Source organism: Clostridium sp. AM29-11AC (assembly GCF_003480545.1).
In the GTDB taxonomy this organism is placed as follows: domain Bacteria; phylum Bacillota; class Clostridia; order Lachnospirales; family Lachnospiraceae; genus Otoolea; species Otoolea saccharolyticum_A.
Genome location: NZ_QUJI01000001.1, coordinates 1 through 57671, shown reverse-complemented (window position 1 = coordinate 57671; position 57671 = coordinate 1). Strand labels below are relative to the sequence as shown.

Here is a 57671-nt window from a genome sequence, read left to right as displayed (position 1 = left end):
CATGACCTCTGCCAGTCCCACCGCTCTCTCGAGACCGGCCAGAGCGTCGATATCCTCTGCAAAAAATTCAGCCCCGGCATTCTCACAGCCCGGCACTGCCGGCACACAGCTTGGGATATCCACAAGCTGACGCATGGGAAGATCACTTCCCGCATCGTGCATATAGACAACGCCCTCCCTTCCATAGACATTAGCTATCTCATGGGGATCGTGAATAATCGTCGTGGTTCCGTGGGGGATCACCGCCTTGGCAAAGTTGCGGGGCGTCATCATGGAACTCTCAATATGCATGTGGGAGTCGATCAGTCCCGGAATCAGATAACGCCCCTGCCCGTCATACACAGAGGCAGCCTTGTAAGGTCCTGAAAGCTCCTCATCCTCCACATGGGCGATAAATCCATCCTTTACATAGACAACTGCCGGATAAATCTCCCCTGTGAACACATTGACAAGGCGGCAGTTGCAGATCGCCAGATCTGCCTCCTCCATTCCCAGTGCAGTCCTCAGAAGCGCTTTTTTGTCCTTTGGTTCCAGTCGAATCATAGTTCCTCTCCTTTTCTCTTTATTGCCTTCCAGAAGTCTCCATTCAGGCAGTCTGGAAATTTACTGTGTCAAAATGATATAAAATATTCTAACGGTCTGTCTTTTCAGTGTCAAGAACAGTGTCTGAACCTTTATCAAAAATTCTCTGACAGAGGGTTCTGTATCTGACAGAAAACAGCCAGCAGACCTCCCGGCCTGCTGGCTGTCCTGAATTCTCTCAAACTTTTGCTGTCTAAGCAGTTTCGTTTTGAATCATTAGTGCACAATAGCGTCGATTTCCTCTGCGGAAAGCCCTGCTGCCTCTGTTACCTCGATCTCGCCGGACTGAATCTTTCCAAGGATCTCCTGCACATTGTCCACGTTCTCCTGTCCAATGCTGTTTGTCAGATTATCATTGAATACGATGCCCACTGCGTCCTCAGCCAGTCCGTATGTCACATTCTCGCCAAACGGAACGCTGGACGGATCCTCTGCATATGCCTTGCAGATATTGAAGAGAGCATTGTCCAGTCTCTTCAGGCTGGAAGTGATAACTGCAGACTGAAGGTTGCTTCCCTCGAGAGCCTTGTACTGGTCGCTGTCCACACCGATTGCCATTACGCCGTCCTTCTCGGCAGCAGCCTCGATGACACCGTTTCCTGCACCGCCTGCTACCTGGAAAATAATGTCTGCGCCCTCGGAAATCTGTGCATTTGCCAGATCCTTTGCCTTTGCTGTATCCATGTAGTCACCTACATAGGCAGTCAGAATATTGATGTCTGGATCTACATACTTGGCACCCTCTGCGTAGCCTACCAGGAAGTTGCTGACTGTGGTGCTCTCAACGCCGCCTACAAAGCCAATGGTTTTGTCTGTGTTGGCTGCATTCTCACTGCTTGTATAGTAGGCTGCCACAGCCCCTGCCAGGAAACCGGACTGGTTGGAGTCAAAGAGGACGCCCAGTGTGTTTGTCAGCTCTCCGCTTGAAAAGTCCAGATCCTGATCAAACAGGATAAATTTTGTGTCCGGATACTCTAACGGGATGGTCTCAAAGTTCTCCTTATTCTGGAAGCCTGTTCCCACGATGATGTCTGCTCCTGAGTCAGCGGCATCATAGAAAGCTGCCTGCCACTTTGTAGTGTCATCTCCCATCTCCACTACATTGACCTCGTACTTGTCGCCTAACTCCTCCTGGACTCTCACAGAACCCTCATAGGCAGACTGCTGGAAGGAGAGGTCCGTCTTTCTGCCGATGCAGAGCGTCAGCTTAATCTTCTCTCCGTCCTGTCCCTCTGCAGCCTTGGAGCTGCTGTCTGCATCACTGCCGCCTCCGCATGCGGTCAGGGAAGCTGCCATGGCCGCTGTCAGAGTAACTGCTGCTGCTTTTTTCAGTAACTTTTTCATAATTTCCTCCTTTTTGGTTAGCTGGTTGTTCTTCTATCATAATCCCTGCACCCGGCAGGTTTCTGATCCGCTCATGCTGTCCTCCCTGGGACACGCCTGCCAAAGGCAGAGCCCCGGGAAACAGTCCGGACTGCTACAGAGAGCTGTCCGCCTTCTTCTTCACCTTGTAGTAGAAGCTGAAGGCTACATAGAAAATGATGATGGATGCATATGGGATGATGGTAATCAGATATGGATCCACATTGTTGTTCTGCAGATAGATCGAAATGCCGCTTCCGAACCCGTAAAGGATCGAACTGACCATCCCCATCAGGGCATTTCCCGCTGCCATAGCGTTTGTGGCCAGAGCCACGTAGCCTCGTCCTGCCACCATATTTGCCGTAAAGCGGTTGACATAGCCCATGGAAAGGTACATTCCTCCCAGGGATGCCAGGATTCCGCTGATAAACATAGCCTGATAGCGCACACGCTCCACGTTAATTCCAACTGAGCGGGCAGCCTCGGCTGACTCGCCTACAGCCCGGATCCGGATTCCGAAGGCTGTCCTCTTTAACATGATAAACATGATGACAGCGATAATAAATGCCAGATAGGTCAGACAGTTATGTCCTGACAAGATCTGTCCCAGCCCCGGAATGTCCTTAAGCACAGGAATATCCACTGCCGGAAACGCTGCTGAGGGCAGAGAATTGCTGGCATTTTTATCTCCTGTCAGAGAGTAAAGACAGAAGACAGAACCGCCGGTAGCTGCCAGGTTGAGGGCTACACCCGTGATAACCTGATTTGCCTTCAGATGCTGGATAAAGTAGGCCAGCAGCATTGTGTACAGAGTTCCTGACGCAAGGCCGGCCACAGCTCCCACAAACAGGCTACCCGTAAATCCGCTTCCCAGCACGCCGCAGAGCGCGGAAATGGTCATGGTTCCCTCCAGTCCCAGGTTTAACAGGCCGGAGCGGCTGGCGATCAGCGCAGCCATGGTAGCCAGCAGAACCGGAGTCGTACAGCGAAGAACCGTAAACCAGAAATCAAGATTCGCCAAAAATTCCATGTCTTCTCCTCCTTAGTTTGCCCCTGCGGCCTCTGTGTCAACCGCCTGGTTCTGCAGTGCCTCTCTCTCTTCCTTGCGCTTCTTCATCCGGTACATGAACCGCTCGGATGCAATCAGCATGATGATAATTCCCTGAATGATCGACACAATCTCAGAGTCCACATCACCGCCTCTTGACATAACAAGAGCGCCGCTTCGGATATAGGAAATAAAGAAGGCAGACACCGGAATCATAAGAGGCCTGGTTCCTGCAAGCAGGTTGATCAGGATTCCATCCCATACATAAGTCTGAGCTGTAATCCACTGAAAGTGCGTGTACATTCCAATCATCTGAACTCCGCCTCCAAGTCCGGCCAGCATTCCGCCGATAAGCTGGGAGCCGAGAATGATTCCGCCGATTTTCAGTCCCGAATATCTGGCAAAGCTCGCATTGGAGCCTGTGATCTGAAGCTCTCTTCCGAATTTGGACTTGTCCATGAGCAGCCACATCAATACAACCACAGCAATCATAATAAAGATGCCGTAGTGGGTGCTGGTTCCCTTAATCAGCTTTCCGAGGGTTGCCGTTTTCTGGAAGCTGACAGAAAAGGAACCGTTTGTCTCATCCAGGAAGAAGGCACGGATCAGCCAGTATCCAAAATTAAAGAAAATGTAGTTCATCATAAGAGAAATAACAAGCTCGTTGGCGCCTGTCTTTTTCTTAATAATAACCGGAATAATTCCAATAACGCCTCCCACCAGAGTCGCTGCAGTCAGAATGACTAGCTGATGTACTCCGGCCGGCATCGGACAGGCGATTGCCAGCATAGCCGCCACAACTCCTGAAAAATAGAAGGAGCTGTCAGCTGCCATGGAAAACAGACCGCTTTTGTGCATGACATTGATGGCAAGACCGCAGAATACGAGGGGAATCATGGTCTCCACTGCATTAAAGAAATTTCTCTTCGTGGAAAACGGTCCCAGCAGGAACTTATTCAGAGCGGTCAGCGGATCGTCGGCCACTGCAAATATGATGAGCGCCGCAATAACCAGGGCAATCAGGATAGAGGTGAGCACCCGGATGACGCCGTACCAGTCAAACTTTTTCTTTTTGTTCATCTCTTACGCCTCCTGTAATTTTTCCGCAGAGTCTTCCTTTAAGCCCAGCATGTAAAGTCCCAGTTCCTCCTCTGTGGTACCCGGGACATCGTGAATCACGCCTGCCACCTTTCCCTGGTGGAATACAATGATGCGGTCGCTCAGAGCGCGCAGCTCCGTCAAATCTGCACTCACGAGAATCAGAGATTTCTTTTCATCCCGCATTTCCAGAATCTTTTTATGGATAAACTCCATAGCCCCCACGTCCACGCCTCTGGTAGGCTGGTTCAAAACAATCACATCTGCCCCGGCAGTAAATTCTCTGGCTACAATGGCCTTCTGAACATTTCCTCCGGAAAGGCTCTTAATGCTGATATCCAGGTTCATGGTCTTGATGTTAAAGTCCCGCACACAGCTCTGACAGTAGTCCTCAATGGCCTTTGGCTTTAAAAGACCGCCCTTGCCGGACAGCTTCTTTAAGCTGGTGGCAATCAGGTTGTCGCGCACGCTCATCTCCGGCGCACAGCCATTTAAGTTTCTGTCCTCCGGTACATGGGCAATTCCCAGTTTCCGGCTGTCAGCAATCGACAGTTTCGTAAGCTCCTGCCCTCTGTAAGTGATAGAGCCGCTCTCTGCCTCCATATTTCCGGTGAGGATTTCCATCGCCTCTTTCTGTCCGTTTCCCTCGATGCCGGCGATTCCCAAAACCTCCCCGGCCTTCAGGGAAAAGCTGAGATTGTCCAGCTTCTTTGTGCCGAATTTGTCGGTATAGCTCAGATTCTTCACGATGAGAATCTTCTCCCCGAACTCCTGAGGCGTTTTTTCATACTCGATTCTGACATCTCTTCCCACCATCAGCCTGGAGATCTCTTCCAGTGTGATATCAGCCAGCTGGTAGGTACCGATGGAACGGCCGTCTTTCAGGACAGTCAGCCTGTCGCAGAGATATTTCACCTCATTCAGCTTGTGAGAGATGAATATGATCGTATATCCTTCTTTTTTCAGATTCAGAAGCTGTTCAAACAGCTCCTCCGTCTCCTGGGGAGCCAGAACGGCTGTCGGCTCGTCCAGAATAATAATCTTCGCACCCCGGTACATGGTTTTTAAAATTTCCAGCTTCTGCTTCATTCCAATGGAAATATCCCGTACTCTCTTTGTGGCATCCACATGGAGATTATATTTCTGAGAGATTGCCTCCGTCTCCTCAATAGCTTTTTTCTGATCCACAAACAGGCCTTTTTTCTTCTCAATTCCAAGAACCAGATTCTCAGCCACTGTCAGGGATGGCACGAGCATCATGTGCTGATGCACCATGCCGATCCCATTCTCGATTGCTTCCTTGCTGGAATGGAAATGGACCTCTTTGCCGTGCAGGAAAACCTTCCCGCTGGTAATCTCCTCAATTCCGAACAGCATCTTCATGAGCGTGGATTTTCCAGCGCCGTTTTCTCCGACCAGGGCATGAATCTCCCCTTTATTTACACTGAAATTAATGTTGTAATTTGCCAGAACACCGCCCGGGTAAATTTTTGTCAGGTTCTCCACCCGTAAAATTTCCTCTGCCATGATTCCTCCCTTTATCCTGCTAAACCCTATGCCAGCTCCAGAGCAACCTCCATCATATTGGTGAAGCTGGTCTGTCGCTCCTCAGCTGTCGTAGCCTCACCGGTCACTGCAGAGTCGGAAACAGTCAGAATGCAGATGGCATTCACGCCTGCCGCTGCCGCATTGCTGTAGAGAGCCGCAGCCTCCATCTCAACGGCCAGCACTCCCATCTGAGCCCAGCTCATTCCCGTCTGCGGAAGATCAGGGTTGTAGAACATGTCGGAGCTTAAAATATTTCCCACGTGTACTTTTAATCCCTTTTCCCTTGCAGCTTTTACGGCCTTTTCCAGAAGTTCAAAGCTGCATATACAGGAATAGTCACCCGGAAGGCGGAACTGCTTTACATAGTTGGATGTCGTGCAGGCTCCCATTCCGATTACGATGTCTCGGATTTTCACATTCTCCTGAAGAGCGCCTGCTGTTCCGACGCGAATCAGGTTTTTGCATCCGTAGAAGTGGATCAGCTCATAGGAATAAATCCCTATAGACGGGCAGCCCATGCCTGTTCCCATTACGGAAACACGTTTTCCCTTATAAAAACCGGTGTATCCAAACATATTTCTGACCCCATTGAACTGTTTTACATCCGTGAGAAAATTTTCTGCAATATACTTTGCTCGGAGCGGATCACCCGGAAGCAGAATGGTCTCTGCGATCTCTCCTGCCTGTGCTCCGATATGGGGGGTTGGTACTCTGTTCTCTTCCATCTTCATTCCTCCTGAAATATAAATAATCAAAATATGATATATTCAAAAACTGTAGTCTGACAGCTCTCTGCATGCATGTTACAGTTTTTTTTCCAACTATCTGCCTTGCTGCTTAAAATGCTCTTATGCTTCATCTGCCCCGGGCGTATCGTGAAGCCACCGGTTCAGGTAAAACTGTTTTTTCTCCGCGTAATCTGTATTTTTGATTTGCAGCTGCGGGGTTGTGAGGATCTCCTCAACAGCTCCTGCCACCACTCTCGCCGTGTTGAAATAGGCGTTCTCCTCATTGACTATCTCAAACTCGGAGCTGTGGATCCGGCCCTTCATGCCTGAAAATCCAAACTGGACAGAGGGTATCAGATAGCCCAGATCTCCAATATCGCCGGATGCCCCGGAAATCACATGCTTTACAATCTGATCCTCCCGGCATAGGGAAAGCATCTGGCGGTGAATCACCTCTGTCAGCCAGGGGGACTGCGAAAACGGCATATAGCCGGTTCTGTCTTCCACCTCAGCCGTAAGCCCGAGGGCCTGGGCACAGTGGATGACACAGTCATCGAATTTTTTATTGGCCTCCAGGAGAGCCTCCAGGGTATTGGCCCTGATATAGCTTTCCATCACCACCTCCTCAGGGATGGTGTTCACGCTTCCGCCGCAGGCTGTAATAACCGGATGGATCTGGATCCCTGCCTCTGCCGGGAACTGATCCTTCATATAGGCGATCGCATCCATGGCCAGGCTGGCCCCGTGCAGGGCATTCCTTCCCAGATGAGGTGCCGCTCCGGAATGGGCGTTCTTGCCGTGAAATATCGCCTTTTTCACTGTAAAACCGGCCAGCGTGGAGTCAATATCAAACAGATTATCGCCGCTGTCCCCGTTAATATGCATGGAAATGACGCAGTCCACATCGTCAAACACGCCCTCAGCAATCATGTTCTGCTTACCGGAAAGATAGCGGATTTTTCCTTCTTTTTTCAAACGTTCCCGGCTCTCAAAGTCGATAAATTCCTCTGCCGGAGTGGCAATAAAGCTGACCCTGCCCCCGGAGGCCTCCACAATCCCTCTGTCCTTTAAAAGCTTCATCACATAAGCCATAACCGCTGTCTGAATGCTGTGTCCGCAGGAGTGAAAGGCAAAGGATCCTTCCTTCCCCTGAACAGACAGAGCATCCATATCCGCCGCCAGGGCAATGTGATACTTTCTGCCTGTCCCGACCGCAGCTCTGATGCCGGTGACGCTGAGCCCGCTCTCATACGAAATCCCATTTTCACTCAAAAAAGAAGTGAGAATCTGATTTGATTTCACTTCCTTAAATCCCAGCTCCGGGCATGCAAAAAGCGCATGCCCCAGCTTTACCAGGCCATCTCTGTCTTTTTCTGTTAAAATAATGTTTCCGGCATTCTGTTTTTCCATTCTCTGCTCCTGTCTGAATCACTTGTCTGTATATGGCAGTTGTAATGCTGCCGGTTCTCTGACCGTATAAATTCTATCTGTTTTCTGAACCGAGCGTGCTCCTGCGGCACTTCTTTCCCTGATCGGACAAAATCATCTGCGTTTTTCTATCATTTTTCGCAGTTATATATTTTTTAATGTAACATGTATACAGAAGAAAGTCAAATATCTTCGCATTTTCTGCTCTTCTTTTAGAGACGGACCTTGTTTCCCTTTCCATCCCTGCGTCCCTGCTTCAGACGGTTCAGATGCACCTGCTTTTCTTTATAGGTAATGACACTTTCTGTATTCGCTCCCAGAAGATAAACCTGCTCCAGAGCCTCGCCGCGGCCCAGCTTGATTCCGCGCACGCCTCTGGCATTTTTCTTCTGAACTGAGATTTCATCCATGGCAAAGCGCAGGAATACGCCATTGTCCGTCTGCAGAACCACCTCGGAAGCCTCATCTGCCGGCTGGACGCTTACCAGGCTGTCTCCCTCCTGGAGCTTTGTGGCAGCAACCATCCGGTTGTTTGTCTCAAATTCCTCTCCCGGAACACGCTTTAACATCGCATCTCTTGTGGCAAAGAGGAAGAGCTTTCCCTGCAGGGATGATGCGTTGGTGACAAACACCGTCTGTTCCTTTGTGCCGTCAAATTTACACAGATTGTCAATCGGTGTACCCTTATCCCTGAGCTTTCCGAGAGGAATATCTGTCACCTTCACCTGATGAAGCACACCTGCATCTGTAAACAGACAGATTCGATCCGTATTTAAGCAGCAGATGACATGAGTATTTTCATTCTCTATGGTTTCTCTGTTTCTGTCATAGGTGGAACGGTCTACAATACGGCTGTAGCCAAAACGATCCATGACAAAGACCACTTCTCTGACTTCCACAGTGCTCTCGTCATATACGGCTTCCTTGCCGTCCTCGATGAGCGTGCGCCTTGGATAGGCAAATTCCCTCTTAATGGCGGCCAGATCCTCCTTGATCACCTGGTCCATGGTCCCCTTGTCAGACAGAATCTTCTCGTACTCCTTGATTTTTCTGAGCGTCTCTCTGTGTTCTTTTTCAAGAGCCAGGATTTCAAGGCCAATGAGCTTGTAAAGACGCATTTCCAGAATTGCGGAGGCCTGCTTCTCCGTAAAGCGAAGCTTTCCCGCATCCTTCTCCAGCTCCGGTGTCTTAAACCGGATCGCCGAGGTATCTCCGTTTATCAGGCAGGCCTTGGCATCCTTCAGATTCCTGGAGCCCCTCAGCACTGCAATAATCAGGTCAATCACATCGCAGGCCCTGATCAGTCCCTCCTGGATCTCCTTCTTCTCCAGCTCCTTCTCCAGCAGAACGCGATACTTCCGCGTGTTGTTCTCATACTGGAAGTCCAGATAGTTTTTAAGGATTCCTCTCAGATTCAGGGTTTCCGGCCTGCCCTTTACGATGGCCAGCATGTTTACTCCATAGGTATCCTCAAGCTTTGTCTTTTTATAGAGGATGTTTCGAATCTTTTCCACATCCGCATCCTTGCGAAGCTCCAGCACAATGCGGATTCCCTCTTTGTTCGACTGATTGGAGATATCGACCACATCTGTCAGCTTCTTTGACTCCACAAGCTCTGCTATATCCATCAGACACTTATTGATCCCCGCGCCGATCATCGTATATGGGATCTCCGTGATCACCAGCTTGTCCTTATCTGCCTTCCTCTTTCCCAGCTCCACTTCCATTTTAGCCCGGAGCTTGATTTTTCCGGAACCGGTTTCGTAGATCGAGGCCAGATCCTTTTTGTTTGCAATGATCCCTCCTGTGGGAAAATCCGGCCCGTGAAGATGGCCGAGAAGTTCCTCCGTCCTCAGTTCCGGATTGTCAATAAAGGCCTGAACCGTGTCCACCACCTCGCCGAGATTGTGGGGCGGGATGCTGGTGCTCATGCCGACGGCAATTCCCTCTGCCCCGTTTATCAGAAGATTCGGGACGCGCACCGGCAGCACCTCCGGCTCCTTCTCTGTCTCATCGTAATTTGGAACGAAATTTACCGTCTTATCCAGATCCTTTAAATAGACTTCCTCTGCAAATTTTTCAAGGCGGGCCTCCGTGTACCTCATGGCAGCCGCCCCGTCTCCCTCGATGGAGCCGAAGTTTCCATGGCCGTTTACTAACGGCATTCCCTTTTTAAACACCTGTGACATGACAACCAACGTTTCATAGATGGAACTGTCACCGTGGGGATGATACTTACCCATCGTATCGCCGACGATACGCGCCGACTTTCGATGAGGCTTGTCGTGTCCCAGATGAAGCTCGCTCATATCATACAACACACGTCTCTGAACTGGTTTGAGTCCGTCCCTGGCATCTGGAATTGCCCTGGCCGTGATAACGCTCATGGAATAGTTCATGTAGCTTTTCTGCATTTCCTCCGAATATTCGGTCTTTATGATTTTTTCAGCCATTTTTCTCTCTCCTGCCTGCTGTGCCTGTTTCTTTCCTGCTGCGCCTGTTTTTCTGCAGGCGGCGCCTGGTTATATCCGGTAATCTGCGTACCGTGACGGGTTTTCCCCATGACTGCCCTCAGCCGTGAAAGGACAGGGGGTAACCGCCGCCTGCCCTGCGTCAGGGCGCAGCCGTCAGGCGTCTATCTCTGCTTCCTCTGCATGATCATAGATAAACTGGCGCCTTGGCGGCACATCGCTTCCCATCAGCATCTCCGTAATCTCCGAGGCCATCCTGGCGTCCTCGATCTCCACCTGCTTCAGGACTCGGTTTTCCGGGTTCAGCGTCGTCTCCCAGAGCTGTTCTGCATCCATCTCTCCCAGACCTTTATAGCGCTGGAGGGTGAAGCCTCCTGCATGGGTCTTTTTATATTTTTCCAGAGCCTTTTCATCATAGAGATACTGCTCCTCCCCCTTCTTTGGGATCACCTTGAACAGAGGGGGCATGGCAATGTACACATGACCCTCTGTGATAAGATCCGGCATAAAGCGGTACAGAAAGGTCAGAAGCAGCGTATCAATATGGCTTCCGTCCACATCCGCATCTGTCATGAGAATAATCTTGTTATATCTCAGCTTTGAAATATCGAAATCATTTCCATAGCCCTCAGAAAATCCGCATCCGAACGCATTGATCATCGTCTTAATCTCTGCATTGGCCAGAACCTTGTCCATGGACGCCTTTTCCACATTCAGAATTTTTCCGCGGATCGGAAGGATCGCCTGATACTGGCGGTTTCTGCCCATCTTTGCAGAACCTCCGGCGGAATCTCCCTCTACAATAAAGATCTCACATTTTTCTGCATCCCGGCTCTCACAGTTGGCCAGTTTTCCGTTGCTGTCAAAGGAGAAGCGGGATTTCGTCAGCATGTTCGTCTTTGCCTTCTCTTCCGCCTTTCTGATTTTGGCAGATTTCTCCGCGCAGCCGATCACGGCCTTCAGGGTTTCCAGATTTCGGTCGAAGAAGCGCTGAAGCTCCTCTCCTGCCAGTGTGAATACAGCTTTGGTGGCGTCTGCGCTGGCCAGCTTTGTCTTCGTCTGTCCCTCAAAGATCGGATCCGGATGCTTGATGGCAATCACAGCCGTCATGCCGTTTCGAGTATCGGCGCCTGTAAAATTGGAATCCTTTTCCTTTAAAATCCCCAGCTCTCTGGCATAGCTGTTAATCAGCATCGTAAACTTTGTCTTAAAGCCAGCCAGATGGGTTCCGCCCTCCTGCGTGAAAATATTATTGCAGAAGCCGAGAATATTCTCCTCAAAGGTATCCACAAACTGAATGGCAGCCTCCACCTCTATGCCCTCCATGGACCCCTTAAAATAGATGGGCTCATGAACCGGCGTTTTTCCGGCATTGATCTCCTTTACATAGGCGATAATTCCGTCTGGCTCAGAGTAGACGATTTTCTCCTCCTCCCCTGCCCTCCTGTTTTCATAATATATCGTAAGGGCCGGATTCAGGTACGCTGTCTCGTGGAGACGGCTTTTCAGCCACTCAGCCTTAAACTTTGTCTTCTCAAAAATCGTGTCATCCGGCAGGAAATTAATGCAGGTACCTGTCTCTTTTGTCTTTCCAATCACCGGAAGGAGTCCATCCACCAGCTCCACCACAGGGATTCCCCTCTCATATGCATCGTGGTGAATCTGCCCGTTTTTATAAACCTTGATATCTAAGTGTTCCGAGAGGGCATTGACAACGGAGGAGCCGACACCGTGCAGGCCTCCGCTTGTCTTATAGGCGCTGTTGTCGAATTTTCCGCCTGCATGGAGGGTGGAAAGAACCACTCGCTCCGCAGAGACTCCCTTCTTGTGCATCTCCACCGGGATACCTCGCCCATTGTCCCGCACGGTGCAGGAGCCATCTGCCTCCAGCGTCACCCAGATCGATGTACACTCGCCTGCCAGATGCTCGTCCACCGAATTATCGACAATCTCATATATCAGGTGGTTCAGCCCCTTGGTTCCCACTCCTCCAATATACATGCCGGGGCGCTTGCGAACCGCCTCCAGCCCTTCCAGTACGGTAATGCTGTCTGCGTCATACTGTGCTTTGCCCATGATGTCCCTCCATATCTATGTATCTAATCTTTTATCTGATCTTTTATCTGTTCTTCTGTTTAATCTTCTATTTTTCTGTTTGTTCTCTATCTCATCTTTTCAATCGTGCTGATGCCAGTGCATTTCTCCTCTGCTTTCCATCTGTCCGCGTTCTCTGGTGCTCTCTGGCATCCTCTGCTGCCCGGATATCCGGCTACCGGCCTCTGCCGCGGCCATTTCTCTCTGCCGCGGCTATTTCTCTCTGACGCGGCTATTTCTCTCTGACGCAGCCGTCTCTCTCTGATGCAGCCGTCTCTTTCTCCCGGCTGTCTTTTCCCCCGCTCCAGATTTAGCCGGCACGAAGCGCTCCGGGCAGAGAACCGCAGTTTCTGGACAATAGTCCCATTATGGCATAAATTCTCTTTTTTTTCAAGAATATTATAACATAATCGAACGTATGTTTGCAATATTTTTTTACCAGTACTTTCTCAACTCTCTATTTTTCATGCTCTTCCTTATTCTTATCCGCCTTTGGCTGTTTCTGCGCTTTATCCCTCTCTTCCCTGAAAAATCTGCAGTTATAAAGGTAGGCCTTTGAATCAGGCTTCACCCGTCCGGCCAGCTCGTTGCATGCCTCTGCCTTGTCTGTCTCTCCAAGCCGGTAAAAACATACCGTCAGCTGCAGGGCCGGTATATAATCATAGCACTCCCCGCTCACAAACCCGCCGCTCTTTTCATCCTTTTCTGTATTCAGGGCTGCACTGTACCAGAAAGCGGCTGTCCTGTACTCTTCTCTTCTGAAAAACCAGTCACCAACATCACAGCAGATTTCAGCCCTTGGACGATCGTAGAAAAACGAGAAAAGCAACGCTTTCAGCGCCTCCTCCTCGTTTCCCTCCAGCCGCCAGCACAGAGAAAGAAAACGGCAGGCTTCAATCTTATTTTCCACCCATCCGTCTGTCCTGTCTAAAAAAGAAGAAAGGACTGCCCTGGCCTCCTGCAGGCACTGAGGATCCTGTGCCGCAAAATAGTAGAGCTCTCGGCCGTAATAGAACAGGTCTCTCGGCGTAAACGGAGCCTGCTCTGCCTTCATTTTTCTGTAAATATCCAGGTTTCTGCGGGAATGGCCCTCTCCTGTCCTTTTTTCCCTGTGCTCAATCTCTATCTCTGAGTAAACCACTTTTCCTGCAGGTGCTATGGCCTCGTGAACCCTGCCCTGCCAGCGAAAACCGCAGCCATTTTTCAAGAGACGTTCCCTGTAATAGGAAAATGTGGGCCTGCCGTCAGAGCCAAACCCCATTACGTATTTCATCATCACAACAGCCGTATCAGATGAAATGGTATCTTTCAGCTTTAGGAGTTTTTCCTGCTGCTCTTCTGTCACTATATCATCTGCGTCCAGCCACATACAGTAATCCATGGTGGCATGGGCAAATGACTCATTGCGCGCTGCGGAAAAATCATCTGTCCACTTAAAATCATACACCTGGTCTGTATACTCCGACGCAATCTCTTTTGTCCTATCTGTGGAGCCTGTATCGACAATAATGATCTCATCGGCAAAGCTCACCGCGCTGTCAAGACATCTCCCCAGAACTTCCTCCTCGTTTTTTACAATCATACACAGACTGATTGTCGCCATGATCCACCGCCTTTTTTCTCACTACTCTTATTTATGCTGCAGGCCGGAGAGTGTCACTGATTTCGAGGTTTTTTCCCATTTTTTTCTATTTTTTTTATTTTTTTGAAATTTGTACTTGCTTTTTTATTTTACCTGTGCTAATATAACTAGCGTCGCTGGCAAACGCCAGCTGATAAATTACTGTCGAGGCGTGGCTCAGTTTGGTAGAGCGCTGCGTTCGGGACGCAGAGGTCGCGTGTTCGAATCACGTCGCCTCGATTCCGGCCTGTTGGTCAAGCGGTCAAGACGACGCCCTCTCACGGCGTAAACCCGGGTTCGATTCCCGGACAGGTCACTGGCTTCTGCAATATGCAGAAGCCTTTTTTTGTCTGAACTTCTGACCTTTCTTCGCCGCTGACTCTTTTGTAATACTTCCCCTGTTTCAGCTCTCCCTTTTCAGTCCTCATTTTTTGTCTTTAAATCTATATATAATTTATACACTGCGCAGGCTCTGACTTCTGCTTCCGCAGCAAATCTTCCCTTCCCCGATAAACTGTTTAATATTCAAAAACTATTCTGTCAATATTTTATTTTGATGCAGTTATCCCAGGAAAACTCCCGGCTGTATCAGGGGTTTCGGCAGAATTATATTAATTGATTTAAAAATAGAAAAAATTATTTTCAAAATATGGTTGACAATTTCACCCAGAGCGATTATAATACAAAACGTATCGAGGCGTGGCTCAGTTTGGTAGAGCGCTGCGTTCGGGACGCAGAGGTCGCGTGTTCGAATCACGTCGCCTCGATTCCGGCCTGTTGGTCAAGCGGTCAAGACGACGCCCTCTCACGGCGTAAACCCGGGTTCGATTCCCGGACAGGTCATTGATATTTTAGTATATAAAATATTGCAGTTGCTTCCGTGGCTCAGTTGGTAGAGCAACGCATTCGTAATGCGTGGGTCGCCGGTTCGAGTCCGGCCGGGAGCTTAAGAGAAAATAAGCCGGAAATCCTTTAGAATCAAGGGTTTCCGGCTTTTTCAGTATTGCTTTTTCGATGTTCTGTGTAATAGCGATTATGAACCCTACCAAGACAATAAATACAGGCCGCACCCACAGACAAATGGGGATAATAAGGCAGAAAAGGACAGTGAAGAATAACCTTCCTTCCCTCTCTGCTGCTTCCCGGCAAACAGGGGATTGAATTTTCCGGCTGCCGAGCTGTCTCATCAGCATGCAGACACAGTCAGAACCTGCACAAGCGAAAAAAGCCCGGAATGTCTGCAGCCAGAACGATAAACCCGTCAGAATCCGATCGCAAAAGCGGACATCTCAGAACTTAACACATTCTGCTGATGTCCGCTTCTGTTTCTATTCTCGAACTGTTTTTATCTATTCAGGCCCGCCCTCAGACCTTTTGCTACTTCATGAGCTTCTGGATCGTCCTGCAAAGTTCCTCCACCGTTTCCTCTGCGTTTCCCGCTTCGATCTCATCCACTACACACGTTTTGATATGATTTGATAAGAGCACTCTGCTGAATCCATTCAGAGCTGCCTGGACAGCGGAGACCTGTGTCAGAATATCCACACAGTAGCGCTCGTCCTCCACCATTGCCTTAATGCCGCGGACCTGTCCCTCGATTCTGTTTAAACGCGTCATCAGATCCTTCTGCTCCGTCAGATTTCTGTGTTTATGTCTCTCCTCTCCTTTGCAGCACTCTCCCATTTTGTTCTCTCCTCTCCGGTAATTATATACTGTTCTGTATCATAATAACCGTTTTTTGCTAACTTTGCAAGCCGGAGATAACGAGCGGGTTGGCCAGCGGAAAGCGGCAGGCAGGATTCCTTTCCTGCTCCAGCTCTTTTTACGGCCTGTCTTCCACTGTCTCCTGTGAACAGCCGCACTCTTTTTCCTCTTCCTGACAGGAGCTGTCCTCGTCCATGCTTTCTTTCGTTTCCGGCTCTGCCTGCTTAAGAGGCATCTGGGCTCCGCATCGGCTGCAGAAGGCTGCTCCTTTTTCCACTTTCGCCCCGCACTCTGCACAGATTCTTGTCCCCTCCAGGGATGAAATCTCATCCTCCAGTTCGGAAATCCTGAGAAGGCCGGATCGGATCGTCTCAAAATCCTGGGCATACTCTTCTTCAGCAGAAGCCTCATGTCTGTCATAGTAAGCCATTCCAAGATTTATATATGCCTTATTCACCTTTTCTTTTTCGCTTGACAGCTTATTCTTCAGCTGAAGAATCTCTGTCAAATCTCTGACTTTCGTGGCCGCTTCCTTGCCCTTTCCGCTGAGAGCCTTTCCAAGTTCGTCAAAAAATGCCATTTTAAGTCCTCCTTTACAGGCAATTTCTATTCAAGTTTATTCTATCCTGTAAAAGACGGAAAGTCAATCTCTGACGGATTCTCTTTCTGCTGTTCAAATATTTGTGCCACAAACTGGGGAATCTTTCCTTTTACGAAATCAAAGTACAGTACCTCCGTCCCTTCCCGGAAAAAGTGGCTGTTTTCCTGGTTTTCCGGCGCCAGATAAATCTCGATTCCAAACCTTGTATCACTCTCCCACAAATCTGAGTTTCCGTAGCTCCCGGAAGCTTTCAGGATCTCTCCCATCCGTTCCTTGGATGTGATCTCAAGATAAGTTTCTTCTCCTGTCCTGTGCAGTGACATACCTTCCTCTACATAAGTCACTGCTCCTGCGTTCTCACTGTACTGCTCATCCGTGTACTCTCTGTCTCTGACCACAATCCGCTCAACCCGATCCGGTGTCAGACGATCTGCCATCTCCACCCCGGCTTCCCTTAAGACAGCCACGGTTTTTTCAAACTCAGGATAAACAGGATAGTAGGCAAAATCGTTAAACCAGGTATAATCTCCATTCTTCTCCCGGATTTCATCAATTATTTCCTGCATCTCTAAGGTCTTGAACTGGATAAAACCAAGAGGCACTTCCTCTGTCTGTTCATCCAGCGTCAGACCGTAAAACTCTTCCTGATATACAGTCAGCAGTTCTGCAATCTTCTCTCTTTCGGCCTCAACATGGCTGTAAATCCCAAATACCTCAAAATTTGCTCCTGCTATCTCATCTGCCTTCAGCTGCATGACAGGATAACTCTCCTCTTTAAAATCACGGCTTGCATAGATGAGTTCTGCCTCCTCCCAAACCTTGGACAAATCCATGTAATAATTTCTGGTCGCTGTTCTCCCATTTTTTAAGTGGTACTGAATAACCACTCTTCCCATCACCCGCTCCGGCTCACCTTCTGCACCGTTAACAGTCAGTTCGGGAGTTTGGACCGGCTTTTTGCTGTTCTTTATTTCAGAGATTCCCCCTTGTGCAATCCCGAGGATCGCTTTTACAGTTTCCGGATCGGAGATGGTCATCTGCGCCAGAACCTCCCTCTCTTCCGGGTAGCTGCTGTAGGTAGAAATTTCTCCGTTCCTGCGTTCTGTAATGGTCACAGTTGCCCTGTCCTTTCGGAGCCCGCTGTAAAGATTGTGGCATTCAAATCCCACAGATTCTATCTCTGACGCGTCTGGAAGGTAGGTGTCGAATCCGGCCAGATCAAACCGGAACAGACAGAATACAAAGACAGAGAGCACAGCTCCGGCTGCCGCTGACCGTTTTCCGGCCAGCGCCCTGCGAAAATCAAAGTGGTAGATCACCTCAATGACACAGTCTGATATAATGATTCCGCAGATAAGACCGAAGATCCCCCATGCCTTTGCGCCTCCCACCTCGCAGAAAAACAGGCTGGCACCGAGAGCTGAAGAGAGCATCAGCGCCATCTTTATAACCGGCCGGCTGGCCTTAAAGACCATCGCCCGTCCAGCCGTCTCAGACGGACGTTTTTTGTAGAGAAACAGACTGACTCCTCCAATCACCAGCCCGGATGCCAGGGCTGCAGCTGCCCGGATGCCGATTCGTTCCCCCGAGGATGCAATCTGGAAAAGAAGCGGAGAGGCAAACTCCGGCGCAATCTTCTCCATCACCCCTTCCAGATAGTAGAAGGATTGGAAATAATAACCGCAGTACGCCCGAATCAGCAGGAGTATGGCAGGTCCCCAAAAGAAAAACACAAGTGTTCCCAAAACGGATACTGCCAGGTGGCCGGTCAGCATCGCTGCTGCCACAGCTGTACTGTATGAGAGGATATAAAATGCCATCCCCTGTCCAAAGCTTGCCAGGATCCTCCCCCAGTCAAGGGTATAGGGCATAATCTTCACCTGCACGAGAACTGCCGCTGTCAGCAGTCCTGCCAGATAGGGAACTGCCGCGTACAGGATTCCTGACACGTAGGAAACAGTGAAGATCATCTCCCTTCTTACCGGAATACTGTGGTAGAAATCTGTCTTTTTTCTCGAAAACAGATAAGAAAATCCTGCCAGTCCGCAGATCACCGCTCCTGCTGTCAGAAGCAGAATCAGGAGCGGCCCTGCCGGATCGATCTGATGGTAAAAAATTTCTGCCGCCTCGGCCTGGGCCATTTTTCTGCTTGCCTCAACCGTCAGCAGTCCCTCCGACATCTCTGCCATGGAGGAGATTCTGTCTGCGTCGAGAGTATAGCCTGTCAGGACTGCCGAAGCCACGGGAAAGGCAAAAAAGGCAGTCAGAATGGAAAGTGCTATCAGCCAGAGGCTCTGCTTTGCCCGCTCCCTGAGAAGTTTAAAAAACAAGTTTTTTGATGTCATAGCCAGCCACCTCCGTTTCACTGATAAATATTTCTTCCAGAGAAAGAGGAAGCATCTCGAAAAAGATCGGATGGTACATCTCCATGACTGCCTCGGCATCCTCCCGTTTTCCCCGCACAGTCAGTGTCAGAAGTCTCCCCCTCTTTTCTGTCCGGATAAGCTCCAGACCATGGATTTCTTCCGGTTCCACATCTTCGGCAAATACACACTGAATCTTATGTATGTTCAGTTTCATATCATCCAAATCCCTGGAGAGCAGTATCCCTCCCCTGTGAAGCAGCCCAACATGGTCACAGATGTCCTCCAATTCACGCAGACTGTGGGATGCAATGAGCGGGGTCAGCTTTCTGGTTTCCATGTCATTTGCAAAAAGACGCTTGACCGCCTGGCGCATGACCGGATCCAGTCCGTCAAAGGTTTCATCACAAAAAATATAATCTGTGCCGGAACAGAGCCCCAGAAGGACAGAAAGCTGCTTTTTCATTCCTTTTGAGAAGGTGGAAATTTTTCTTCTGTCGTTCAGCCCGAAGTCCTTTAGGAGTCCCAAAAACCTTTTTCTCTCAAATTTCGGGTAAACTGTCTCATAAAATTCCATCATATCCTTAGGAGCCGCATTTCCAAAAAAGTATGGTTCATCAGAGATATAAAAAATACGGCTTTTCACTCCCGAATTCTCAAATATCTCTTCGTCATCGAGGGTAATACTCCCTCCGTCAGGCTTCAGGATCCCTGCTGCCATACGCAGAAAGGTGCTCTTTCCAGCCCCGTTCGTTCCTATCAGTCCGAACACCGTTCCTTCTTTTATTCGCGCATTTATGTGATCGACTGCTGTCACTTGATCAAACTGTTTCGTCAGATTTACCGCCTCAATCAAACTCTTTTCCTCCTCCCTCTTCTCTGTCCGCCCTGCTCAATGTTCCGTAGAGTTCAATCACCCTGTCCTGGAATTCCAGCATGGTAATTCCGGCTGCTCTGGCATCCTGTATCAGAGCTTCCAGCTTCTGGTATACCTCCCTCTTCTTCTGTTCCAGTATCCTGTGATTTTCTGCCACAAAGCTCCCTCTTCCCTTGACAGAGTAAATATACCCCTGGCGTTCCAGCTCAGCGTAGGCTCTCTGTATGGTATTGGGATTTATAGCCAGCTCCATGGCCAGACTCCTGACAGAAGGAAGCTGGCTGTCCTGGGGAAGAATTCCCCGAACCATCAGATCTGCCATTTTTTCCACCACCTGCTCATAGATAGGACGGCGATCTTTATAGTCAATCAGAATCATTCGCACTCCTTTCCAGGTCAGCCCAATGATTTCATAGAGCTGCACAGCCTCGTATCAACTGTATTAATTGTGTTAATACAGTCAGAATATACCATGAACCATTCTGAAATACAATCCTGTACAGAGAAGTGTAAGAAATTCGTAAGATACCATCTGAAATGAAGGAGAAATGAGAAACAGAATCCTGCGGCCTGCACACATGCAAGACATATCCGTGCCGCTTATATCCCTGTGTCCGGCATTCCTGTTCCCACAGAAGACTGCCGGACACAGAGCCCAAAAACAGAACTATTTTTTCCCTTCCGCCCTTTTTCCGGGCGCAGAGAGTTTTTCACTGTCCCCTCTCCCGAACTCGGTCATATAAGGCCTGAATCTCAGCGGAAGATGAGTTATCTGGCACTTGTAATTTTCCCGCTGGGCGATCGATATCGATTGGTGGAAGGCTCTCCAGAGACTTTCAAACTCTGCTTCATCCGTTTCCAGAGACAGATGTTCCCTCCAGCGTCCGGGAATCCCTGTCACCAGCAGAAAGCTCCGGCCTGGCTCGTGCAGAGCTGCCTTGTTCCTCTTTTCATCGTAAATCATCCACCGCTCCTCCGGCATCCGGTCTGAGAAGTGATCTGCCAAAATACCTGTCACGTCATTTTTCGGGCCAATGACCGAGACAAGGAGATCCTGCCTCATTTGAGAAAACCGCAGAAAGCCAGTCAGAAGGTGGGCTTCATTTGCCACCTGGCGATTCATGGAAAATACAGACTCTACATCCGGGTCGCTGAGCATATCGGCAATTCTTCTGCCCACTTTAAAGCCTTTGACCAGAAAGCGGTAAATTTTATCCGCCTTCCCCCTCTCACAGCTCATGGCCGCCCGATAAATCCAGGTGTAAGCCTCGTGGGAAATTTTTTTCCTGACCGCTTCCGCCACCTTCTCTGCCTTCCAGGATGCCTCCTGCACCTCCCTGTACTCGGCAAAAAGCCAGAGAGTTTCCTCATTCTCCTCCTCCTGTGTTTCAAGCCTCACATTTTCATGTCCCCCACGGCTCATCCACGCATCGTAGATTCCGCACAGAATACTGTAAAAATCATCCCTGCACACAAATACTATCATATGATTTTCTCCTGCATTTTAAGTGTGATCCCTCTCCTCGATCCTGCTTTTCACCTGGGGCGCCTCACAATTTGAGCCTCCTCTGCCTACATCTCGCCTGTGAGCAGAGCCGTCTGTTCCTGCGGCGTCAAAGAAGGCTGCCTTTCCAGGTGAAAATCATCAAACATGGAGAGCTGACGATACATTCCCCGGTGCTCCAGCTCCCAGGTTCTGCGCTTTTCCTCCCCAATCATGCATCCTGTAATATAGTCCTCATCCATCCTGACAGGATACATCATGCGCCCGGAACACGTGATAAAATAAACAGCCCTCTTCATGACCACTCCCAGCTTTTTCAGATCTTCAAAGCGCAGGACAGAAGATTTTCTGGCTGCCACGATCCTCATAGCAGACTTCACTCCGATTCCCGGAACACGAAGGAGCTCTCCGTAGGGAGCCCTGTTAATCTCAACTGGAAAATAGCCCAGATTCCGCACAGCCCAGTCACACTTCGGGTCTAAGAGGACATTAAAATTAGGCCTGTCCTCGGAGAGCAGCTCTGATGCCTGAAATCCATAGTAGCGCATCAGCCAGTCCGCCTGATAAAGCCTGTGCTCTCTCAGAAGCGGAGGACCTCCCGGAAGGGAGGGAAGGGCGCTGTCGTCATTCACAGGGACAAAGGCCGAGTAAAACACTCTCTTCAGTCCAAAATTCCGGTACAGAGCCTCTGCCACCGTCACCATGTGAAAATCATTTTCCGGTGTGGCGCCCACAATAATCTGCGTACTCTGTCCGGCAGGAACGAAGCTTCTCTTTCCAGGCGAAGTCCGTCCAAGTCCGTAATTTCCGTAAACAGAGCGGCCGGGAATGAGGCGGGGCCTTTCCTGTTTTCTCACTGTGCTCTGCCCCTGAGGCAGCCTGCTTTTTTCTGCAGAAGCCTGATTATCCGTATTCTTCTGCACTCTCTTGTCATATCCCGGAAGCAGCGCTTCACCCTTAAAGGAGGAAATGCCCTTCTTCTCCAAGAGTCCTTCCTGCTCCAGCTGCCTTACAATCCCCTTCTGGATCTGTCTCATGGGAATCAGAATTTTTTCTCTGGTCTTTCCCGGCGCCAGCTTTCTGAGTCCCTCGGCCGTGGGAAGCTCCAGGTTCACACTCATGCGATCCGCAAAGAAACCTGCCGCCTCGATCAGCTCCGGCGAGGCCCCGGGGATTGCCTTTACATGGATGTATCCATTAAAATGGTGCTCCAGGCGAAGACTTCTCAGCACACTCAGAATCTGTTCCATCGTGTGATCAGGCGAGTTCAGAATGCCGGAGCTTAAAAAGAGCCCTTCAATATAATTTCTCCGGTAAAACTCTATGGTCAGTCTGCACACCTCCTCCGGGGTAAAGGCTGTCCGCAGAGTATCATTGGAGCGCCTGTTAATACAATATTTACAGTCATAGATGCACTGATTTGTAAACAGGATCTTCAGCAGGGAGATACACCTTCCGTCTGCCGAAAAGCTGTGACAGATTCCCGCCTCGCTGGCGCTTCCCAGCGATCCTTTCTGTCCCCCTCGCCTGACTCCGCTGGATGTACAGGCCACGTCATACTTGGCAGCATCTGACAATATCCGAAGTTTTTCCTGTATATCGAGATTTTCCTGAATGAGCATGTTCCATCTACCTCCAACCGTCCGCTCCTGTTTTTTCCACGCAGACTGCTCTTCTTCCCTTATCCCGCTGCCCAGAACAGGAACATATGTTCTTTTTGTATTATACCATGCCTCTTCCATATTGGCAAGCATTTTTAGAACATATGTTCTTTTTTTCTAAAAGACCTGCTGAAATGGAATTCCTTCCATCCTCACAAACATACCTGCTGACCAATAAAAGGGCAGGAGCCTGCGCCTGAAGCAATCTGCTTTTTCAGGCTGAAGACTCCTGCCCTTTTCCTTTCAGCACTTTCTCATTTTCTCCCGCCACAGATGGTTAATCTGAAGCTGAACCAGCTTTCTGGCCTGCGCCTCATCCCTGCGCCTTACGAGAATACTTTCCCGCCCTTTCGGCCTTTTTTTCTTTCTGTATCTGATCTTCTCCTGTTCCAGGGCCTCCCGCACAGCTGAAAACTCACCGGAAGGAAAACCTGAGTAGACTTCTCTGCTGCACATACTCTCTTCAAATAAACGAATCATCTCTCCACTCTCCTCTCCTGAAACCGGAATCCATCTTTCCGCGCCGTCTGACAAATATAGGGCACTGTATCTGCCTGTCAAGATACACCGGAACAGCCAGATGCAGGCAGCCGATTCCGTCTGCCCCAGTGCGTATCCGCCAGACCTTTTTGCTTCAGAGAAAGTCTGACAGAACTTTCCCTGTAAAAAAGAATCCTGCTTCGCAGGATTCTCCGCCTGCGGCGGGTCGCGAAAGCGACATTTTCCTTTCCAACCCAGTGCGATCCTCGCGGAGCGTTTTTATATCACAGGGAACGAAGTTTCCTGTTATATAAAAAAACACCTCTTATCTACCTGTTTTTATTATACCAGATGGATAAAAGGTGTTTCTTGCTTTTCTCTTACCATTTCATAAAAGATCAGAAACCTGTATTTTCTTTTTTCTTATTAATTTCTTTCTGAAATCAGCTTCTGTACCCGTCAGGGTTCATGGACTGCCATCTCCAGGAGTCAGCACACATCTCTTCGATGCCGCGCTCTGCTACCCAGCCCAGCTCCTCCTTTGCCTTTGTCGCATCGGCATAGCAGGTTGCGATATCGCCAGGTCTTCTGGGCTTGATCTCATACTTGATTTCCTTGCCGCAGGCCTTTTCATAGGCCTTAACCACATCGAGAACGCTGTAGCCCTTACCGGTTCCCAGATTGTAGATGCAGACGCCCGCCTTCTCCTCAATTTTCTTTAAGGCCTTCACATGGCCCACCGCCAGATCTACCACATGGATGTAATCGCGCACACCTGTTCCGTCGTGCGTCGGATAGTCATTTCCAAATACCCCAAGGCACGGTAACTTTCCGACTGCCACCTGAGCTATGTACGGTACCAGATTATTGGGGATACCCTTTGGATCCTCACCGATCATTCCGCTCTCGTGGGCTCCAATCGGGTTAAAATAGCGCAACAGAACTACATTCCACTCCGGATCTGCCACATGGAAGTCTGTCAGAATCTGCTCTAACATACTCTTTGTCTGTCCGTAAGGATTCGTAATCGTTCCCTTTGGACATTCCTCTGTAATCGGTACAAACGCCGGATCTCCGTAAACCGTCGCCGAAGAGCTGAATACAATGTTTTTCACTCCATGCTTTCTCATCACATCACAGAGAACCAGGGTTCCTGTAATATTGTTGTAGTAATACTCCAAAGGCTTCGCAACAGACTCGCCTACTGCCTTAAGGCCTGCGAAATGGATGACGGAGTCAATCGTTTCGCTCTCAAAAATCTTCTCCAGAGCTTCCCTGTCCAGAATGTCTGCCTGGTAAAATTTCACCGGCTTGCCGGAAATCTTCTCCACGCGCTTTACTGCCTCCTCGCTGGAATTACAGAGATTGTCTACCACAACCACCTCATATCCTGCCTTTAAAAGCTCAAGGCAGGTATGACTTCCAATATAACCAGCTCCGCCTGTAACTAAAATAGCCATAATAAGTTCCTCCTATGCTTACAGCTTTGACCTCGGCCGGGCCTTTGTCTGCCCCTGTGCCGCTTTCTTGCAGGCTGACAGCCCACATGGATTCAGCCTCCTCAGTCCTCTTCGTCTATTATATCTTTTACCAGGCTGTAATACAATGTAAATAACAAATAATTTTGTTCAAATTTACACAGTGTCAGACCTTATACTTCTTACCTCCTGTTTAATACACTCCGTTTTTATTCGTCCGGCATGTTCATCTCGCATTTTGTCCCTGCAAAGAGCAGGCAGACAGCCAGGGAGAAAATCGACAGGGCAATCCTGTACAGGAACATCTCCCGCGGTGCCCTTCCGCCCTTCGAATCCTCCTTAAATTGTCCGTGAGAAAAAAGCAGCTGGCTCCCGGTGTTGTTCCAGCAGCCAGCTGCTTTTGCCTCATCCGTCAGAGAGCCCTTTTCTCAGCGTTCCTTTGCGGTCTGCCTGCTCTCATGGGAGTATCCTGGTTTCTGTGTCCTTCTCTCTGTCTGGCCCTGTGCTGAGCCTCTGTCTTCTTTTACCTCTCTTTTCTGCTGCTATCTTCTGATATGAAATGCTTCAAATCCCGGATAGCACGCGCCCGCTCCCAGCTCCTCCTCAATTCTTAAAAGCTGGTTGTACTTGGCCACCCGCTCGCTTCTGCTGGGTGCTCCCGTCTTAATCTGGCAGGTGTTCAGAGCGACAGCCAGATCGGCGATTGTGGTATCCTCTGTTTCTCCTGAGCGGTGTGATGAAATAGCTGTATATCCCGCTCTGTGGGCCATCTTAATTGCCTCCAGCGTCTCTGATACAGAGCCTATCTGATTCAGCTTAATCAGAATGGAATTTCCGCATCCGAGAGAAATTCCCTTTCTCAGACGCTCTGTATTTGTCACAAACAGATCATCGCCCACAAGCTGAATCTTTCCGCCCAGCTCCTCTGTCATCATCTGCCAGCCTTCCCAGTCCTCCTCGTCAAGGCCGTCCTCAATGGAGTAAATGGGATATTTTTCTGCCAGTCTCTTCCAGTGATCTACAAGCTCGGCGGATGTGAACTTTCTGCCGCATTTCGGGAGTATATACTCTCCCTTGCGCTCTCCCTTCCACTCGCTGGAGGCTGCATCCATGGCCAGCACAAAATCCCTTCCCGGTTCATATCCGGCTCTTCTCACTGCTTCAAGAATATACTCGATGGCCTCCTCGTCGCTTGCCAGATCCGGAGCGAAGCCGCCCTCATCTCCCACGGAGGTTGCCAGGCCTTTCTCCTTTAAGAGAGCCTGAAGGGCATGAAATACTTCTGTGCACCAGCGCAGTCCCTCTCTGAAGCTGGATGCCCCTGCCGGCATGATCATGAACTCCTGTACATCCACTGTGTTTGCCGCATGGGCTCCTCCATTTAATATATTCATCATCGGAACCGGAAGTCTGTTTCCGTTTACGCCTCCGAGAAAGCGGTACAGGGGAATGCCCTGGGAAGTAGCCGCCGCTCTTGCGCAGGCGATGGATACTGCCAGGATGGCATTGGCGCCAAGCCTTGACTTGTCTTTTGTGCCGTCTGCCTCGATCATGGCCCTGTCAATCCCATAAATATCGGAAGCGTCCATACCGCAGAGAATCTCATTGATCTCTGTATTAATATTTTCCACTGCCTTTAAAACGCCCTTTCCTCCGAAGCGGCTTTTATCCTTGTCGCGCAGTTCCAGGGCCTCAAACTCTCCTGTCGATGCTCCGCTGGGCGCAGCTCCTCTGGCGCTTGTGCCGTCTGCCAGAAATACCTCAGCCTCCACGGTAGGATTTCCTCTGGAATCAATAATTTCCCGGCCGATTACCTTCTCAATCTCCAAATAATCCATAGCTTTCACGTCCTTTCCCGCAGCCTTCTGCCGCGTCCTTATCAGTGTCCCGCAACTGTCCTTTTTCATTCCTTTTAAACAGATTTCTTTACTGTTTATGTCCTGCAGCTGCCATTATCTCTCGTTTTTTCTCTGAACAGACCCTGCCTTTTCCGCCCGCCTGCTCCTCTCCATGGCACGGCAGAGGCAGGAAAGCGGCCTGCCCTTAGAGCAGTCCCACCAGATCAAGGCTTGGCTTGAGGGTTTCCTCTCCCGGCTGCCATTTAGCGGGGCAGACTTCATCGCCATGCTCATACACAAACTGGGAGGCCTGGAGCCTTCTGAGCAGTTCCTCTGCATTTCTGCCTACATTTCCGGCAATAACCTCATAGGCCACGATTTTTCCCTCGGGATTTACAATAAAGCTGCCTCTCTCTGCCACCCCTTCCTCTTCAATCATCACATCAAAGGCTCTGGCAAGCGCCCCCGTGGGATCTGCCAGCATGGGATACTGAATCTTCTGGATTGTCTGGGAAGCGTCATGCCATGCTTTGTGAACATAATGGGTGTCACAGGACACACTGTAGATTTCGCAGTTCAGCTTCTGAAATTCCTCGTATTTGTCGGCCAGATCCCCCAGCTCTGTGGGGCAGACAAAAGTAAAATCTGCCGGGTAGAAAAAGAATATGCTCCACCTTCCCAGCACATCCGCTTTCGTCACCTCCCTGAAGGCTCCGCCCCCATAGGACTGCACTCTGAATTCGCTGATTTCCCTTCCGATTAACGACATAGAAAAGCCCTCCTTTTTATCAGATTGTCTGTTAGCTTCATTATATCCATATTTTATTGGTTAGTCATTACTAACCATTTATTATCTTACCACCTTTCCTGACGATTGTCAACAGCGTTCTCCCAGGCGCCAAGCCCGTTTTTATCAGCATTTTTACCTAAATTTTACTTTTTATTTCCTGAATTTATGGTAAAATGAACGTACAGAAAGTTTCTGGCAGAATAATGAAAAGGAGGAGCCTATGAGGAAAAAACTTTTATTTGTTCTTGGCACTGCCATGACCATCAGTCTCTGCATGCCAGTTCTCTCCCAGGCCGATGAATGGCATCAGGATTCCACCGGATGGTGGTATGAGATTGACGACGACGATGACGACGATGATTATGACGACTATGCAAAAGACGGATGGAAGCTGATCGACCAGAAGTGGTATTATTTCGACGCGGCCGGATACATGAAAACAGGTTGGATTCATCTTGATGATGACTGGTACTACCTGAATTCAGACGGTTCCCTTCTTACAAACGCCTATACGCCGGACGGCTACTGGGTGAACCACGACGGAGAGTGGGACGACGACGATAGGTACGATGACGACAGATATGATAATGACGACAGGTACGACGATGACAGATATGACGATGACGACGACAGGTACGACGATGACAGATATGACGATGATGACGATGATGACAGATACGATGATTAACTTCTGCCGCCGTTACCGCAGCTGAGGGAGGCCTAAAACGCCTCCCTCAGCTTTTCAATCGCCTTTTTTTCTATCCTGCTTACATAGGATCGCGATATTCCCAGCACGGCCGCAATCTCCCTCTGCGTGTGCTCCTTTGTGCCAAAGAGCCCGTACCGCATGCAGACTACCTTTTTCTCCATGTCCTTCAGGCATTTTGCATAAGCCTCATAGAGTTCTCTCACATCCTGCTCCATGATTATGGTATCGAGAACCTGCGTCTCCTCTGCCTCCAGCACATCCATCAGGCTCACCGTTTCTCCGTCCTTGTCTACGCCTATGGAATCGTAGAGCGACACATCCCTGGCCCTCTTTTTCCCCGCACGGAACAGCATCAGAATCTCATTTTCGACACATTTGGCCGCATAAGTTGCAAGCCTGGAGCCTTTTTCTGCCTTAAAGGTATTTACCGCTTTAATAAGTCCAATGGTTCCAACTGAGAGAAGATCCTCCGTTTCATAGTCTGTATACTGGTATTTCTTTATTACGTGGGCCACAAGCCTCAGGTTTCTTTCTATCAGAACGGCTTTTGCTTCCTCATCGCCCTCCCTGCAACGCTTCAGGTATTCCCGCTCTTCTTCTGCTGTCAGTGGTTTTGGAAAAGTTTTCAAAAAAAGCCGCCTCTAGGTCACGTTAATCTATCTTATGCGCCGGCGGCTTTTCAAGTGCTTTTCCTCCCCCTGGCGGAGCATGGCTTTTTATAATGAGATTTCTCTGTCCCTGTATGCAGGGCAATCCCTTTTGGCTTTCCCCTTTTTGTCAGCTTAACCCAATGTCAGCTTAACTCAAACATTCCCGTATAGAGCTGGTAATACTCTCCCTTCTGGCGAAGCAGATCCTCGTGGTCTCCCCGCTCGATAATCTGCCCCTGTTCCAGCACCATAATGGCATTAGAATTTCGGACAGTGGAAAGCCTGTGGGCAATCACAAACACGGTTCTTCCCTCCATCAGCCGATCCATCCCCTTTTCGATCAGGCTCTCAGTTCTCGTGTCGATGGAGCTGGTTGCCTCGTCGAGAATCAGGACAGGCGGGTCTGCCACAGCGGCCCTGGCAATGGCCAAGAGCTGCCTCTGCCCCTGAGACAGATTGCCTCCGTCTGCGGTAACCATCGTGTCATATCCCTTGGGGAGCCTCCTGATGAAGGAGTCTGCATTGGCCAGCTTTGCCGCCTCCACAACCTCCTCGTCAGTGGCATCCAGCCTTCCGTACCGGATGTTGTCGGCAATGGTTCCTGTAAACAGATGCGTATCCTGTAGAACGATTCCGAGAGAACGCCGCAGATCATCCTTTTTGATTCTCTTGACGTCGATTCCGTCATAGGTAAGGCTGCCTCTGTCAATGTCGTAAAACCGGTTGATCAGGTTTGTGATCGTAGTCTTTCCGGCTCCTGTGGAGCCGACAAAGGCAATCTTCTGCCCCGGCTTTGCATAAAGGCTTATCTGCTTTAGAATCGGGTGCCCCGGCTCATACCCAAAGTCCACATGGTCGAACCGCACATCTCCCCGGAGGGGAATAAGCCTCTCCCCTCCATCCTCTGTCTTCTCCTTCCAGGCCCAGAGTCCTGTGCGTGTTTCTGACTCCTCCATGCTGCCGTCCGGGTTATCCTTCCTGTTTACCAGGGTTACGGTTCCCTCATCTGTTTCCGGCTCCTCGTCCATTGCCTCGAAAATCCGCTCCGCTCCTGCCAGGGCGGCCAGCATGAAGTTAGACTGCAGGGTAAACTGGTTCAGGGGCATGGCTGTCTGGCGCACAAAGACCAGGTAGCTGCTCAGACTTCCCACATCCGTCCAGCCCCGCAGGACCATATAGCCTCCCACCATGGCTACAATGGCAAAATTCACATAGGAAATGCTGACAATGACAGGAACCATGCTTCCGGAATAGGTGAGGGCGTTCGTGGCCGCCTCCTGAAGATTCCTGTTTTTTCTTCGGAACTCCTCGATGCTGGCCTCCTCGTGGTTGAACACCTTCACCACCTTCTGCCCTGCTGTCCGCTCCTCCACAAAGCCGTTTAAATCTCCCAGATACTTCTGCTGGAAGTTAAAATAATACTTGCTCTTCTTTCCGCTGTATCTGATATAGGAGAACATCAGAATGTAGCAGACAAACACAATCAGGGACAGCCTCCAGTTCAGCACAAAAATCAGGGTCAGAGTTCCCACAATCTGGATAAAGCTCTGGATGATCATGGCAAAGCTGTTGTTCAGGGCGTCTGAGATAGTGTCCACATCATTGGTAAAACGGCTCATGATATCCCCGTGCGTTCTGGTGTCAAAGTATTTCAGTGGGAGCTTCTGCACGTGGCCGAACAGATCCCGGCGGATCTCAAAGATAATCTTCTGGGCCGCCACCACCATGGTCTGGGTATAGCCGTAGGCCGCCAGGACTCCGCAAAGGTACACTGCCGCCGTGAACATCACAGCCTTTACAAGGCCGTCTAAGTCGCCGGGCACTATGTAATTATTTACAATCGGCTTAAGCATATAGGTTCCAATAAGGCCCGCCGAGGCACTGATCGACACAAGCACAGCCACCAGAAGCAGAAGGAACTTATGATTTCCCATATAGCCCAGGAGCTTTAAAAAGGTCTTTTTCAGGTTTTTCGGTCTCTTGCCGTTAAACTGTCTCGCCATCTTTCTCTGCTCCTTTCTGCTGGGAATAGTAGAGCTCCTGATAGATCGGATCCTTCTCCAAAAGCTCCCTGTGGGTTCCCACTGCGTGGATTTTTCCATCCTCCAGAATCACAATCTGATCCGCATCCATGACGGAAGTGATCCTCTGTGCGATGATAATCTTTGTCATATCGGAAAGCTTTGCAAGCTCTGCCCGTATTTTTGCGTCTGTGGCCGTGTCCACGGCGCTGGTGGAGTCGTCAAAAATCAATACCTTCGGATGCTTTAAAAGCGTCCTGGCGATACAGAGTCTCTGCTTCTGGCCGCCGGAGACATTGACGCCGCCCTGTCCCAGGTCCGTATCATACCCCTCCGGGAACCGGCCGATGAACTCATCCACACAGGCTGCATGGCAGGCCCACTCGATCTCCTTCTCATCAGCGCCCTCATTTCCCCACAGCAGGTTTTCCCGGATACTCCCTGAAAACAGAACATTTTTCTGGAGCACAATGCCCACAGCGTCCCTCAGGTGCTTCAGGGAAAAGCGCTTCACATCCTTCCCGTCAATCAGAAGCTGCCCTGAGGTAATGTCATAGAGCCGGGGGATCAGCTGCACCAGGGTGCTCTTTGCAGAACCGGTTCCTCCGATAATTCCCACGGTTTCTCCGGCCCGTATGTGAAGGTTTATGTCGGAAAGCACATATTCCTTCGCATCCTCCCTGTACTTGAAGTACACATGCTCAAAGTCAATGGAGCCGTGCTCCACCGTTTCCACCGTGTCCTCCCCGTCCACCAGATCCAGAGGCTCGTCAAAGACCTCGCCGATTCGTCTGGCGCTGGCAAGGGAGCGGGTGAGCATCAGGAACACATTGGAGATCATCATCAGGGAATTGATGATCTGCTGCACATAGGTCAGAAATCCTGTCAGCTCTCCCACCTGCATGCCGCCTATCTGCACCATCCTCCCTCCAAACCAGAGGATCATGACGACCGCTCCGTACATGACAAGCTGGAAAGCCGGAAGGTTCAGCACTGCATAGTGGAAGGTTTTCTGGCTGGTTTTCTTTAAATCGCTGTTTACCTGCGCAAATTTTTCCTCCTCGTACTCGCCGCGGACAAAGGCCTTCACAACGCGGATGGCATTCAGGTTTTCCTGCACAATGGCGTTCACCCGGTCGACAGCCCTCTGAAGCCTCCCGTACATGGGGGCCACATGGCTCACGATAGAGTAGAGGATAAAGGCAAGGATCGGAATGCAGACAGCAAATACTAAAACCAGCTTCCGGTTCAGGTAAAAGGTCATACCAAGCCCCATGAGCAGCATCACAGGGCTTCGCACCAGAGGTCTCAGGCCTCCGCTTACCGCATTCTGCATCACAGTGACATCTGTCGTCATACGCGTAATCAGGGAAGAGGTTTCGAAGTGATCCAGGTTGCCGAAGGAATACTCCTGCACCTTGATATATTCCGCTTCCCTGAGAGCGGCTCCGAAGCCGTTGGCGGCTCTTGCGGAAAATCTGGCATAGATAAGGCCCGTAATCAGGGCCAGCAGAGCGCAGCCCATCATAATCATGCCCCGCTCTACAATGTAGTCCATATCGTGGTTTGCCACCCCCACGTCAATCATGTCAGCCATCAGCATGGGGATCGTAAGCTCAAAACTGGCCTCTATCACCACAAACAGCACAGCCAGAATAAACTGCTTCCTGTATGGCTTCATGTATCTGAAAATTCGCTCTAAATCCTTCACCGCTTCCTCCTTTAAAGGGCATCCTTCCCGCTGAGATTCTTGTAAATCCGCTTCAAATACTCTGTCAGCTCCCTCTTCTCCTTCTCAGAAAAGCCGGCCAGCATCTCTTCCTCCACCTCCTGGCAGCGGGTCTCCCACAGCTTATACTGTCTGAGCCCTGTCTCTGTCAGGGAAAGGCTTCCCGCTCTCCGGTTGTTCTCCGCCACCGTTCTTCTGATCAGGCCGCCCTTCTCCAAGGTATCGAGGATACGGCTGACAGTGGCCGGCTCAATATCGCAGTACTCCGCCAAATCCTTCTGCATACAGCCCTCATGACTGACCAGGTAGCCGAGAATCTTAGGCTGACCAGGCGCCAGCTTAATCTGTGCCATAAACGGGCGAAGACGCTTCCTCTGTGCGTGAAAAACCCTGTACAGAAGCATTTCCAGATACAGCTTCATTTTCTCTCCTCCTTCCCCAAAAGCTGGTGCCCTTTTGTCTATTCATCCTGACACCCAGTCTTTTTTGTTCAGCGCAATCATTGTATAATGCAACTGTTAGAATGCTAATTATAACACATTCATTGTATCTCTCCTGCTGAAAATGTCAATAGGCCGGGAATTTTATTCCTGCAAAGTCATAAAATTCCCGGCCTTCCGGTATTGTTCCTTCGTACATCTTTTGGGGCACTTATCTTTTGAGGCACTGTCCTTTACCGCCTGTCGTACACCGCTTCCACGATTCCATTCTCGTTTTGCGTTTCTGTCAGTCTGAGCTTCCTCTCTCCCTGAAATGGCCCGAACAGGCGGATTCCCTCTCCGAGCAGCCTCCTACTCATTCCTGATAGCCGCAAGGGGACTTAGTTTCATTGCCCTCTGTGCAGGGAAAAATCCGGCTATCATTCCGATCAGAACAGCAAAGCCCACAGCCGCCAGAGCAAGCCAGGGCGGAATCATGGAAAGACGGCTGCTCATGCCCGCCGTCAGGCTGGGTGCCAGAAAGCGGTTGACAAGGGCCGACACGCCGTAGCTCAGTATCAGTCCGATCACCCCTCCCATGAATCCTATGAAGCCAGCTTCAATTAAAAACATGCTTCGGATATTTCCCATAGCACATCCCAGTACCTTCAGCACGCCGATCTCTTTTGTCCTCTCGTAGATGGACATCATCATGGTGTTGGCGATGCCGATGGCTGCGACGAACAGGGACACTGCCCCGATTCCGCCCAGGACAGCCTGAACCATACTGGACTGTTTCTGTGAGGATTCCAGCCAGTCCATACGGCTGCTGGCCTCATAGCCCATGGTGATAAGCTGCTGCTGGACTTCCTTTACATTGTCCATATCGTCTACATTGACAACCGCCTGCTCGTAGATAAAGTAGGGATATGGCTTTCCCTTTTTGTTGGTAGGCTGGCCTGGTATGGGATCCTTTTTAAATACCTGCTTTAGCTGAGCCTTCAGCTTTTCCAGATCCACATATACGCTGTAGCTGTACTCATTGTAGTCCTCCGGTCCTCCCTCCACCAAAGCGGCGGTATTCAGCATATATTTTTTAGGCGGCTGTACATTTTCACCGTCTGCCCCTGTCCCGCCGGACTGGGATTGGTAGTAGGCGTTCATGTCAAAAATCACAAACATGGGGCGGTTCATGAAATCCACATCCGGCTCTTCCCCCGTATCCCAATACCCCTTCCCTGTCTTGGAATTGCTGAAGTTTCGAGCCACCATATTTCCCACCACCATCTCAAGTCCCTCTGCGTTGGGGGAGGGGCGGCTGCCCTTTCCCAGCGGAATATCCTTCATAAAGTCCAGAGGAACTCCTGTCATGGTCACATATCCTTCATAGGCCCCCTGCTTCATCAGGACACTCATAGTAAGCATCGGATAGACAGAGGTCACATGGGGAATTTCTGCAAAGCTCTTTATGGTCTCATCTGTCATGAATTTGTCCTCTGACACATCCTCGCCGTTCATGTTCTGATAATTATAGATTTCAATGGCTGTCAGGCTGCCCGATGAACGGATATTCTCCATGGTGAAATTATTCAGTCCGATTCCCAGAGAAACCATTACTACGATGGAGGCAGTGCCGATGACTACTCCGAGAACAGTCAGAAAGGTTCTGAGCTTTCGCCGGCGCAGATTATTGACGCTCATGATGAGCAGATCAAGAAATCTCATCGTCTATATCCTCTTCCTCCTCTTTCAGTGCCTTCTTCTTTTTTCTGTGGCGGTAAACGCCGGCTCCCGTACCGGCCCCGGCCAGTGCAAGGACTGCAAGAGCCGGAATCTTGAATTTGTCAAAGAGAGATGGCTCTTCCTCCATCATCATCTCATCCATTCCGTCCATGGTGCCCATGTCCGCCGTCTCCTCCACCGGCTCCGTGACGAGGAGGCTCATCTCCTTTTCCACCTCCGTCACCGCTCCGTTTTCATCCTCATAGGAGATAATGATCTTTATCTTTCCATCGTCCATCGTTGGAGACGCGCCTGTGATCATGGTATCCACGTTTCCCGTCTTTCCCGGTTCAATGTTTCCTACATAGGCGTCTGTTTTCTGGATGGAGTCTCCCTCAAAAGTAGCTGTCACATTGTAGAGAAGTACCTTTCCCGTATTGTTAATGCCAAACATGACATTCGTTTCCGAGCCTACGGTGATGCTCTCCGGCATCACGTCGATGGTACTGGTGCTGAGTCTCGCCTTCTGCTTCACAGGGAGGGAGATAGAAACAGATTCCTCTGCATTCTTGAACTCAGGGCTGTCGTACTTTTCCTTGATGGTCATGGTGTAGGACTTCTGCTCCGCTGTCGGAGAGGAATTAAACAAAAGCTCCAGATCCACGGTCTGTCCGGGCGCCAGACTGTTTACCACCAGGGAGGAGGAACCGCTTTCTGTGGTGAATACCGGATTTTTTTCTGTGTCCTCCGAACTGAAAGTAAAAAGGATATTGCTTGCCTGCACATCGGACGACGCATTTTTCATCCTGATTTTCAGCACAAACGGGGTTCCCGCATAGACCTCAGCCGGCTCTGTAGAAAAGCTGTCTACAATGATCCTGGCCTTCGTCCTCTCATTTTCGCCTGCATCGGCCTCCAGATCGTCGTCATCTTCTCCCTTGACACGGACATAGAATACCTTCTCCACCGGCTCCTCAAAGTCTCCGTCTTCTGTCTCCCTGTATGTAATCTTGTAGGTAATCGGATAAAAGCCGGACTTGGCATCCTCTCTGACAGCCATGCTGTACGGTACGGACACCGTCTGATTTACCTCCAGATCTCCCATTTTCCTGTCATAATTTCCGTCATTGATATCAAAGGGGAATTTCTCCACCGCCGCGTCAAGCTGCATATAAACGCGTACATCGTACATTTTTCTGTGTCCGCTGTTTCTTAAGTTTACCCCAAAATTCAGCACCTCGCCGTAAGCTCCAAATGGTGTGGACTGATTTTCTCCGATGGTAATATCATAGTCCATCTCCTCCGTTTCCTCCTCCGTTCCGTCAGAAGCCGATACCCAGAGATTGACGCCTACGGTTTTTTCGTGATCCCGGCTGCTGTTCAAATCAAAAAAGGCCTGATAGTAGCCTGCCGGAAGATCCCTTCTGAGCTGAAAGGTCATAGACACTGTTTTAGAGGAATTTTTACGGATGGTTCCCACCTTTTTATCCTCAAAGGTTGAGGAGTCCGCCTCAAACGGAAACTGGGTGTTGTAATTGCGGATCGTGTTTTCGTCCTCCTCCGTATCATCCTCCTCCTCTTCAAACACATTATTCAGAATATCGTCATATCGCTGCCCGCCGACCAGGGTGATAGTGGTATCCTCCATGTCGTAATCCTGATCATTCACAATTTTCATGCGGATTGTAATCTTATCTCCGGCCTTTCCTCTGGGGACCTTGCTGACTTCAATTCGGCCGTCGTTGAAATTTGTCATGTCCATCATGCCTGCATACACCTGCCCCGGCAGTCCCGCAAGCACCATGCACACGGCCAAAAGCAGTGCAAGGATCCGTCCAAGCTTTTTTATCCTCATGTTCTGTCCTCCCTGTTTTTTTTCTCTTCCCCTGTGCTGTCCGGCTGCTTCTCCTGTTTTTCTCCAGCCTCCAGGTTTTCCTCCCCGTCATCCGGCGGCCCTGTCTTTTCTTCATCCGGCCGGGTTTCCCCTACAGCCTCCTGTGAGCTGTGATCCATCGTTTCTATCTTCACGATCTTTCCGTCAATAATATGAAAAATCCTGTCCGCATAGGTGGCCAGGTGATCGTCATGGGTAACCATGACAAGTGTCTGGTTCTGCTCCCGGACAATTTTCTGCATCAGCTTTAAAACTTCCATCGTTGTTTTGGAATCCAGGTTTCCTGTGGGCTCATCGGCAAAGATAATCTTCGGCTTTACCGCCAGAGCCCTGGCAATTCCCACTCTCTGCTGCTGCCCGCCCGACATCTGATTCGGCATATGATCGGATACGTGTGACAGCCCCACCAGCTTCAGATACTTCTGTGCCTTGCGGATCCTCTCCTTTTTTCCGATTCCGCGGAAGGCCAGAGGCAGAGCCACATTCTCGATGGCGTTCATGGTGCCTAAAAGGTTATAGGACTGAAAAATGAAGCCCACCCGCTCCCGCCGGAAGGCTACCAGCTGATCCTCCTTCATCTTCTCGATATGCTTTCCTGCTATCACAATCTCGCCCTTTGTAGGCTTCTCAAGCCCTGCCAGCATATTTAAAAGTGTGGACTTTCCCGAACCGGACGGCCCCACAATGGCACAGAACTCTCCCTTGTACATCGTAAAATCCACCCCGTTCAGGGCATGGACCTTCGTTTCGCCCACCCGGTAGATCTTATACAGCCTTCTTACCTGAATGACAGGACTTCTCGTTTCCTTCTCTGAAGGCCTGACTGCCTCTCTCTCTTCTTCCATATCCTGTCCCCCCTTTGACGGCTTTATCCTGCTCCCGCCAGGCATTTTTCATCACGGCCGGACAGATCTCGCCTGTTCTTTTCTCCTCCATTATACCCAATAACCGTACAAAGGCCTACCTTATTTTTCTTAAATTCTCTTAAAAATTTCTTACACGGTCTGGTAATTGTGTCTGCAATCCGCTATAATTAGTTCAAATCTATGTTAACACAAAGGAGAGCCAAATGAGACATTTGTTAAATCCTCTGGATTTTTCCGTTGAAGAGATCGGCCAGCTTCTCGATCTGGCAAATGATATAGAGAAAAATCCGCAGAAATATGCCCACGTCTGTGACGGCAAAAAATTAGCGACCCTGTTTTACGAGCCAAGCACCAGAACACGCCTGAGCTTTGAATCCGCCATGCTTCGCCTGGGAGGCAGCGTGCTGGGATTCTCCTCCGCCGACTCCAGCTCTGCGGCGAAGGGTGAGAGCGTTTCCGATACAATCCGCGTTATCTCCTGCTATGCAGACATCTGCGCCATGCGCCATCCGAAGGAGGGGGCACCTATGGTAGCTTCCGCTCACTCCCGCATCCCTGTCATCAACGCAGGAGACGGGGGACATCAGCACCCTACACAGACTCTTACCGATCTTCTGACTATCCGTTCCTTAAAGGGACGCCTGGATCACCTGACTGTAGGGCTGTGCGGGGATCTGAAATTCGGCCGCACAGTTCACTCTCTGATCAACGCCCTGGTGCGGTACTCAGATATCCGCTTTGTCCTCATCTCTCCGCCGGAGCTTCGCATTCCCGACTACATCAGGGAGGATGTGCTGGAGGCGAAGGGAATTGAATTTAAAGAGGTGGAAAATCTCGATGACGCCATGCCGGATCTTGACATCCTCTACATGACCCGCGTGCAGAAGGAGCGTTTCTTCAACGAGGAGGACTACATCCGCATGAAGGACTGCTATATTCTGGACAGACAGAAGATGAAGCTGGCAAAGGATGACATGTACGTTCTCCATCCGCTTCCGAGAGTAAACGAGATTTCCGTGGAGGTGGATGACGATCCGAGGGCTGCTTATTTCAAACAGGTGCAGTACGGCGTCTATGTGAGAATGGCGCTTATTATGACTTTACTGGGGGTGGAAAGACCATGTTAAATATCAGCGGACTGAGCGAGGGCATTGTCCTTGACCATATCGAAGCCGGAAAAAGTATGGATATTTACTTTAAACTGGGGCTGGACAAGCTGGACTGCCAGATTGCCATTATCAAGAATGCCAAAAGCTCCAAGATGGGAAAGAAGGATATTATCAAGATAGACGGCGGACTGGATGTGGTGGATCTGGACGTGCTCGGCTACATTGACCACAACATTACCGTAAACATCATCCGTGACAGCCGGATCGTGGAAAAGAGAAGCCTGGACCTGCCAAGGAAGATCACCAATGTGATCCAGTGCAGAAATCCGCGCTGCATCACCTCCATTGAGCAGGAGCTTCCCCACGTCTTCTACCTGGCTGACGAGAAAAAGGAGATTTACCGCTGCCTGTACTGTGAAGAAAAATATGAAAAGAAATAAAAAAGCAGCCCCTGTGGCCGGAGAGGAAGTCCTCCTCTCCCAGGCCCGGAGGGCTGTTTTCATTTCTCTTTTCACCGGAAGAAACAGGCGTTCTGCCTTTCCTGGCTCACTTCTCTTTGCAAACCGGATTTTCTCCAAAGCAAAAAGCTGCACAGAATTCTCCATGCAGCTTTTCTGTCTCCGAGCAAAACGATAAGCCGGGTTATGTCGTTGAATGGCCATCTATCCACTTCTGCCGTCGCCGGCAGACTCTAGCGACCTACCCGAAAGCAGACGGGCCGCCTTATGCTTTCTGTTCGGTCTTGCTTCGGATGGGGTTTACATGTGCCCCGCCTGTTGCCAGCCGGGCGGTAGTCTCTTACACTGCCTTTCCACCCTTACGCGGCTGCATCTTCTGCCCCGCGCGGTTTATTTCTGTTGCACTGTCCCTGGAGTCGCCTCCGCCAGACGTTATCTGGCATCCTGCCCTGTGAAGCCCGGACTTTCCTCACCTGCGGCCTTTCGGCACCTGCAGCTGCGGCCATTTGTCTTACTCGGAAAACTTATATAGTCTATCACATTTTTTTCTGTTTGTCCATTCCCGCAAGGAGGAATCTTGCGTTTTTGGCAGCTGCCGGGCGGCAGAGCCCCCTATATCCGAAAGCAGCTTCCGCCGATAAACTCCCGGATCATGGAATTGTGCGGTATCAGCTCGCTGCCCACTCCCAGAAAATAGTCCAGGAACTTGAGGAGCCGCTTGGCTTCTGCATACTCCGGCGAGTCAGACGGGATTCCAAACAGAAGAGGCTCTGCGTACTGCTTAAGGACGGCCAGCTCATAGAGCAGGGCAGAGTTAAACATCACATCTGCGCTCTCCTGGAAGGGGAAAATGTTTTTCTCCTCCCCGCGCCTTACTGAATCCCACATGCGTATGGTTTCCTGGGCGGATGCTCCCCTGGTTCTGGCATCCCGGATCATGCGGCGCAGAAGTCTTCCGTCTGTGGTGGGAATCCTGTTGTGCTCGTCGATATTGAGCTGAGTCAGGGCGCTGATATAGATCCGGAATTTCTTCTCCTTCGGAAGGGAATAGGACAGCCTGTCGTTCAGGCAGTGGATTCCCTCAATCACGAGAATATCCTCCGCTCCCAGCTTCAGGAAATCTCCCCTATATTCTCTCTCCCCACTGATAAAATTGTAGCGGGGCAGTTCTACCATCTCGCCGGCGAGAAGGGCAGTCATATCCTCGTTAAACTGTCTGACATCCAGACATTCCAGAGCCTCATAGTCGTAGCTCCCGTTTTCATCCCTCGGGCTGTTTACGCGGTTGACAAAGTAATTATCCACAGAGATCGGGTGAGGTCTGAGCCCCAGCGCCTGAAGCTGGATGGAAAGCCGGCGGGAAAAGGTAGTCTTTCCTGAAGATGAGGGGCCTGCAATCATCACCAGCTTCCGATCCGGCCTTGCGGCCACGGCCTCTGCGATATCACCGATCTTTTTTTCCTGAAAGGCCTCCTGCATCAGAATCAGCTCATTCATCCGCCCTGCCGTTATCGCCTCATTTAATGAACCCACATCGGAGATGCCCAGCCGTTCTCCCCATTCCTCCGACTCTCTCTGTACGTCAAAGAGCTTCTTTCTGGGCACCAGCGCGCTGATATGCTCCGGTGCGCTTCTGCCCGGAAGCAGAAGGACAAAGCCGCTCTCGTAGAGAGCCAGATCGTAATATTTGATAAAGCCTGTATGCTCCACCATGTACCCGTAGAAATAGTCCTGGAAATTCCCGATGGAGTACACGTTTACTCTGGAAGCCCTCCTGAATCGAAACAGCTTTTCCTTGTCATACATTCTGTGACGGTGAAACTGTTCCACCGCCTCTGATGTATTGACGCTCTGCTTGATGATGGGCAGACACATGGACTGCAGCTCTCCCATTCTGGCCTTCACGTTTTTAAGAAGAGAACTATCCAGGTCAAACTCTCCCTCCGGCTCTACATAGAGACCCTGGCCTACGGAAAAGCAGACCGTTATCTTTTTTACTTTATCCCCTCCCACAGTGTCATAGAAGGCCTTCAGCATCAAAAATACAGCGCTTCTCTGGTAAGTCTGCCAACCTTCCCTGTCTGCTGCCGTGATCAGAGAAATTTCGCAATCCCCCTTCAGTTTTTTGCTGAGTTCCCGAAGTCTCCCATTCGCCCTCACGAGCAGAATATCGTGGCTCACCTTTTCTCTGAAGTCCGCCGCTATCGCGCTGTACGGCGTTCCCTCCGGATACTCTCTCCTCTCCCCCTCCACTGTCACAAAAGCCATGTCACTTCCTCCTTTGCCGTCCTTGCACTTCTGCCAAAAACCTAAATCACGCAGTTTGGAAGTCCCTGGGCAGACTTCACCGCCTCAAGCCCTGGGATCTCACGCTCCAGGAATTCTTTTATAAAATCCATGAAAATCTGTTCCACGCCAAAGTGTCCCGCGTCTATGACAATCAGTCCCTCCGCAGCCGCGTCTATGCCTGTGTGGTGGCTGATGTCTCCGGTTATATAAACCTGAGCCCCGCAGGCAAGAGCCTGTTTAAGCGTCCCGCCTCCGGCTCCCGGACAGACCGCCGCCTTCTGAATCTTCTGCCCTGTTTTATCCCCGCCGTACACTGACACGCAGGGAAGTCCAAAGGCTCTCTTCACATGTTCTGCCGCCTCGCGGACCGTCATCTCTCTGGGCAGCATCCCGAAAGCGCCGATCCCGTAGGGGACTTTCTCCTCTGTTTCCCCCATGGGCTCCAGTACCTCTGTCTCCCCAAGTTGGAGGCGCTCTGCAGCCAGCTCTGCCATACAGCCGGGAGCGGCGTCGAAGTTCGTGTGCATGGCATAATACGAAATATCACCCTGAATCAGCTTTAAAATTCTCCTGCCGATGAAATCATCGTCATTGATCTTTTTAAGGGGACTGAAAATCAGGGGGTGGTGGGTCAAAAGCATATCGGCTCCAAGACGCAGAGCCTCCTCCACCACAGCGTCATCTGCATCCACTGCCACAAGCACCCGCTTTACCTCCTTATCCCTGCGTCCCACTAAAAGTCCCGGGTTATCCCAGTCACAGGCCATACTCTCAGGTGCCAGCCTGTTCAGTATCTCAATGATCTCTCTGCACTTCATTCTGCGCCTCCTCTATCAGATTCAGTTTTTCCGTCAGCTCCTCTGCCCTCTTTCCTGCACTCACTGTGTCCTGCCCCTTAAGGGATTCCAGAATCCTGCACACTGTATTTTTCTCCCGCTCCAGAAACTCCTCAAGAACCGGATGGCCGGACTCAAGCAGGCATTTCCCGTAAATATAATCGATCTCCTTTTCATATATCTGGGGCACCGGCTGCTCCGGGGCTTTTTCCTGAGCCGCGCCGGATCTTCCATCCCCCCCGGGCCCTGCCACATCCATGATGGTGTAGAACTTTCCCTCCTCCTTCACCATCTCCTCCCTCCGGATGGAAAAACCGCGTTCCAGAAGGTAGTGCCTCACATGGGCCAGATCCGACTGGGGCGAGAGGACCCACTGGGAAACGCTGTCCCAGACGTGTCTGCCCTCCTCCAGTATATGTATCTCCAGCTCTCCTCCCATTCCGGCAATCACCACCGTGTCCGCCTCCCCTGGCGCGAGTTTCTTCAGCCCGTCAGAAAGCCGGGTCTGTATTCTGCCGGAAAGTCCGGCCTCCCCGATATGTTCTTCCGCTCTCAGAAGGGGTCCCTTTCTCACATCCATAGCCAGCGCAGAGGGAACGCGTCCCGTCTGCACGAGATAAATGGGAACGTACCCGTGATCCGTCCCGATATCTGCCAGGCGGTTTCCGGGTTCCACAAAGGACGCGATCATTTCCAGTCTGTCCGATAATTTCATGTCTTCTCACTCCGTGTCTGATTTTTGCAGGCCTGTCTCCCGGCTCTGCCCGTAAAGTCTGTATTTTTCTCTGCCTGCGGATGCACCTGTCATGCTTTTTGGCATCTTCCATGCCGGTTCTCCTTCCGGCAGGCTGCAGCCTGGGTCTTAATCCAGATAGTCCTTGAGCTTCCTGCTCCTGCTGGGATGTCTCAGCTTACGCAGCGCCTTTGCCTCAATCTGGCGGATCCGCTCCCTGGTCACGTTGAACTCGCGCCCAACCTCTTCCAGCGTTCTCGGTCTCCCGTCATCCAGGCCAAAGCGCAGCCTTAAAACCTTCTGTTCCCTGTCTGTCAAAGTGTCCAGCACCTCCATAAGCTGTTCATGGAGAAGGGTATAGGTGGCAGCGTCTACCGGCACCTGCACATGGTCATCCTGGATGAAATCTCCCAGATGGCTGTCCTCCTCCTCCCCGATAGGCGTTTCCAGGGAAACAGGATCCTGGGAAATCTTCATAATCTCCCGCACCCGCTCCACAGGCATATCCAGCTTCTCCGCCAGCTCCTCCGCAGACGGCTCCCGTCCCAGCTCCTGAAGAAGCTGTCTGGAAGTGCGGATCAGCCGGTTGATGGTTTCCACCATGTGTACCGGAATCCGGATCGTCCTGGCCTGATCGGCGATGGAGCGGGTAATGGCCTGTCTGATCCACCAGGTAGCGTAGGTGCTGAATTTGAAGCCCTTGGAGTAGTCGTACTTCTCCACTGCCTTGATAAGCCCCAGATTTCCCTCCTGTATGAGATCGAGAAACTGCATTCCTCTTCCCACATACCGCTTGGCAATACTGACCACCAGACGCAGGTTTGCCTCCGCCAGCCTCTTTTTGGCCGACTCGTCCCCCATCTCCATCCGTTTTGCAAGGTCAATCTCCTCCTCCGGCGTGAGCAGCGGAACCTTCCCGATCTCCTTTAAGTACATGCGCACCGGATCCTCGATGCTCACGCCCTCAGGCATGGACAATTCCAGGTTGTCCACATCGATGTCCTCTTCCTCCGTCATCTCCTCCTCCAGGAAGAGATCCGGCTCAATATCCAGATCCTCCTCCGGCGTAAGCACATCCACCTTGTTGTTTTCCAGAAAATCGTCGATCTGGTCAAGCTGGTCGGGATTCAGTATTTCGCCATGGAAAAAATCTATGATTTCTTTCTGCTCCAGCACATTTTTTTTCTTTTTCGCCAGTTCCAGAAGTTTTTCCAGCTTCTCTTCAAAAGTCAGTGTCTTTTCTTCCATAAATCTCTATCCCTCCATAGCCATACTTTCCTTTGCCTTCCTGCATCCGCCGGCGAATGAAACCGTAACCTATTTTCTCCTTATTCCAGTGAAATATGCAGATTGGCAAGCTCTGCCTGCTCCTTTATAATCCGCTGAAGCTCGTTCAGGTCCGAAGCATTCCTGCTCTGGTAATCCAGACTGCTCTTCTTCACCTTGAGAACTGTATCTGCAAAGGCCTTCTTCTGCTCCTCATTGCTCAGGGAGTCATTAAGGCTTGCGTTAAAAAGAGCAGCCACCTCCCTGTAATTCCCCTCGTCGTCGATAAAGTGATTTAAAATCGCTGCAGGATTCACCTCTCCTTTTTCGTGTCCCTCGAACACCATCTCTGCAGCTCTCCGGTAAAGAGGCTTTACAAAATCCTCCGGACCGATAATCCCGCGTATTTTCTCAAACAGCCTGGGTTCCTCGATCAGCCAGGTCAAGAGCAGCCGCTCCGACTGGCGGATGCCCTCCTCCCTGTCCCTTTTCTTCTGAATTTCCCTGGGCTTCTGAGCGTAGGTTTCCCCCACTCCCTCCCTATCGGCTCTCGTCCCGGGCAGAGCCGAACCGTATCGGCTTCCCAGGCTGTTTACCAGCCGTTTCAGGTCCTCATAGCTGATAAAATACTCCCTGGACACAGCCTGGATATAGTTGTCCCTCTCCAGAGCCTCGGAAAACTCCAGAAGCTTTCTGGCCGTCTCATTGTAGAAAGCCGTCTTCTGCTCCGGATCCTCCATACTGTATTTTTGCCGGATCGTGTCGATCTCAAACAGGAAGCTGTTCCTGGCCTCACTGATCCGCTGGCGGAAGGCGTCCGCTCCCAGGCTTTTAATAAATTCATCGGGATCCTTGCAGGGCTTCATATTCAGCACCTTCACCGACATGCCCACCGCTTTCAGAATCGGAATCGCCCGAAGCGCCGCCTTTACTCCCGCGCCGTCGCTGTCATAGGTCAGGATGACCTGATCCGTATAGCGCTTAAGCAAAGCTGCATGCTGGGCTGTGAAAGCAGTTCCAAGAGAAGCCACCGCGTTTGTGAAGCCTGCCTGGTGCATGGCGATCACATCCATATAGCCCTCGCACAGCAGCATATACTTCTCTCTGGAAAGCCTTGCAAAGTTCAGCCCGTACAGATTCCGGCTCTTGTCAAAGAGCTTCGTCTCCGGAGAGTTCAGATACTTCGGCTCCCCGTCTCCCATCACGCGGCCGCCAAAACCGATAACCCGGTTGTTCACATCCATAATGGGAAACATGACCCGGTTCCAGAACTTGTCTCTGGATCCTCTCTCCTCTATGGTGACAAGCCCCGTTTCCTTCAAAAGACCGTCGTCATAGCCCTTTGATTTCAGGAAGCGGTACAGATCGTCGCTTGTCTTGTTGGCAAATCCCAGGCCAAAGTGGCGGATCGTCTGATCCGTGAGCTCTCTCCCGGTCAGATACCGGTATCCCGCCTCCCCCTGGGGCTGCTTTAGCTGATAATAAAAATAGTTGGCAGCCAGTTTATTGATCTCAAGAAGCGCCGCCCGCAGATCTGCCTGAGCCCTGGCCTCCCTGGAGTATTCCACCTTCGGCAGCTTCACGCCGCTTCTCTCTGCCAAAAGCTCCACCGCCTCCCGGAACGAGTAATTTTCGTACTCCATCACAAAGGTAAACACATTCCCGCTCACTCCGCAGCCAAAGCAGTGATACATCTGCTTGGACTGTGACACGGAAAAGGACGGCGATTTCTCGTGGTGAAACGGGCAGAGCCCGAAATAATTGCTTCCCTTTTTCTGAAGCTTCACATAACCGGAAATAATATCCACGATGTCGCTTCTCGTTCTGACTTCCTCTATTACTTCCTCAGGATAATACATGAAAACCTCCTGTTTCTTCTGGTACTTTTCCGGCAGGCTCCCGCCTACACTTTAAAAGATTTTGGTACAAACAGCTCCTTGAACCGCTCAATGGCATACACGTCCGTCATACCGGCTATGTAGTCACAGACGGTTCGTTCCAGCGTTTCCTTTCTTTTTTCCATCCCTTCCAGGTATTCTGCCGGCAGCTCCTCCGGTCTTCTCATATAGTAGTCGTAGAGACAGACGATGAGCTGCTGCGCTCTCCCCTCCTCTGCCTTGGCCGCTGTCCCCCGGTATACATTCTCAAACATCCACCGCCGCAGGCCGTGCATGGCAGCCTCCATCCCGGCAGACATGGAAATCCTGGGCCTGTCCAGGCTCTGACCGATCAGGTCGTGGATCATGGTATCCAGCCGCTCCCTCACGCTGTGTCCCAAAATATCCGTATACTCCCGGGGCAGATCCTCCTCCACAAAAATTCCGGCCCGGATAGCATCGTCTATGTCATGGTTAATATAAGCTATCTTGTCAGAAAGACGGACAATGTGCCCCTCCAGTGTAGCCGGATTGCCGGAGGTACGGTGGTTCAGTATCCCGTCCCTGACCTCCCAGGTCAGGTTCAGTCCCTTTCCCTTCTTTTCCAGCACCTCCACCACCCTCAGTCCCTGACTGGCATGGGTGAAGCCTCCGGAAACCAGTCCGTTTAAAACCGCCTCCCCGGAATGCCCGAAGGGCGTGTGTCCCAGATCGTGGCCAAGGGCTATGGCCTCTGTCAGAGACTCATTGAGCCGCAGCGCCCTGGCTATGGTCCGGGCAATCTGGGATACCTCCAGCGTATGAGTAAGCCTGGTTCTGTAGTGATCCCCCTCCGGATCCAGAAATACCTGGGTCTTGTGCTTCATCCGGCGGAATGCCTTGCTGTGGAGGATCCGATCCCGATCCCTCTGATACTCAGGCCTTATGTCGCAGAGAGGCTCCTGCCTCTCTCTGCCCTTCGTATCCCTGCTTAAAGATGCATAGGGGCTTAAATATTCTCTTTCCCACTGTTCGGTCGTTTCTCTGATGTTCATGCAATCACATCCTTCGTTCCTCTCAGGCTGGCCGGCTGCCAGCTTTCAGCGGCCGGAAAACAGCAGACAGGTTCGTCCGGCAGCTCTGGTTCCAGCCAGCGTGACAATAATTTCCAAACTTTCCCGATTATCATGTCATTATATCATATTTTCACCTGTTTTAACAGTGTTTATTTCTGAAAATTTTAACAATTATTGATGAAATTTGTCACACTTCGCATGATACACATATGATCTCTATTACCAATCAGAGTGGGAAACTGTCCTCCAGGCAGAGGATCCCAAAGCCCAGCCGCTCATTAGGATAGACATTTTCCCCGGGAAGAGGCTTCGCCCCCCGGATCAGGTAGGCCTTTATTTTTTCGCCGTAGAGGAAGGGATCGTTGTTCTCCACAATTCCCCACTGCATCAGGAGGGCGGCGCTGCCGCTGACAAAAGGGGCGGCGAAGGAGGTTCCCGTCACCGCCTCATAGCCCCCTCCGGCCCGCGGAGCGAGGATTCCCACGCCAGGAGCGGCCAGATCCGGTTTAACCCGGGTGTCCAGCCTGGTAAATCCCCTTCCCGAAAAATCGGCGAAGGAAGGATAGGAATCATCGTAAGCACTTACAGAGATCACCCGGAACGCGGTAGAAGGAATCGTCAGAGTTGTGTTGGGCTCCGGTTTCAGGAACCGGGTAGAGCGGTTCAGCACTCCCCCTCCCGGAAGCCAGAGATCATACTGTCCCACCGCCACCTTCCTGGGCGTCAGGCGGATTTTCCAGATTCCACTCTGCACATAGTCTCTGTCCGGAATAAAATCCAGATAAATCTCCTGTGCCTGGCTGTACGGGCTGGGCTTTCCGTAGTAGAGCAGCACAGTCGTTTCTCCAAACCGGATCCGCTGAGGCCCCAGCTTATCGCTGATCACTCCGGTTGTGAGACCTCCGGGACTTATAATTGCAATCTCCACAATATCTGAGTACAGCTTCCACAGCTGGACGCCGAATCCCGTTTCGTAGTCGGCCACAGACAGCTCAATCTCCGTGTCCTTTCCCATGGAAAAACGGCCGGAGGTGTGTCCCCTGCTGCTGCCCTCATTTCCCGTCCCTGTCACAATGACTGTTTTCCAATAGTTAGAAATATCATCAATGTAGGTTTCCAGCAGGCTGGTGCCGTCATGGGAGCCATAGGAGTTTCCAAAGCTCAGATTGACTGCTACCGGTTCCCCGTAGGAAAGGCCCCTTCTCACCACATAATCCAGAGCCTTCATAAGCTCCGTGGTTCGCGGAAAGGAATTTTCCCTTGGCGTTCCAAGACGCACTACCAGGAGATCACTCTCATAGGCCACTCCCCGGTTTCTGCCTCCGCTCTCTCTGCCGTTCCCGGCTGCAATCCCCGCCACAGCCGTCCCGTGTCCGCTCAGATCCCTGGACGGCACAACCTCCTCAGCCCCGCTTCTGCTCCCCCGGCTCAGAGCCTCATTGATCTCCTCTCTCGTGAACACGCGGTCCAGACTCTGATCCCACATCTCCAGGATCCTTGTGGTACCGTCCTGGTTTCTGAAATCCTCATGGTAATAGTCAATGCCGGAGTCAATTATCGCCACAATCGTCCCCTTCCCTGTCAGCCCCCTGGCACCTGTCTGCACCGGGTTAATGCAGGAAGCGGCTCTGGCCTGCACCACGGCAAAGTTCAGACTTTTCGGTTTTTCTATGTACTCAATCTCAGAAAAGGAGGCCAGAGCATCGATCAGAGGCTCCGGCACAACCAGAATGGCGTACTCGTTGGAAAATTCCTCGACCTCAGTCCCCGGCAGGGCCTCCGCCACCTTCTCAAGGCTTCCATTGTACTTTACAATCAGCTCCCATTTGTTATCCACCGGGTTAAAACCCACACCCAGCTGTCCGGATCTCTCCCTCTCGTTTTCCGTGGCATCCAATGCCAGGTTCAGAATATTCTCGATTTTCTGATCATTCATAGACACACGCTTCCCATACTATTACATCTATATTTATGAGGAAACGTCCGGAAAAATGACTCTTTTTATTCATAAAAGGAAATGAGGCGCCTGGCAGAGCTCATGGCCCGGGTCATGGCGTACCCTTTCCCTGCGGCTTTTCTGCCTTCCCCGTCCGCCTTCCATGGCCTGCCAGACGTATGAACAGCCCCTGAGGCAGCTCAAACACAAACACAATACCCAGCACAATGGCAGCTGCCGATTTCATGGCTGAGTAGCCGGTCTGGACTGCCATGAAAAGCTCCTCCATGACAATGTGGTACACAGTCCAGTAAACGCCCGCTCCAGGGACTAAAGGAAAAATTCCTGCTATCAGAAAAATGGTGGCAGGACACCGCTCCAGCACTGCTGCCGTTCTGGACAGAAAGATCACCACTGCCGTAGCCGCAAAACAGGGACCGGAGCCTGGAAGGATGAACTCTGTGAGGGAATATACCAGCCATCCTGCCCCTCCGATGAGCCCGCAATAGGGATAGTACTCTCTGGGAACTCCAAAAAGCAGAGAAAAGCTGACTGTTCCCACAACGGCTGACAGAATTTCCTTTCCCATCAGAAGCAGCCGGGAGCCTGCCGTCTGAAATTCAGCCACCTGGCCGGAGCTTCCTGCCAGATCCGTCACCCTGAGAAGGTCCCCCCACGGCCCCGGGGCCATGCTCACTGCGGAGAAACCGATTCCCACCCCGATGGCGATGCAGAAAAAGACCAGAAGAGCGTCCAGCATCCGGACAGATCCAGATATGTAGTCCCCATCTGCTATATCCCGGATGGCGTTGGTAAACGCCACCCCCGGCACCAGAGGCATAATTGAGCCAATCATCATATAGTTCAGATTCTCCCCGGCCCCTGCCAGGTAAAAAATACTGCACACCAGTGTGACCAGAGCTCCGCCTCCGATGTTTCCCACTATTTTCGACAGATGGGGCGCGCCCAGCCACAGCACATAGAGGTAGAGAAGGAGCCCAGCCAGAAGAGCTGCCAGACTGTCCCTTGCAGTTCCCCCAAACAGGAGGCAGAAGGCTGCGCTTCCCACTCCCGAAGCAGCCACCTGCATCCACCTCTTCTTGCCGGGCATCCTCCGTATGTTCTCCAGGATCTGTCTGGCCTCCTCGATGGAATGTTTTCCCTCCACAATCTCCCTCGACAGCTGGTTGACTGCAGCCACCTTGTCCAGATGTGTGCCGCTCACCGGTATGTGCTGTACCTTAGCGAAAAAGCTCTCTCTGGCGCTTCCTGCAGTCAGGAAAATTCCATTGCTCAGCACAAAGGCATTTTCCGAGCTGACGCCGTAATGGGCGCAAATTCTGTCAATGGTTTCCTCGACACGGTAAATCTCCGCTCCATTTTCGAGCAGGATGTGTCCGGCCAACAGGGCGGTGTCGAGAATCTCCTCATCCTCCTGCTTTCCCACACTCATTTCCTCCCTTCCCCTCTGAGCGTTTTTAATCTGTGGCATCCAGCCAGAAAAAAGAGGACGCATGGCATTCCTCCTTTCCATGCGTCCCCGGCTGTTTCCCTATTTTAAGAACCCGTTTACAATCTGGGCCTCTGCCTCTGCCTCCGTCAGGCCCAGAGTCATCAGCTTGATCAGCTGCTCCCCCGCTATCTTGCCGATAGCCGCCTCGTGGATTAAGGCCGCATCAATATTGTTGGCCGTCAGCTCAGGAACAGCCTGAATCCTGGCCTCGTCCATGATAATCGCATCGCACTCCGTGTGGCCGCTGCATCTGCTGTTGCCTGTGATATTGGAAATATAGAGCTGGTGAGAGTGATCCCTGGCAACTGAGCGTGAAATCACGTTGGCGCTGGAGTCTTCTCCGTTTAAGTCTACGTGGAAGCGGCTCTCTGCATCCTGATTTCCGTGGGTCATCAGTCTCTCCTTGATCACAATCCTGGCCTCCCTGCCGAGAACTGCTTTCGTCTCTCTCTTCGTGGAGTCCACGCCCTTAATCTGGACGGTTTCCATCTCCATATAGCTGCCCTCGTCCATAGTCACCTCTGTGACAGGGTTCATGATACGTTTTCCGTTTCCGTCGCCGCTTCCATAGTGCTTCTCCACATAGCGGATCTTCGCACCCTTTCCGATAAAAAAGCGGTGGATTCCGTCATGGCGGGAGGAGGCGTCTCCTCCGTTGTGAATCCCACAGCCGGCCACGATCGTCACGTCGGCGCCGTCTCCGATATAGAAATCATTGTACACAGTCTCTGTCAGGCCGCTCTGGCTTAAAACGACAGGGATATGTACGCTCTCGTTCTTCGTACCGGGCTTAATATAAATGTCAATCCCTGACTTGTCCTCTTTTGTCACAATGTCGATGTTGGCCGTCGTATTTCTCTCAGCCGTCTGGCCGTTTGCGCGGATATTGTAGGCTCCGGCAGGGATACCGTGAAGATCCGCCACTTCCTCCAACAGAGTCTTCTGAATCTCGTCCATTACTGCTCCCTCCTGTAAAAATCACATGCCTCCACTGCTGACGCGGTTCCTAAAATCTCCGGAAGGATTTCTTCCTTCTTTCCCTGCTTCGTGATGCGTCCGTCCGCAATCACCACGATCCGGTCTGCAATATTTAAGATTCTCTCCTGATGGGAAATAATGATGATAGAACCCTTTGTCCTCTCCCTCATGCGCTCAAATACCTGGATCAGGTTCTGGAAGCTCCAGAGGTCAATCCCTGCCTCCGGCTCGTCAAATACAGAAAGCCTGGACGCTCTCGCAAGAACCGTGGCAATCTCAATCCTCTTTAGCTCACCGCCGGAGAGGCTGCCGTTTACCTCACGGTTGATATAATCCCTGGCGCAAAGCCCCACCTCTGAGAGATAGCGGCAGGCGTCAGCCACTGACATCCTGTCGTCGTGGGCCGCCAGGCGGATTAAGTCAAGGACCTGAATCCCCTTAAAGCGCACCGGCTGCTGAAAGGCAAAGCTGATACCCTTGTTTGCCCTGTCCGTTATGCTCTTATCCGTAATATCCTGCCCGTCGAACAGAATGGAGCCCTCTGTCGGCGTCTTGATTCCGGCAATAATCTTTGCAAGGGTGGATTTTCCGCCTCCGTTGGGACCGGTAATTACCACAAACTCATTGTCCTCTATGGTTAAATCCAGGTTGTGTATGATTTCTCTCTGCTCCTTCTCCTCCTGGACTTCAAACGAAATGTTTCTAAGTTCCAGCATAGTGGCCCTCCTTTGTATCGTATTCTGGCTGAACGGGCCCTCGCCGGGCCGCATTTTCCACAATGGGTATTATATACTAAATTGCCCTGTTTTACTATACTTGTTCTCCAGTTCTATCAAATTTTGTGCGGACCGGCCTTTCATCCGGCGCAGCGCGATCCTCGCGGAGCGTTTTTATATAACAGAGAACGAAGTTTCCTGTTACATAAAGAAAAAAGCTCTGAGCACCTCAGAGCTTTCATCATGCAGAAGAAGAGACTCGAACTCTCACGGTATCGCTACCACACGGACCTGAACCGTGCGCGTCTGCCAATTCCGCCACTTCTGCGTATGCGGGAGATGGGACTTGAACCCACACGATCATACAACCACTAGATCCTTAGTCTAGCCTGTCTGCCAATTCCAGCACTCCCGCATGTCTTTTATTTTGTCTTGTTGTTTCCAACGAAAGGTATTATAGCACAGGGGAATGGGTAATGCAAGCACTTTTTTCAAAAATTTACAATTTTTGTTTCAGTTCAGCCATGCGAAGATTTGGACAGGAAAATGCGTTGAAAGCGTGCTACAGCCGGCGTATGATCCACTGAGCCTTATCAAAGTCCCCTGTCTTCACTCTGATCCGGTATTCCTTCGGCTGACCGCTGCCTGCTCCGGCGCTTCCCATGCAGGACCGAATCGTTCCCCGGCCCGGGAAGGCCCATCGCGCCAGCCTGTCGTTTACATCCCAGTCATACCGGATCCCTGCCTGCTCCAGCGCAGCGCGGATCTGGTTAAACTGGGCCATATCGCTTCCCTGATATAGGATCTCCGTCTTTCCGAACATGTTTCATCCGCCCCTTTCCCAGACTCTGTTTTTGTAAAGGAAAAAAGCTCTGATTACCTCAGAGCTTTCATCGTGCAGAAGAAGAGACTCGAACTCTCACGGTATCGCTACCACACGGACCTGAACCGTGCGCGTCTGCCAATTCCGCCACTTCTGCGTATGCGGGAGATGGGACTTGAACCCACACGATCATACAACCACTAGATCCTTAGTCTAGCCTGTCTGCCAATTCCAGCACTCCCGCATGTCTTTTTTCCAGTTGTTTTGTCGCTTTCCTTTCGACGTTTTGTAGTATATCATAACAGACGGGGTTTGGCAAGCTTTTTTTGCAAATTTTTTTATTTTTTTCAATTATTATGATTTTCCTTGATTTTCTGCCGATATGCGGAGTTCCCCGCGAAGTCCCTCCTCGCCGGGTCTTTCTGCTTCCCATTCTCCCCAGAACAGCAGGATCTCTCCTGCAGAACAAAAAATGCCTGAAAACAGAAGGCAGATCTCTGCCCTGCTGTCCTCAGACACTCCATGATTCCAATTCAGGAATTGTAAAAATCCAAGTCAGGCAAACTGAAAATTAAGCCAGTTTGGACTTAGCCAGCTCTGCTAACTTTGCAAAGCCCTCTGCATCGCTGATAGCCATGTCAGATAATACCTTACGGTTCATCTCAACGCCAGCCAGCTTTAAGCCGTACATGAACTTGCTGTAGGATAAGCCGTTGATGCGTGCAGCAGCGTTGATACGTGCGATCCAGAGCTGTCTGAACTGTCTCTTTCTCTCCTTGCGGCCTGCGTAGGAGCTCTTTAATGCTCTCATTACAGACTGCTTTGCGATTCTATACTGTTTGGAACGAGCGCCTCTGTAGCCTTTAGCCAGCTTTAACACTCTGTTATGTTTTTTCTTAGCGTTTAATCCGCCTTTGATTCTTGCCATCGGTTATTTCCTCCTTCTTAAACTCTCAATCTTATAAGTATGGTAAAATCTTCTTCATTACTTTTGCGTTTGTAGCGTCAGTAACGATGTCTTTTCTAAGATTTCTTTTTCTCTTAGTAGATTTCTTAGTTAAGATATGGGATTTGTAAGCCTTGTTTCTTACTAACTTTCCTGTTCCTGTTGTTTTAAAACGCTTAGCAGCAGCTCTGCTTGTTTTCATTTTAGGCATGGTTATTTTCCTCCTTAGATAATGGTCTATTTTTAACGTTTTGCAGTTAAAAACATCACAATGCTTCTTCCCTCAACCTTGGAAGGCTTGTCGACAACGGCAATGTCGGACAGCTTCTCAGCAAAATCGTCGAGGATGTACTTGGTTTTTGACATATGAGCCATCTCACGGCCTCTGAAACGAAGGGTAATCTTGACTTTATTGCCTTTCTCGATAAACTTTCTGGCAGCGCTCACCTTTGTGTTCAGATCGTTGTCATCAATGTTGGGTGACAGGCGCACTTCCTTCACCTCGATAACCTTCTGTTTCTTTTTAGCTTCTTTTTCCTTGCGAGCCTGCTCGTATCTGAACTTGCCGTAATCAATGATCTTGCATACCGGCGGCTTTGCGGTAGGAGCAATCTTTACCAGATCAAGCTCTGCCTCTCTCGCCAGCTTGTAAGCATCCTTTGCGGACATGATGCCGAGCTGCTCTCCATGTTCTCCAATCAAACGAACCTCTCTGTCCCTAATCTGTTCGTTAATCATTAAATCGCTAATGGCCGTACACCTCCATACTGTGATGATGAATGAATCAATAAGAAAGAATCCTGCTTCGCAGGATTCCCCGCCTGCGGCAGGTCGCAAAAGCGGCATTTTCTTCTCTGCCGCAGCGCGATCCTTGCGGAGCGTTTTTATATAACAGGGAACGAGGTTTCCTGTTATATAAAATAAGCGGGCAGTCAGACTACCCGCTCACAGACTATAGAAAACTCCAATAAAGGATTATTTGCTATCTCATATGAACCACTGGTCACTTCCCTGTGCCAGGGTGAGGCGGATACCTGCTTTCCTGATGTTGTTTCTCACAACTTTTGCTATTATACTATGGCCGTTCCGTTCTGTCAATAGGTTTTCTGTGTTTGCTGCATATTTTTTCCTGTTCCGGATCCCCACTCCCAATTCTTTCATTTTTCACGCATCCGGCCCATGGACGGCTCTCGCAAGCTTCCGGCCATGCAGGGGGTTTTTCCCTTGAGATACAGACAAACGGGGGAGCTCAAATCTGCTCCCCCGCCCATTTTAGCGTGCCTTAAAGCTGGAACATTCCGTCTGGTATGCCTCTGTGGCATTGCCCCCTGTAATTCCGATGTGCTCTGCCACACAGAACTTATCCTTATTGTAAATGCAGTTTTCTGCCTCGCAGGCCACCTGCAGCTGGCTCTCCGGTGTTTTGAACAGGTTTGTAAAGACTCCGCCCTTCTTTTCATCGAAGCTTGCACAGCAGGTATCGCACTTCTCCATTGCGGTCTTTCCATCTACGGTGATGGAGCCGCGGCAGCAGCAGTTCTCTGCGTTGTGAACACATCCTGTTACGTTACAGTCAAGTCTGGTCATCACATATTCCTCCTTTATCCTGGCGATTTTATTATTGAAATACGCCGTTATCTGTTTCCGCCCGGCCCATGCCAGGGCTTTTGCGGATTCAGGATTATTATGTGACAATCCGGCAGAATTATCCCGTTCTTTCAGCAGTTTTTAATTTTTCTTTTCTTCCATCTTTCTCATCTCTTTGGATGCGATTTCTTTCTGGATTTTTTCAATAAAGCTCTCTAAGGAAGAAGCTCCCTCATCGCCTGCAAAGCGGCTTCTCACAGATACGGTTCCCTCTTCCTCCTCCTTCTGGCCTACAACCAGCATGTAAGGAATCTTGTTTGTCTGAGCCTCGCGGATCTTATAGCCGATCTTTTCTGAGCGGGTGTCAACCTCTGCGCGGATTCCAGCCTCGCTTAAGGACTCATAAACCTTGGCCGCATAGTCTGCATACTTGTCGGAAATCGGAAGCACTTTTACCTGTACAGGAGCCAGCCAGGTCGGGAATGCCCCTGCAAAATGCTCAATTAAAATTCCGATGAAGCGCTCAATGGAGCCGAACACAACACGGTGGATCATGATCGGTCTGTGCTTCTCGCCGTCTGCCCCTGTGTAATCCAGCTCAAATCGCTGCGGAAGCTGGAAATCCAGCTGGATGGTTCCGCACTGCCAGGTTCTTCCGATGCAGTCCTCCAGGTGGAAGTCGATCTTCGGGCCGTAGAATGCGCCGTCCCCCTCATTTACCACGTAGGGCAGTCCCAGCTCATCGAGGGCGCTTCTGAGTCCCTCTGTTGCAAGTTCCCAGTCCTCGTCGCTTCCCATGCTGTCCTCCGGTCTTGTGGAGAGCTCTACATGGTACTTGAAGCCAAACAGAGTGTAAACCTGGTTGATCAGAGTGGCAACGCCCTTGATTTCGTCCTTGATCTGCTCAGGAGTCATGAAAATGTGGGCATCGTCCTGTGTGAAGCAGCGAACGCGCATTAAGCCGTGGAGCTGTCCGGATTTCTCATGGCGGTGAACCAGTCCCAGCTCTCCCATGCGCAGAGGCAGATCCCGGTAGGATCTGGGCTCGGATGCATATACGAGAACGCCTCCCGGACAGTTCATCGGCTTAATCGCATAATCCTCCTCGTCGATCACCGTTGTGTACATATTGTTCTTGTAGTGATCCCAGTGGCCGGATGTCTCCCAGAGACTTCTGTTTAAGATAATAGGAGTGGAAATTTCCACGTATCCTGCCTTTTTGTGAATCTCTCTCCAGTAATCAAGCAGAGTATTTTTAAGCTGCATTCCCTTGGGAAGGAAGAATGGGAAGCCAGGGCCTGCATCATGCATCATAAATAATCCCAGCTCTTTTCCCAGCTTTCTGTGGTCACGCTTCTTGGCCTCCTCCATCATGGTGATGTAGGCCTCCAGCTCCTCCTTCTTAGAGAAGGCTGTAGCGTAGATACGGGTCAGCATCTTGTTTTTCTCGCTTCCGCGCCAGTATGCGCCTGCCAGGTTCAGCAGCTTATATGCCTTTCCCACATCCTTTGTGCTCATAAGGTGCGGTCCTGCGCACAGATCTACAAACTCTCCCTGGCGGTAGAAGCTGATCTCTGCTCCCTCAGGCAGATCCTCAATCAGTTCTACCTTATAAGGCTCCTCCTTCTCCTTCATGAAGGCGATAGCCTCCTCCCTCGGAAGGGTGAAGCGCTCGATAGGAAGATTTTCCTTCACAATCTTTTTCATCTCAGCCTCAATCTTTGCCATGTCCTCTGCCGTCATGGGGCTGGCCGGATCCACATCGTAGTAAAATCCGTCTGCAATCGAAGGCCCGATGGCCAGCTTCGTATCCGGATATAATCTCTTGACAGCCTGAGCCATCACGTGGCTGGCTGTGTGGCGCAGAGCGGCAAGTCCCTTCTCATCTCTGGCTGTCAGGATATTGAGCTGGCAGTCCTTATCGATCACCGTTCTTAAGTCCACAACCTCTCCATCCATCTCTCCTGCACAGGCAGCTCTCGCAAGCCCCTCGCTCAGATCCTTTGCAATGTCCAGGACAGACATTGCAGATGCGTACTCCTTCACAGAGCCGTCTTTTAATGTAATCTTCATCTCTGTATCTCCTTTTGCCATTTCTTGTTTTTTCCCTGTCTGCCGTGCCTAAGAAGCCGGCATGCAGGCACAGAAGCATAAGAAAGAATCCTGCTTTGCAGGATTCTCCGCCTGCGGCGGGTCGCGAAAGCGACATTTTCCTCGTATTATATAGTAGTAGTGTTTATAGACCCTCTCCAAGGTCTGTATG

Annotated in this window: 50 protein-coding genes, 9 tRNA genes and 1 other RNA gene (1 of these 60 running past the window's edge); 8 read left to right on the top strand and 52 right to left on the bottom strand. The window is 50.7% G+C overall.

Going from position 1 to position 57671, the window contains the following annotated elements:
• From DW757_RS00300 to DW757_RS00245, 10 genes are all read right to left on the bottom strand, one after another.
• Positions 1 to 543, bottom strand: the beginning of a protein-coding gene (locus DW757_RS00300; RefSeq protein WP_118750658.1) for an adenine deaminase C-terminal domain-containing protein. It extends 1242 nt beyond the left edge of the window; the window shows 543 of its 1785 coding nt (coding positions 1-543); its start codon is at positions 541 to 543; its stop codon lies off the left edge, out of view.
• Between the two features lie 255 nt (positions 544 to 798).
• Positions 799 to 1926, bottom strand: a complete 1128-nt coding sequence (locus DW757_RS00295; protein WP_015574291.1) for a BMP family ABC transporter substrate-binding protein — start codon at positions 1924 to 1926, stop codon at positions 799 to 801.
• 133 nt (positions 1927 to 2059) lie between these two features.
• Positions 2060 to 2974: an ABC transporter permease gene (locus tag DW757_RS00290; protein WP_008397967.1), complete on the bottom strand. Its 915-nt coding sequence runs from the start codon at positions 2972 to 2974 to the stop codon at positions 2060 to 2062.
• 12 nt (positions 2975 to 2986) lie between these two features.
• On the bottom strand, positions 2987 to 4072 hold the full coding sequence (locus DW757_RS00285; protein WP_015574292.1) for an ABC transporter permease: 1086 nt from the start codon (positions 4070 to 4072) through the stop codon (positions 2987 to 2989).
• A gap of 3 nt (positions 4073 to 4075) precedes the next feature.
• Positions 4076 to 5617, bottom strand: a complete 1542-nt coding sequence (locus tag DW757_RS00280) for an ABC transporter ATP-binding protein (RefSeq protein ID WP_118750657.1) — start codon at positions 5615 to 5617, stop codon at positions 4076 to 4078.
• Positions 5618 to 5643: 26 nt separating this feature from the next.
• Positions 5644 to 6369, bottom strand: a complete 726-nt coding sequence (gene deoD / locus DW757_RS00275; protein WP_008397962.1) for a purine-nucleoside phosphorylase — start codon at positions 6367 to 6369, stop codon at positions 5644 to 5646.
• A 117-nt stretch (positions 6370 to 6486) separates the two neighbouring features.
• Complete coding sequence (locus DW757_RS00270; protein WP_118750656.1) at positions 6487 to 7776, bottom strand: amidohydrolase; 1290 nt, start codon at positions 7774 to 7776, stop codon at positions 6487 to 6489.
• 230 nt (positions 7777 to 8006) lie between these two features.
• Positions 8007 to 10247 carry a DNA topoisomerase (ATP-hydrolyzing) gene (locus DW757_RS00260; protein ID WP_118750655.1) on the bottom strand — a complete coding sequence of 747 codons (2241 nt, stop codon included), beginning with the start codon at positions 10245 to 10247 and terminating at the stop codon, positions 8007 to 8009.
• Between the two features lie 174 nt (positions 10248 to 10421).
• A complete protein-coding gene (locus DW757_RS00255) occupies positions 10422 to 12341 on the bottom strand; it encodes a DNA gyrase subunit B (protein WP_118750654.1) in 1920 nt (639 codons plus the stop codon).
• Between the two features lie 475 nt (positions 12342 to 12816).
• Positions 12817 to 13962, bottom strand: coding sequence for a glycosyltransferase family 2 protein (locus DW757_RS00245; protein ID WP_118750653.1), 1146 nt, complete (start codon positions 13960 to 13962; stop codon positions 12817 to 12819).
• Between the two features lie 184 nt (positions 13963 to 14146).
• Between DW757_RS00245 and DW757_RS00240 the strand changes: the two genes are divergently transcribed.
• From DW757_RS00240 to DW757_RS00220, 5 genes are all read left to right on the top strand, one after another.
• Positions 14147 to 14220, top strand: a tRNA-Pro gene (locus tag DW757_RS00240).
• A gap of 4 nt (positions 14221 to 14224) precedes the next feature.
• Positions 14225 to 14296: transfer RNA gene (locus DW757_RS00235), tRNA-Glu, on the top strand.
• Positions 14297 to 14673: 377 nt separating this feature from the next.
• Positions 14674 to 14747 (top strand) — tRNA-Pro (locus tag DW757_RS00230).
• A gap of 4 nt (positions 14748 to 14751) precedes the next feature.
• A tRNA-Glu gene (locus DW757_RS00225) sits at positions 14752 to 14823 on the top strand.
• 31 nt (positions 14824 to 14854) lie between these two features.
• A tRNA-Thr gene (locus DW757_RS00220) sits at positions 14855 to 14927 on the top strand.
• 430 nt (positions 14928 to 15357) lie between these two features.
• Here DW757_RS00220 and DW757_RS00215 read toward each other — a convergent pair.
• From DW757_RS00215 to ahpC, 11 genes are all read right to left on the bottom strand, one after another.
• Positions 15358 to 15663 carry a metal-sensing transcriptional repressor gene (locus tag DW757_RS00215; RefSeq protein WP_008397943.1) on the bottom strand — a complete coding sequence of 102 codons (306 nt, stop codon included), beginning with the start codon at positions 15661 to 15663 and terminating at the stop codon, positions 15358 to 15360.
• Positions 15664 to 15802: 139 nt separating this feature from the next.
• Positions 15803 to 16264, bottom strand: coding sequence for a zinc ribbon domain-containing protein (locus DW757_RS00210; protein ID WP_008397942.1), 462 nt, complete (start codon positions 16262 to 16264; stop codon positions 15803 to 15805).
• A gap of 41 nt (positions 16265 to 16305) precedes the next feature.
• On the bottom strand, positions 16306 to 18630 hold the full coding sequence (locus tag DW757_RS00205; protein ID WP_118750652.1) for a DUF6449 domain-containing protein: 2325 nt from the start codon (positions 18628 to 18630) through the stop codon (positions 16306 to 16308).
• Positions 18605 to 19504: an ABC transporter ATP-binding protein gene (locus DW757_RS00200; RefSeq protein ID WP_008397940.1), complete on the bottom strand. Its 900-nt coding sequence runs from the start codon at positions 19502 to 19504 to the stop codon at positions 18605 to 18607. The genes DW757_RS00205 and DW757_RS00200 overlap by 26 nt, the downstream gene beginning before the upstream one ends.
• Positions 19497 to 19904 (bottom strand): GntR family transcriptional regulator, encoded by a 408-nt coding sequence (locus DW757_RS00195; RefSeq protein ID WP_021966440.1) that lies wholly within the window; start codon positions 19902 to 19904, stop codon positions 19497 to 19499. The genes DW757_RS00200 and DW757_RS00195 overlap by 8 nt, the downstream gene beginning before the upstream one ends.
• Positions 19905 to 20192: 288 nt before the next feature.
• On the bottom strand, positions 20193 to 21011 hold the full coding sequence (locus tag DW757_RS00190; protein ID WP_118750651.1) for a TIGR03915 family putative DNA repair protein: 819 nt from the start codon (positions 21009 to 21011) through the stop codon (positions 20193 to 20195).
• A gap of 86 nt (positions 21012 to 21097) precedes the next feature.
• Positions 21098 to 22651, bottom strand: a complete 1554-nt coding sequence (locus DW757_RS00185) for a putative DNA modification/repair radical SAM protein (RefSeq protein WP_118750805.1) — start codon at positions 22649 to 22651, stop codon at positions 21098 to 21100.
• 282 nt (positions 22652 to 22933) lie between these two features.
• The gene (locus DW757_RS00180) at positions 22934 to 23170 is read right to left on the bottom strand and encodes a hypothetical protein (RefSeq protein ID WP_015574300.1); all 237 of its coding nucleotides are present in this window, start codon (positions 23168 to 23170) and stop codon (positions 22934 to 22936) included.
• A gap of 443 nt (positions 23171 to 23613) precedes the next feature.
• Positions 23614 to 24630, bottom strand: coding sequence for a UDP-glucose 4-epimerase GalE (gene galE / locus DW757_RS00175; RefSeq protein WP_008397934.1), 1017 nt, complete (start codon positions 24628 to 24630; stop codon positions 23614 to 23616).
• A gap of 560 nt (positions 24631 to 25190) precedes the next feature.
• Positions 25191 to 26486, bottom strand: a complete 1296-nt coding sequence (gene eno / locus DW757_RS00170) for a phosphopyruvate hydratase (RefSeq protein WP_118750804.1) — start codon at positions 26484 to 26486, stop codon at positions 25191 to 25193.
• A gap of 205 nt (positions 26487 to 26691) precedes the next feature.
• Complete coding sequence (gene ahpC, locus DW757_RS00165) at positions 26692 to 27255, bottom strand: alkyl hydroperoxide reductase subunit C (RefSeq protein ID WP_008397929.1); 564 nt, start codon at positions 27253 to 27255, stop codon at positions 26692 to 26694.
• 241 nt (positions 27256 to 27496) lie between these two features.
• Here ahpC and DW757_RS00160 point away from each other — a divergent pair, with 241 nt between their 5' ends.
• On the top strand, positions 27497 to 27964 hold the full coding sequence (locus tag DW757_RS00160) for a hypothetical protein (protein WP_021966434.1): 468 nt from the start codon (positions 27497 to 27499) through the stop codon (positions 27962 to 27964).
• A gap of 32 nt (positions 27965 to 27996) precedes the next feature.
• Here DW757_RS00160 and sigK read toward each other — a convergent pair whose 3' ends face one another.
• The 8 genes from sigK to DW757_RS00125 all read right to left on the bottom strand — a co-directional run bounded on the left by sigK (position 27997) and on the right by DW757_RS00125 (position 37265).
• Positions 27997 to 28614, bottom strand: a complete 618-nt coding sequence (gene sigK / locus DW757_RS00155; protein WP_008397925.1) for an RNA polymerase sporulation sigma factor SigK — start codon at positions 28612 to 28614, stop codon at positions 27997 to 27999.
• A gap of 164 nt (positions 28615 to 28778) precedes the next feature.
• Complete coding sequence (locus DW757_RS00150) at positions 28779 to 30638, bottom strand: ABC transporter ATP-binding protein (protein WP_118750650.1); 1860 nt, start codon at positions 30636 to 30638, stop codon at positions 28779 to 28781.
• Positions 30622 to 32337, bottom strand: coding sequence for an ABC transporter ATP-binding protein (locus tag DW757_RS00145; RefSeq protein WP_182433226.1), 1716 nt, complete (start codon positions 32335 to 32337; stop codon positions 30622 to 30624). Before DW757_RS00145 ends, DW757_RS00150 begins: the two co-directional genes overlap by 17 nt.
• 41 nt (positions 32338 to 32378) lie before the next feature.
• Entirely contained in the window at positions 32379 to 32807 is a 429-nt protein-coding gene (locus DW757_RS00140; protein WP_118750648.1) for a MarR family transcriptional regulator, read from the bottom strand.
• Positions 32808 to 33058: 251 nt separating this feature from the next.
• Positions 33059 to 33184, bottom strand: a complete 126-nt coding sequence (locus DW757_RS17885; protein ID WP_015544390.1) for a hypothetical protein — start codon at positions 33182 to 33184, stop codon at positions 33059 to 33061.
• Positions 33177 to 34529 carry an ABC transporter permease gene (locus tag DW757_RS00135; RefSeq protein ID WP_008397918.1) on the bottom strand — a complete coding sequence of 451 codons (1353 nt, stop codon included), beginning with the start codon at positions 34527 to 34529 and terminating at the stop codon, positions 33177 to 33179. The genes DW757_RS17885 and DW757_RS00135 overlap by 8 nt, the downstream gene beginning before the upstream one ends.
• Positions 34516 to 36381, bottom strand: coding sequence for a hypothetical protein (locus DW757_RS00130; protein WP_087381729.1), 1866 nt, complete (start codon positions 36379 to 36381; stop codon positions 34516 to 34518). The genes DW757_RS00135 and DW757_RS00130 overlap by 14 nt, the downstream gene beginning before the upstream one ends.
• Positions 36378 to 37265: an ABC transporter ATP-binding protein gene (locus tag DW757_RS00125; RefSeq protein WP_015574304.1), complete on the bottom strand. Its 888-nt coding sequence runs from the start codon at positions 37263 to 37265 to the stop codon at positions 36378 to 36380. The genes DW757_RS00130 and DW757_RS00125 overlap by 4 nt, the downstream gene beginning before the upstream one ends.
• 224 nt (positions 37266 to 37489) lie before the next feature.
• Between DW757_RS00125 and pyrB the strand changes: the two genes are divergently transcribed.
• Positions 37490 to 38413 (top strand): aspartate carbamoyltransferase, encoded by a 924-nt coding sequence (pyrB, locus tag DW757_RS00120; protein WP_008397915.1) that lies wholly within the window; start codon positions 37490 to 37492, stop codon positions 38411 to 38413.
• Positions 38407 to 38835 (top strand): aspartate carbamoyltransferase regulatory subunit, encoded by a 429-nt coding sequence (locus DW757_RS00115; protein WP_008397914.1) that lies wholly within the window; start codon positions 38407 to 38409, stop codon positions 38833 to 38835. Before pyrB ends, DW757_RS00115 begins: the two co-directional genes overlap by 7 nt.
• 177 nt (positions 38836 to 39012) lie before the next feature.
• On the opposite strand, the gene rnpB is transcribed toward DW757_RS00115, so the two are convergent.
• The 23 genes from rnpB to thrS form a co-directional block, all read right to left on the bottom strand.
• Positions 39013 to 39371, bottom strand: an RNA gene (gene rnpB / locus DW757_RS00110) — RNase P RNA component class A.
• A 94-nt stretch (positions 39372 to 39465) separates the two neighbouring features.
• Positions 39466 to 41121 (bottom strand): nucleoside kinase, encoded by a 1656-nt coding sequence (locus DW757_RS00105; RefSeq protein ID WP_118750647.1) that lies wholly within the window; start codon positions 41119 to 41121, stop codon positions 39466 to 39468.
• A gap of 41 nt (positions 41122 to 41162) precedes the next feature.
• Complete coding sequence (locus DW757_RS00100) at positions 41163 to 41960, bottom strand: Nif3-like dinuclear metal center hexameric protein (RefSeq protein WP_008397912.1); 798 nt, start codon at positions 41958 to 41960, stop codon at positions 41163 to 41165.
• The gene (locus DW757_RS00095; protein WP_118750646.1) at positions 41938 to 42693 is read right to left on the bottom strand and encodes a class I SAM-dependent methyltransferase; all 756 of its coding nucleotides are present in this window, start codon (positions 42691 to 42693) and stop codon (positions 41938 to 41940) included. Before DW757_RS00095 ends, DW757_RS00100 begins: the two co-directional genes overlap by 23 nt.
• 147 nt (positions 42694 to 42840) lie before the next feature.
• Positions 42841 to 43959, bottom strand: a complete 1119-nt coding sequence (gene rpoD, locus DW757_RS00090) for an RNA polymerase sigma factor RpoD (protein ID WP_008397910.1) — start codon at positions 43957 to 43959, stop codon at positions 42841 to 42843.
• Between the two features lie 80 nt (positions 43960 to 44039).
• Positions 44040 to 45836, bottom strand: coding sequence for a DNA primase (gene dnaG, locus DW757_RS00085; protein WP_118750645.1), 1797 nt, complete (start codon positions 45834 to 45836; stop codon positions 44040 to 44042).
• A 44-nt stretch (positions 45837 to 45880) separates the two neighbouring features.
• A complete protein-coding gene (locus DW757_RS00080) occupies positions 45881 to 46888 on the bottom strand; it encodes a deoxyguanosinetriphosphate triphosphohydrolase (RefSeq protein ID WP_008397907.1) in 1008 nt (335 codons plus the stop codon).
• A 247-nt stretch (positions 46889 to 47135) separates the two neighbouring features.
• The gene (locus tag DW757_RS00075; RefSeq protein WP_021966417.1) at positions 47136 to 48845 is read right to left on the bottom strand and encodes a S8 family peptidase; all 1710 of its coding nucleotides are present in this window, start codon (positions 48843 to 48845) and stop codon (positions 47136 to 47138) included.
• A gap of 112 nt (positions 48846 to 48957) precedes the next feature.
• Entirely contained in the window at positions 48958 to 50292 is a 1335-nt protein-coding gene (locus tag DW757_RS17960) for a threonine/serine exporter family protein (protein WP_347559946.1), read from the bottom strand.
• 105 nt (positions 50293 to 50397) lie between these two features.
• On the bottom strand, positions 50398 to 51315 hold the full coding sequence (locus tag DW757_RS00065; protein WP_008397901.1) for a SufD family Fe-S cluster assembly protein: 918 nt from the start codon (positions 51313 to 51315) through the stop codon (positions 50398 to 50400).
• Positions 51315 to 52052, bottom strand: coding sequence for an ATP-binding cassette domain-containing protein (locus tag DW757_RS00060; RefSeq protein ID WP_118750643.1), 738 nt, complete (start codon positions 52050 to 52052; stop codon positions 51315 to 51317). Before DW757_RS00060 ends, DW757_RS00065 begins: the two co-directional genes overlap by 1 nt.
• A 244-nt stretch (positions 52053 to 52296) precedes the next feature.
• A tRNA-Leu gene (locus DW757_RS00055) sits at positions 52297 to 52380 on the bottom strand.
• 3 nt (positions 52381 to 52383) lie between these two features.
• Positions 52384 to 52467, bottom strand: a tRNA-Leu gene (locus DW757_RS00050).
• 147 nt (positions 52468 to 52614) lie between these two features.
• Positions 52615 to 52875 (bottom strand): hypothetical protein, encoded by a 261-nt coding sequence (locus DW757_RS00045; RefSeq protein WP_008397899.1) that lies wholly within the window; start codon positions 52873 to 52875, stop codon positions 52615 to 52617.
• A 73-nt stretch (positions 52876 to 52948) separates the two neighbouring features.
• Positions 52949 to 53032: transfer RNA gene (locus DW757_RS00040), tRNA-Leu, on the bottom strand.
• Between the two features lie 3 nt (positions 53033 to 53035).
• Positions 53036 to 53119: transfer RNA gene (locus DW757_RS00035), tRNA-Leu, on the bottom strand.
• Complete coding sequence (locus tag DW757_RS17500) at positions 53084 to 53308, bottom strand: hypothetical protein (RefSeq protein WP_207665900.1); 225 nt, start codon at positions 53306 to 53308, stop codon at positions 53084 to 53086. Before DW757_RS17500 ends, DW757_RS00035 begins: the two co-directional genes overlap by 36 nt.
• 138 nt (positions 53309 to 53446) lie before the next feature.
• On the bottom strand, positions 53447 to 53803 hold the full coding sequence (rplT, locus tag DW757_RS00030) for a 50S ribosomal protein L20 (protein ID WP_008397897.1): 357 nt from the start codon (positions 53801 to 53803) through the stop codon (positions 53447 to 53449).
• 31 nt (positions 53804 to 53834) lie between these two features.
• Positions 53835 to 54032 carry a 50S ribosomal protein L35 gene (rpmI, locus tag DW757_RS00025; RefSeq protein ID WP_008397895.1) on the bottom strand — a complete coding sequence of 66 codons (198 nt, stop codon included), beginning with the start codon at positions 54030 to 54032 and terminating at the stop codon, positions 53835 to 53837.
• A gap of 32 nt (positions 54033 to 54064) precedes the next feature.
• Complete coding sequence (gene infC, locus DW757_RS00020) at positions 54065 to 54559, bottom strand: translation initiation factor IF-3 (RefSeq protein ID WP_015544384.1); 495 nt, start codon at positions 54557 to 54559, stop codon at positions 54065 to 54067.
• A 249-nt stretch (positions 54560 to 54808) separates the two neighbouring features.
• Complete coding sequence (locus DW757_RS00015; RefSeq protein WP_015574313.1) at positions 54809 to 54982, bottom strand: hypothetical protein; 174 nt, start codon at positions 54980 to 54982, stop codon at positions 54809 to 54811.
• A gap of 111 nt (positions 54983 to 55093) precedes the next feature.
• The gene (locus DW757_RS00010) at positions 55094 to 55408 is read right to left on the bottom strand and encodes a DUF1540 domain-containing protein (protein ID WP_015574315.1); all 315 of its coding nucleotides are present in this window, start codon (positions 55406 to 55408) and stop codon (positions 55094 to 55096) included.
• A 141-nt stretch (positions 55409 to 55549) separates the two neighbouring features.
• Entirely contained in the window at positions 55550 to 57481 is a 1932-nt protein-coding gene (gene thrS / locus DW757_RS00005; RefSeq protein WP_182433219.1) for a threonine--tRNA ligase, read from the bottom strand.
• Positions 57482 to 57671 lie beyond the last annotated feature (190 nt).

Bases quoted from the DNA above. Each gene is read 5' to 3' on its own strand.
- DW757_RS00195 (WP_021966440.1), bottom strand. From the start codon at position 19,904: ATGATTCTGATTGACTATAAAGATCGCCGTCCTATCTATGAGCAGGTG.
- DW757_RS00045 (WP_008397899.1), bottom strand. From the start codon at position 52,875: ATGTTCGGAAAGACGGAGATCCTATATCAGGGAAGCGATATGGCCCAG.
- dnaG (WP_118750645.1), bottom strand. From the start codon at position 45,836: ATGTATTATCCTGAGGAAGTAATAGAGGAAGTCAGAACGAGAAGCGAC.
- DW757_RS00140 (WP_118750648.1), bottom strand. From the start codon at position 32,807: ATGAAGCTGTATCTGGAAATGCTTCTGTACAGGGTTTTTCACGCACAG.
- DW757_RS00180 (WP_015574300.1), bottom strand. From the start codon at position 23,170: ATGATTCGTTTATTTGAAGAGAGTATGTGCAGCAGAGAAGTCTACTCA.
- DW757_RS00130 (WP_087381729.1), bottom strand. From the start codon at position 36,381: ATGAGGATAAAAAAGCTTGGACGGATCCTTGCACTGCTTTTGGCCGTG.
- DW757_RS00245 (WP_118750653.1), bottom strand. From the start codon at position 13,962: ATGGCGACAATCAGTCTGTGTATGATTGTAAAAAACGAGGAGGAAGTT.
- DW757_RS00185 (WP_118750805.1), bottom strand. From the start codon at position 22,651: ATGCTCATTCAGGAAAATCTCGATATACAGGAAAAACTTCGGATATTG.
- DW757_RS00160 (WP_021966434.1), top strand. From the start codon at position 27,497: ATGAGGAAAAAACTTTTATTTGTTCTTGGCACTGCCATGACCATCAGT.
- DW757_RS00060 (WP_118750643.1), bottom strand. From the start codon at position 52,052: ATGCTGGAACTTAGAAACATTTCGTTTGAAGTCCAGGAGGAGAAGGAG.
- DW757_RS00150 (WP_118750650.1), bottom strand. From the start codon at position 30,638: ATGGCGAGACAGTTTAACGGCAAGAGACCGAAAAACCTGAAAAAGACC.
- DW757_RS00285 (WP_015574292.1), bottom strand. From the start codon at position 4,072: ATGAACAAAAAGAAAAAGTTTGACTGGTACGGCGTCATCCGGGTGCTC.
- DW757_RS00215 (WP_008397943.1), bottom strand. From the start codon at position 15,663: ATGGGAGAGTGCTGCAAAGGAGAGGAGAGACATAAACACAGAAATCTG.
- DW757_RS00065 (WP_008397901.1), bottom strand. From the start codon at position 51,315: ATGGACGAGATTCAGAAGACTCTGTTGGAGGAAGTGGCGGATCTTCAC.
- DW757_RS00295 (WP_015574291.1), bottom strand. From the start codon at position 1,926: ATGAAAAAGTTACTGAAAAAAGCAGCAGCAGTTACTCTGACAGCGGCC.
- DW757_RS00260 (WP_118750655.1), bottom strand. From the start codon at position 10,247: ATGGCTGAAAAAATCATAAAGACCGAATATTCGGAGGAAATGCAGAAA.
- thrS (WP_182433219.1), bottom strand. From the start codon at position 57,481: ATGAAGATTACATTAAAAGACGGCTCTGTGAAGGAGTACGCATCTGCA.
- galE (WP_008397934.1), bottom strand. From the start codon at position 24,630: ATGGCTATTTTAGTTACAGGCGGAGCTGGTTATATTGGAAGTCATACC.
- DW757_RS00010 (WP_015574315.1), bottom strand. From the start codon at position 55,408: ATGACCAGACTTGACTGTAACGTAACAGGATGTGTTCACAACGCAGAG.
- rpmI (WP_008397895.1), bottom strand. From the start codon at position 54,032: ATGCCTAAAATGAAAACAAGCAGAGCTGCTGCTAAGCGTTTTAAAACA.
- pyrB (WP_008397915.1), top strand. From the start codon at position 37,490: ATGAGACATTTGTTAAATCCTCTGGATTTTTCCGTTGAAGAGATCGGC.
- DW757_RS00255 (WP_118750654.1), bottom strand. From the start codon at position 12,341: ATGGGCAAAGCACAGTATGACGCAGACAGCATTACCGTACTGGAAGGG.
- DW757_RS00105 (WP_118750647.1), bottom strand. From the start codon at position 41,121: ATGGCTTTTGTGACAGTGGAGGGGGAGAGGAGAGAGTATCCGGAGGGA.
- DW757_RS00015 (WP_015574313.1), bottom strand. From the start codon at position 54,982: ATGAAAGAATTGGGAGTGGGGATCCGGAACAGGAAAAAATATGCAGCA.
- infC (WP_015544384.1), bottom strand. From the start codon at position 54,559: ATGATTAACGAACAGATTAGGGACAGAGAGGTTCGTTTGATTGGAGAA.
- rpoD (WP_008397910.1), bottom strand. From the start codon at position 43,959: ATGGAAGAAAAGACACTGACTTTTGAAGAGAAGCTGGAAAAACTTCTG.
- DW757_RS00100 (WP_008397912.1), bottom strand. From the start codon at position 41,960: ATGAAGTGCAGAGAGATCATTGAGATACTGAACAGGCTGGCACCTGAG.
- DW757_RS17885 (WP_015544390.1), bottom strand. From the start codon at position 33,184: ATGAGTAGGAGGCTGCTCGGAGAGGGAATCCGCCTGTTCGGGCCATTT.
- rplT (WP_008397897.1), bottom strand. From the start codon at position 53,803: ATGGCAAGAATCAAAGGCGGATTAAACGCTAAGAAAAAACATAACAGA.
- DW757_RS00280 (WP_118750657.1), bottom strand. From the start codon at position 5,617: ATGGCAGAGGAAATTTTACGGGTGGAGAACCTGACAAAAATTTACCCG.
- DW757_RS00125 (WP_015574304.1), bottom strand. From the start codon at position 37,265: ATGGAAGAAGAGAGAGAGGCAGTCAGGCCTTCAGAGAAGGAAACGAGA.
- deoD (WP_008397962.1), bottom strand. From the start codon at position 6,369: ATGAAGATGGAAGAGAACAGAGTACCAACCCCCCATATCGGAGCACAG.
- DW757_RS17500 (WP_207665900.1), bottom strand. From the start codon at position 53,308: ATGGGAAGCAGAAAGACCCGGCGAGGAGGGACTTCGCGGGGAACTCCG.
- DW757_RS00290 (WP_008397967.1), bottom strand. From the start codon at position 2,974: ATGGAATTTTTGGCGAATCTTGATTTCTGGTTTACGGTTCTTCGCTGT.
- DW757_RS00270 (WP_118750656.1), bottom strand. From the start codon at position 7,776: ATGGAAAAACAGAATGCCGGAAACATTATTTTAACAGAAAAAGACAGA.
- DW757_RS00080 (WP_008397907.1), bottom strand. From the start codon at position 46,888: ATGAACATCAGAGAAACGACCGAACAGTGGGAAAGAGAATATTTAAGC.
- DW757_RS00135 (WP_008397918.1), bottom strand. From the start codon at position 34,529: ATGAGATTTCTTGATCTGCTCATCATGAGCGTCAATAATCTGCGCCGG.
- DW757_RS00205 (WP_118750652.1), bottom strand. From the start codon at position 18,630: ATGACATCAAAAAACTTGTTTTTTAAACTTCTCAGGGAGCGGGCAAAG.
- DW757_RS00075 (WP_021966417.1), bottom strand. From the start codon at position 48,845: ATGAATGATCAGAAAATCGAGAATATTCTGAACCTGGCATTGGATGCC.
- DW757_RS00210 (WP_008397942.1), bottom strand. From the start codon at position 16,264: ATGGCATTTTTTGACGAACTTGGAAAGGCTCTCAGCGGAAAGGGCAAG.
- DW757_RS00115 (WP_008397914.1), top strand. From the start codon at position 38,407: ATGTTAAATATCAGCGGACTGAGCGAGGGCATTGTCCTTGACCATATC.
- DW757_RS00190 (WP_118750651.1), bottom strand. From the start codon at position 21,011: ATGATAGTATTTGTGTGCAGGGATGATTTTTACAGTATTCTGTGCGGA.
- DW757_RS00145 (WP_182433226.1), bottom strand. From the start codon at position 32,337: ATGAAGCCATACAGGAAGCAGTTTATTCTGGCTGTGCTGTTTGTGGTG.
- eno (WP_118750804.1), bottom strand. From the start codon at position 26,486: ATGGATTATTTGGAGATTGAGAAGGTAATCGGCCGGGAAATTATTGAT.
- DW757_RS00095 (WP_118750646.1), bottom strand. From the start codon at position 42,693: ATGAAATTATCGGACAGACTGGAAATGATCGCGTCCTTTGTGGAACCC.
- ahpC (WP_008397929.1), bottom strand. From the start codon at position 27,255: ATGTCGTTAATCGGAAGGGAAATCAGCGAATTCAGAGTGCAGTCCTAT.